At 60.9% G+C, this 53,902-nt stretch carries 60 protein-coding genes and 1 pseudogene; 40 read left to right on the top strand and 21 right to left on the bottom strand.

The genetic code is table 11. From position 1 onward, the window contains the following. Positions 1-200 precede the first annotated feature (200 nt). Positions 201-839, top strand: a complete 639-nt coding sequence (locus ACPYOJ_RS13155; protein ID WP_168828834.1) for a TetR/AcrR family transcriptional regulator — start codon at positions 201-203, stop codon at positions 837-839. 20 nt (positions 840-859) lie between these two features. Here ACPYOJ_RS13155 and ACPYOJ_RS13150 read toward each other — a convergent pair whose 3' ends face one another. Together ACPYOJ_RS13150 and ACPYOJ_RS13145 are read right to left on the bottom strand one after the other, a co-directional pair. Further along, positions 860-1,384 carry a DUF1697 domain-containing protein gene (locus tag ACPYOJ_RS13150; RefSeq protein ID WP_481416639.1) on the bottom strand — a complete coding sequence of 175 codons (525 nt, stop codon included), beginning with the start codon at positions 1,382-1,384 and terminating at the stop codon, positions 860-862. A 220-nt stretch (positions 1,385-1,604) separates the two neighbouring features. Beyond that, a complete protein-coding gene (locus ACPYOJ_RS13145; RefSeq protein WP_481416638.1) occupies positions 1,605-3,713 on the bottom strand; it encodes a S9 family peptidase in 2,109 nt (702 codons plus the stop codon). A gap of 241 nt (positions 3,714-3,954) precedes the next feature. Between ACPYOJ_RS13145 and ACPYOJ_RS13140 the strand changes: the two genes are divergently transcribed. The 3 genes from ACPYOJ_RS13140 to ACPYOJ_RS13130 all read left to right on the top strand — a co-directional run bounded on the left by ACPYOJ_RS13140 (position 3,955) and on the right by ACPYOJ_RS13130 (position 6,085). After that, positions 3,955-4,344, top strand: coding sequence for a DUF930 domain-containing protein (locus ACPYOJ_RS13140; protein ID WP_168828837.1), 390 nt, complete (start codon positions 3,955-3,957; stop codon positions 4,342-4,344). Positions 4,345-4,591: 247 nt separating this feature from the next. Next, positions 4,592-5,149, top strand: a complete 558-nt coding sequence (locus ACPYOJ_RS13135; RefSeq protein WP_481416637.1) for a hypothetical protein — start codon at positions 4,592-4,594, stop codon at positions 5,147-5,149. Between the two features lie 141 nt (positions 5,150-5,290). Then, a complete protein-coding gene (locus ACPYOJ_RS13130) occupies positions 5,291-6,085 on the top strand; it encodes a polysaccharide deacetylase family protein (protein ID WP_481416636.1) in 795 nt (264 codons plus the stop codon). Between the two features lie 27 nt (positions 6,086-6,112). Here the strand turns inward: ACPYOJ_RS13130 and ACPYOJ_RS13125 are convergent, their stop codons facing one another. Both ACPYOJ_RS13125 and ACPYOJ_RS13120 read right to left on the bottom strand, forming a co-directional pair. Beyond that, positions 6,113-7,279, bottom strand: coding sequence for an AI-2E family transporter (locus tag ACPYOJ_RS13125; protein ID WP_481416635.1), 1,167 nt, complete (start codon positions 7,277-7,279; stop codon positions 6,113-6,115). A gap of 101 nt (positions 7,280-7,380) precedes the next feature. Then, positions 7,381-8,241, bottom strand: a complete 861-nt coding sequence (locus ACPYOJ_RS13120; protein ID WP_481416634.1) for a VOC family protein — start codon at positions 8,239-8,241, stop codon at positions 7,381-7,383. A gap of 353 nt (positions 8,242-8,594) precedes the next feature. Between ACPYOJ_RS13120 and ACPYOJ_RS13115 the strand changes: the two genes are divergently transcribed. The 4 genes from ACPYOJ_RS13115 (at position 8,595) to ACPYOJ_RS13100 (ending at position 10,903) form a co-directional block, all read left to right on the top strand. After that, entirely contained in the window at positions 8,595-9,005 is a 411-nt protein-coding gene (locus ACPYOJ_RS13115) for a universal stress protein (RefSeq protein WP_481416633.1), read from the top strand. A gap of 105 nt (positions 9,006-9,110) precedes the next feature. Further along, positions 9,111-9,779: a PAQR family membrane homeostasis protein TrhA gene (gene trhA / locus ACPYOJ_RS13110; RefSeq protein ID WP_481416632.1), complete on the top strand. Its 669-nt coding sequence runs from the start codon at positions 9,111-9,113 to the stop codon at positions 9,777-9,779. Positions 9,780-9,893: 114 nt separating this feature from the next. Next, positions 9,894-10,400, top strand: a complete 507-nt coding sequence (locus ACPYOJ_RS13105; protein ID WP_481416631.1) for an N-acetyltransferase family protein — start codon at positions 9,894-9,896, stop codon at positions 10,398-10,400. Continuing rightward, positions 10,397-10,903, top strand: a complete 507-nt coding sequence (locus ACPYOJ_RS13100; protein ID WP_481416630.1) for a P-loop nucleotide/nucleoside kinase family protein — start codon at positions 10,397-10,399, stop codon at positions 10,901-10,903. The genes ACPYOJ_RS13105 and ACPYOJ_RS13100 overlap by 4 nt, the downstream gene beginning before the upstream one ends. A gap of 25 nt (positions 10,904-10,928) precedes the next feature. Here the strand turns inward: ACPYOJ_RS13100 and msrB are convergent, their stop codons facing one another. Then, positions 10,929-11,339 carry a peptide-methionine (R)-S-oxide reductase MsrB gene (msrB, locus tag ACPYOJ_RS13095; protein ID WP_481416629.1) on the bottom strand — a complete coding sequence of 137 codons (411 nt, stop codon included), beginning with the start codon at positions 11,337-11,339 and terminating at the stop codon, positions 10,929-10,931. A gap of 192 nt (positions 11,340-11,531) precedes the next feature. On the opposite strand from msrB, the gene ACPYOJ_RS13090 reads away from it, so the two are divergent. The 11 genes from ACPYOJ_RS13090 to ACPYOJ_RS13040 all read left to right on the top strand — a co-directional run bounded on the left by ACPYOJ_RS13090 (position 11,532) and on the right by ACPYOJ_RS13040 (position 20,450). Further along, positions 11,532-11,732 carry a hypothetical protein gene (locus ACPYOJ_RS13090; protein WP_481416628.1) on the top strand — a complete coding sequence of 67 codons (201 nt, stop codon included), beginning with the start codon at positions 11,532-11,534 and terminating at the stop codon, positions 11,730-11,732. 193 nt (positions 11,733-11,925) lie between these two features. Next, positions 11,926-14,304 (top strand): putative monovalent cation/H+ antiporter subunit A, encoded by a 2,379-nt coding sequence (locus ACPYOJ_RS13085; RefSeq protein WP_481416627.1) that lies wholly within the window; start codon positions 11,926-11,928, stop codon positions 14,302-14,304. Beyond that, entirely contained in the window at positions 14,301-14,720 is a 420-nt protein-coding gene (locus tag ACPYOJ_RS13080) for a Na+/H+ antiporter subunit B (protein ID WP_168828849.1), read from the top strand. Before ACPYOJ_RS13085 ends, ACPYOJ_RS13080 begins: the two co-directional genes overlap by 4 nt. After that, positions 14,720-15,097 (top strand): Na+/H+ antiporter subunit C, encoded by a 378-nt coding sequence (locus ACPYOJ_RS13075; RefSeq protein ID WP_481416626.1) that lies wholly within the window; start codon positions 14,720-14,722, stop codon positions 15,095-15,097. The genes ACPYOJ_RS13080 and ACPYOJ_RS13075 overlap by 1 nt, the downstream gene beginning before the upstream one ends. Before the next feature lie 326 nt (positions 15,098-15,423). Next, positions 15,424-16,971 carry a Na+/H+ antiporter subunit D gene (locus tag ACPYOJ_RS13070; RefSeq protein WP_481416625.1) on the top strand — a complete coding sequence of 516 codons (1,548 nt, stop codon included), beginning with the start codon at positions 15,424-15,426 and terminating at the stop codon, positions 16,969-16,971. Continuing rightward, on the top strand, positions 16,968-17,441 hold the full coding sequence (locus tag ACPYOJ_RS13065; RefSeq protein WP_481416624.1) for a Na+/H+ antiporter subunit E: 474 nt from the start codon (positions 16,968-16,970) through the stop codon (positions 17,439-17,441). The genes ACPYOJ_RS13070 and ACPYOJ_RS13065 overlap by 4 nt, the downstream gene beginning before the upstream one ends. After that, complete coding sequence (locus tag ACPYOJ_RS13060) at positions 17,438-17,827, top strand: cation:proton antiporter (protein WP_481416623.1); 390 nt, start codon at positions 17,438-17,440, stop codon at positions 17,825-17,827. The genes ACPYOJ_RS13065 and ACPYOJ_RS13060 overlap by 4 nt, the downstream gene beginning before the upstream one ends. Next, complete coding sequence (mnhG, locus tag ACPYOJ_RS13055) at positions 17,824-18,156, top strand: monovalent cation/H(+) antiporter subunit G (RefSeq protein ID WP_481416622.1); 333 nt, start codon at positions 17,824-17,826, stop codon at positions 18,154-18,156. Before ACPYOJ_RS13060 ends, mnhG begins: the two co-directional genes overlap by 4 nt. A gap of 430 nt (positions 18,157-18,586) precedes the next feature. Then, positions 18,587-19,018, top strand: coding sequence for a Ros/MucR family transcriptional regulator (locus tag ACPYOJ_RS13050; protein ID WP_168828855.1), 432 nt, complete (start codon positions 18,587-18,589; stop codon positions 19,016-19,018). 207 nt (positions 19,019-19,225) lie between these two features. Then, positions 19,226-19,663, top strand: coding sequence for a helix-turn-helix domain-containing protein (locus ACPYOJ_RS13045; RefSeq protein ID WP_246704368.1), 438 nt, complete (start codon positions 19,226-19,228; stop codon positions 19,661-19,663). Then, positions 19,656-20,450 carry a DUF6456 domain-containing protein gene (locus ACPYOJ_RS13040; protein WP_481416621.1) on the top strand — a complete coding sequence of 265 codons (795 nt, stop codon included), beginning with the start codon at positions 19,656-19,658 and terminating at the stop codon, positions 20,448-20,450. The genes ACPYOJ_RS13045 and ACPYOJ_RS13040 overlap by 8 nt, the downstream gene beginning before the upstream one ends. 51 nt (positions 20,451-20,501) lie before the next feature. On the opposite strand, the gene ACPYOJ_RS13035 is transcribed toward ACPYOJ_RS13040, so the two are convergent. Beyond that, positions 20,502-21,092, bottom strand: coding sequence for an HdeD family acid-resistance protein (locus ACPYOJ_RS13035; RefSeq protein WP_481416620.1), 591 nt, complete (start codon positions 21,090-21,092; stop codon positions 20,502-20,504). A gap of 405 nt (positions 21,093-21,497) precedes the next feature. Here ACPYOJ_RS13035 and ACPYOJ_RS13030 point away from each other — a divergent pair, with 405 nt between their 5' ends. After that, the gene (locus ACPYOJ_RS13030) at positions 21,498-22,271 is read left to right on the top strand and encodes a siderophore-interacting protein (protein WP_481416619.1); all 774 of its coding nucleotides are present in this window, start codon (positions 21,498-21,500) and stop codon (positions 22,269-22,271) included. Between the two features lie 92 nt (positions 22,272-22,363). On the opposite strand, the gene ACPYOJ_RS13025 is transcribed toward ACPYOJ_RS13030, so the two are convergent. Then, a complete protein-coding gene (locus ACPYOJ_RS13025; RefSeq protein ID WP_481416618.1) occupies positions 22,364-23,092 on the bottom strand; it encodes an SDR family oxidoreductase in 729 nt (242 codons plus the stop codon). Between the two features lie 165 nt (positions 23,093-23,257). Here ACPYOJ_RS13025 and ACPYOJ_RS13020 point away from each other — a divergent pair, with 165 nt between their 5' ends. Next, a complete protein-coding gene (locus tag ACPYOJ_RS13020; protein WP_481416617.1) occupies positions 23,258-24,151 on the top strand; it encodes an AraC family transcriptional regulator in 894 nt (297 codons plus the stop codon). A 6-nt stretch (positions 24,152-24,157) separates the two neighbouring features. Here the strand turns inward: ACPYOJ_RS13020 and ACPYOJ_RS13015 are convergent, their stop codons facing one another. Both ACPYOJ_RS13015 and ACPYOJ_RS13010 read right to left on the bottom strand, forming a co-directional pair. Then, entirely contained in the window at positions 24,158-24,580 is a 423-nt protein-coding gene (locus tag ACPYOJ_RS13015) for a SufE family protein (protein WP_481416616.1), read from the bottom strand. A 205-nt stretch (positions 24,581-24,785) separates the two neighbouring features. Next, a complete protein-coding gene (locus ACPYOJ_RS13010) occupies positions 24,786-25,277 on the bottom strand; it encodes a DUF5330 domain-containing protein (RefSeq protein WP_481416615.1) in 492 nt (163 codons plus the stop codon). A gap of 452 nt (positions 25,278-25,729) precedes the next feature. On the opposite strand from ACPYOJ_RS13010, the gene ACPYOJ_RS13005 reads away from it, so the two are divergent. The 6 genes from ACPYOJ_RS13005 to ACPYOJ_RS12980 all read left to right on the top strand — a co-directional run bounded on the left by ACPYOJ_RS13005 (position 25,730) and on the right by ACPYOJ_RS12980 (position 34,055). Further along, positions 25,730-27,259 carry a sensor histidine kinase gene (locus ACPYOJ_RS13005; protein WP_481416613.1) on the top strand — a complete coding sequence of 510 codons (1,530 nt, stop codon included), beginning with the start codon at positions 25,730-25,732 and terminating at the stop codon, positions 27,257-27,259. Continuing rightward, the gene (locus tag ACPYOJ_RS13000; protein ID WP_481416612.1) at positions 27,231-28,160 is read left to right on the top strand and encodes a peptidoglycan-binding domain-containing protein; all 930 of its coding nucleotides are present in this window, start codon (positions 27,231-27,233) and stop codon (positions 28,158-28,160) included. The genes ACPYOJ_RS13005 and ACPYOJ_RS13000 overlap by 29 nt, the downstream gene beginning before the upstream one ends. Positions 28,161-28,999: 839 nt before the next feature. Beyond that, entirely contained in the window at positions 29,000-29,623 is a 624-nt protein-coding gene (locus tag ACPYOJ_RS12995; protein WP_481416611.1) for a hypothetical protein, read from the top strand. Between the two features lie 341 nt (positions 29,624-29,964). Then, positions 29,965-31,092 (top strand): porin, encoded by a 1,128-nt coding sequence (locus ACPYOJ_RS12990; protein WP_481416610.1) that lies wholly within the window; start codon positions 29,965-29,967, stop codon positions 31,090-31,092. Between the two features lie 327 nt (positions 31,093-31,419). Further along, positions 31,420-32,541 (top strand): porin, encoded by a 1,122-nt coding sequence (locus ACPYOJ_RS12985; RefSeq protein ID WP_481416609.1) that lies wholly within the window; start codon positions 31,420-31,422, stop codon positions 32,539-32,541. Between the two features lie 398 nt (positions 32,542-32,939). Continuing rightward, complete coding sequence (locus tag ACPYOJ_RS12980) at positions 32,940-34,055, top strand: porin (RefSeq protein WP_481416608.1); 1,116 nt, start codon at positions 32,940-32,942, stop codon at positions 34,053-34,055. Positions 34,056-34,133: 78 nt separating this feature from the next. Here the strand turns inward: ACPYOJ_RS12980 and ACPYOJ_RS12975 are convergent, their stop codons facing one another. Further along, entirely contained in the window at positions 34,134-34,763 is a 630-nt protein-coding gene (locus ACPYOJ_RS12975; protein WP_481416607.1) for a TetR/AcrR family transcriptional regulator, read from the bottom strand. A gap of 415 nt (positions 34,764-35,178) precedes the next feature. Between ACPYOJ_RS12975 and ACPYOJ_RS12970 the strand changes: the two genes are divergently transcribed. Beyond that, the gene (locus ACPYOJ_RS12970) at positions 35,179-35,535 is read left to right on the top strand and encodes a DUF1491 family protein (RefSeq protein WP_481416606.1); all 357 of its coding nucleotides are present in this window, start codon (positions 35,179-35,181) and stop codon (positions 35,533-35,535) included. Here the strand turns inward: ACPYOJ_RS12970 and ACPYOJ_RS12965 are convergent. Together ACPYOJ_RS12965 and ACPYOJ_RS12960 are read right to left on the bottom strand one after the other, a co-directional pair. Next, positions 35,532-36,560 carry a DUF2336 domain-containing protein gene (locus ACPYOJ_RS12965; protein ID WP_481416605.1) on the bottom strand — a complete coding sequence of 343 codons (1,029 nt, stop codon included), beginning with the start codon at positions 36,558-36,560 and terminating at the stop codon, positions 35,532-35,534. The two genes, ACPYOJ_RS12970 and ACPYOJ_RS12965, sit on opposite strands and share 4 nt — an antisense overlap. Before the next feature lie 230 nt (positions 36,561-36,790). After that, positions 36,791-36,997 (bottom strand): hypothetical protein, encoded by a 207-nt coding sequence (locus ACPYOJ_RS12960; RefSeq protein ID WP_481416604.1) that lies wholly within the window; start codon positions 36,995-36,997, stop codon positions 36,791-36,793. Positions 36,998-37,519: 522 nt separating this feature from the next. Between ACPYOJ_RS12960 and ACPYOJ_RS12955 the strand changes: the two genes are divergently transcribed. Beyond that, on the top strand, positions 37,520-37,687 hold the full coding sequence (locus ACPYOJ_RS12955; RefSeq protein WP_168828871.1) for a hypothetical protein: 168 nt from the start codon (positions 37,520-37,522) through the stop codon (positions 37,685-37,687). A 3-nt stretch (positions 37,688-37,690) separates the two neighbouring features. Here ACPYOJ_RS12955 and ACPYOJ_RS12950 read toward each other — a convergent pair whose 3' ends face one another. Together ACPYOJ_RS12950 and ACPYOJ_RS12945 are read right to left on the bottom strand one after the other, a co-directional pair. Beyond that, positions 37,691-38,242, bottom strand: coding sequence for a DUF1254 domain-containing protein (locus ACPYOJ_RS12950; RefSeq protein WP_481416603.1), 552 nt, complete (start codon positions 38,240-38,242; stop codon positions 37,691-37,693). After that, positions 38,235-38,822 carry a DUF1214 domain-containing protein gene (locus ACPYOJ_RS12945; RefSeq protein WP_481416602.1) on the bottom strand — a complete coding sequence of 196 codons (588 nt, stop codon included), beginning with the start codon at positions 38,820-38,822 and terminating at the stop codon, positions 38,235-38,237. The genes ACPYOJ_RS12950 and ACPYOJ_RS12945 overlap by 8 nt, the downstream gene beginning before the upstream one ends. A gap of 366 nt (positions 38,823-39,188) precedes the next feature. Here ACPYOJ_RS12945 and ACPYOJ_RS12940 point away from each other — a divergent pair, with 366 nt between their 5' ends. After that, entirely contained in the window at positions 39,189-39,479 is a 291-nt protein-coding gene (locus ACPYOJ_RS12940) for a GIY-YIG nuclease family protein (protein ID WP_481416659.1), read from the top strand. A 111-nt stretch (positions 39,480-39,590) separates the two neighbouring features. Here the strand turns inward: ACPYOJ_RS12940 and ACPYOJ_RS12935 are convergent, their stop codons facing one another. Further along, a complete protein-coding gene (locus ACPYOJ_RS12935; RefSeq protein ID WP_481416601.1) occupies positions 39,591-41,729 on the bottom strand; it encodes a transglycosylase domain-containing protein in 2,139 nt (712 codons plus the stop codon). Positions 41,730-41,915: 186 nt separating this feature from the next. On the opposite strand from ACPYOJ_RS12935, the gene ACPYOJ_RS12930 reads away from it, so the two are divergent. After that, positions 41,916-42,392 carry a YcgN family cysteine cluster protein gene (locus ACPYOJ_RS12930; RefSeq protein WP_481416658.1) on the top strand — a complete coding sequence of 159 codons (477 nt, stop codon included), beginning with the start codon at positions 41,916-41,918 and terminating at the stop codon, positions 42,390-42,392. A gap of 67 nt (positions 42,393-42,459) precedes the next feature. Beyond that, a complete protein-coding gene (locus ACPYOJ_RS12925) occupies positions 42,460-42,840 on the top strand; it encodes a hypothetical protein (RefSeq protein ID WP_481416600.1) in 381 nt (126 codons plus the stop codon). Between the two features lie 10 nt (positions 42,841-42,850). On the opposite strand, the gene ACPYOJ_RS12920 is transcribed toward ACPYOJ_RS12925, so the two are convergent. Beyond that, a complete protein-coding gene (locus ACPYOJ_RS12920; RefSeq protein ID WP_481416599.1) occupies positions 42,851-44,359 on the bottom strand; it encodes a mechanosensitive ion channel domain-containing protein in 1,509 nt (502 codons plus the stop codon). Positions 44,360-44,431: 72 nt separating this feature from the next. Continuing rightward, on the bottom strand, positions 44,432-45,013 hold the full coding sequence (locus ACPYOJ_RS12915) for a TetR/AcrR family transcriptional regulator (RefSeq protein ID WP_481416598.1): 582 nt from the start codon (positions 45,011-45,013) through the stop codon (positions 44,432-44,434). A 103-nt stretch (positions 45,014-45,116) separates the two neighbouring features. Between ACPYOJ_RS12915 and ACPYOJ_RS12910 the strand changes: the two genes are divergently transcribed. Next, positions 45,117-46,031, top strand: a complete 915-nt coding sequence (locus ACPYOJ_RS12910; RefSeq protein ID WP_481416597.1) for an SDR family oxidoreductase — start codon at positions 45,117-45,119, stop codon at positions 46,029-46,031. A 128-nt stretch (positions 46,032-46,159) separates the two neighbouring features. Here the strand turns inward: ACPYOJ_RS12910 and ACPYOJ_RS12905 are convergent, their stop codons facing one another. Continuing rightward, positions 46,160-46,651 (bottom strand): c-type cytochrome, encoded by a 492-nt coding sequence (locus ACPYOJ_RS12905; protein WP_481416657.1) that lies wholly within the window; start codon positions 46,649-46,651, stop codon positions 46,160-46,162. Between the two features lie 269 nt (positions 46,652-46,920). Here ACPYOJ_RS12905 and ACPYOJ_RS12900 point away from each other — a divergent pair. The 3 genes and pseudogenes from ACPYOJ_RS12900 to ACPYOJ_RS12890 all read left to right on the top strand — a co-directional run. Beyond that, a pseudogene (locus ACPYOJ_RS12900) lies at positions 46,921-47,154 on the top strand (transposase); the annotation flags it as partial. A gap of 253 nt (positions 47,155-47,407) precedes the next feature. Beyond that, positions 47,408-47,707, top strand: a complete 300-nt coding sequence (locus ACPYOJ_RS12895) for a hypothetical protein (RefSeq protein ID WP_168828881.1) — start codon at positions 47,408-47,410, stop codon at positions 47,705-47,707. Positions 47,708-47,842: 135 nt separating this feature from the next. Continuing rightward, positions 47,843-48,445 (top strand): hypothetical protein, encoded by a 603-nt coding sequence (locus ACPYOJ_RS12890; protein WP_168828882.1) that lies wholly within the window; start codon positions 47,843-47,845, stop codon positions 48,443-48,445. Between the two features lie 119 nt (positions 48,446-48,564). On the opposite strand, the gene ACPYOJ_RS12885 is transcribed toward ACPYOJ_RS12890, so the two are convergent. After that, complete coding sequence (locus ACPYOJ_RS12885; protein ID WP_481416596.1) at positions 48,565-49,674, bottom strand: calcium-binding protein; 1,110 nt, start codon at positions 49,672-49,674, stop codon at positions 48,565-48,567. 357 nt (positions 49,675-50,031) lie between these two features. Here ACPYOJ_RS12885 and ACPYOJ_RS12880 point away from each other — a divergent pair, with 357 nt between their 5' ends. Together ACPYOJ_RS12880 and ACPYOJ_RS12875 are read left to right on the top strand one after the other, a co-directional pair. Next, entirely contained in the window at positions 50,032-50,706 is a 675-nt protein-coding gene (locus tag ACPYOJ_RS12880; RefSeq protein ID WP_481416595.1) for a hypothetical protein, read from the top strand. Then, positions 50,681-52,123, top strand: coding sequence for a DNA-packaging protein (locus tag ACPYOJ_RS12875; RefSeq protein WP_481416594.1), 1,443 nt, complete (start codon positions 50,681-50,683; stop codon positions 52,121-52,123). Before ACPYOJ_RS12880 ends, ACPYOJ_RS12875 begins: the two co-directional genes overlap by 26 nt. Positions 52,124-52,157: 34 nt before the next feature. On the opposite strand, the gene ACPYOJ_RS12870 is transcribed toward ACPYOJ_RS12875, so the two are convergent. Beyond that, entirely contained in the window at positions 52,158-52,292 is a 135-nt protein-coding gene (locus ACPYOJ_RS12870) for a hypothetical protein (protein ID WP_281408070.1), read from the bottom strand. A gap of 128 nt (positions 52,293-52,420) precedes the next feature. Between ACPYOJ_RS12870 and ACPYOJ_RS12865 the strand changes: the two genes are divergently transcribed. Both ACPYOJ_RS12865 and ACPYOJ_RS12860 read left to right on the top strand, forming a co-directional pair. After that, positions 52,421-53,104 (top strand): hypothetical protein, encoded by a 684-nt coding sequence (locus ACPYOJ_RS12865; RefSeq protein WP_481416593.1) that lies wholly within the window; start codon positions 52,421-52,423, stop codon positions 53,102-53,104. Between the two features lie 21 nt (positions 53,105-53,125). Continuing rightward, positions 53,126-53,434: a Dabb family protein gene (locus tag ACPYOJ_RS12860; RefSeq protein ID WP_481416592.1), complete on the top strand. Its 309-nt coding sequence runs from the start codon at positions 53,126-53,128 to the stop codon at positions 53,432-53,434. 66 nt (positions 53,435-53,500) lie between these two features. Here ACPYOJ_RS12860 and ACPYOJ_RS12855 read toward each other — a convergent pair. Continuing rightward, a partial coding sequence (locus ACPYOJ_RS12855) for an SRPBCC family protein (RefSeq protein WP_481416591.1) occupies positions 53,501-53,902 on the bottom strand: 402 nt, incomplete at its 5' end.

Here is a 53,902-nt window from a genome sequence, read left to right as displayed (position 1 = left end):
AGCGTCCCGTCCCTCATTCGTCCCGTAGGATCATCCAGACGATCAAATTTCTCTCGCTATAGCCTGCCAATCTAGCCCACTTGCGGTATACTGAAGGCGGTTTCCGGGTTAGCGGCGGAAATCAATGGGTTAATGAACGGGACGGCATGGGTCTTGCGTAGCGTCACGGCGAAAACTGTACCGACGGTGCAGGAGGGCGCATGCGCAAGGGCGAGGAAACAAGAACCCGTATTCTCGACGTCGCCGAAGCGGCGGTGCTTCAGAAGGGATTCGGCGGCACCTCCATCGAGGAGCTGATTGCCGAGACCGGCATCACCAAGAGCGGCTTCTTCTATCATTTCAGGGACAAGAACGAGCTCGCAAAGGCGCTGCTCAATCGCTACATCGAAAACGACGAGCGTATCTACGACGAGATCTTCAGCCGGGCTCGCGAGCTGATGGACGATCCGCTGCAGTCCTTCCTTCTCGGCCTCAAGCTCTTGTCCGAACTGCTTTCAGACCTGCCGAACGGCCATCCGGGCTGCCTCGTCGCAACCGTCTGCTATTACGAACGCCTCTTCGATCGCGAGATACAGGAAGCCAACAAAAACGCAGTGCTCGCATGGCGCCGGCGTTTCGGCGGCATGTTCGAGGAAATCATGGCCGTCTACACGCCGCGCGAACCGCTCGATGTCGACCAGCTGGCCGACATGGTCTCGACGGTCATTGAAGGCGGCATCGTCCTGTCCAGGGCGCTGAAGGAACCGAACAGCCTCTCCGAGCAGATCTTGGTGCTGAGGACCTTCGTCAAGCTGCTCTTCCAGCCCCGCGCGTCCGACCTCAACGGCGTCCGGCACTGAGGCCCAAGCCGCGTGAGGGATCAGCCGCTATCCTCCATCGCTGCGGCCATTTCGGCGAGCTTGCGAACGGTGTTGAGGTTGCGGGAGGTGCCGGGCTTCAGCGCGGGAAGCTTCAGCTTGGACTTTCCCGAGCCGATTGGATAGTGCACATAGATCTCGCGCCCGGCGATCCTTGCCTCCTCGCCATCCGGTGCCACCATTTTCTCAAGCGCATCTTTCGGCGCCGCTTCCGGCAGGAAGTTCACCAGCAGGAAATTCGGCTTGGCATCCGGGAAGGGCGACCCGTCGACGATCTTCTGCAGTTCCCTGCTGCTTCGGATCATCACGCCCGGCTTCTTGCCGAGCTTTTCGCCAAGCGCCTCGTCGAGCCTTTCGCCGGCTGCCTTTTCACTGTCATCCGAGCGGAAGACGACGTTACCGCTCTGGATGTAGGTCCTGATATCGGTGTAGCCCAATCCTTCGCAGATCGCTTTCAGCTCCGCCATCGGCAGGGCGCCGGTCCCGCCGACATTGATGGCACGAAGCAGGGCGACATAGACGGGCATTTCTTCCTCCAAGAATGGTCGCAGGCCCGCCTCTGCCCTGCCGGCATCTCCCCCACAGGCGGGGAGATTGGCTGGGCGCAAGGGCTTCCCCAAACAACTAATGCTTCAGCACGGCATATCGACAATGAGGCGAGAAGCCAAAGCCACTTGTGATCTCCCTCCTTGTGGGGGAGATGTCCGGCAGGACAGAGGGGGCCCCACGGCACGCCCCATCCAAATCTTACATCTTCCCCGCCACCTTGATTGCAAACGCATATTCGAAGGCGATTTCCTCCAGCCGCTGGAAGCGTCCCGAGGCGCCGCCGTGTCCGGCATCCATGTTGGTCTTGAGCAGGATCGGTGCTGCGCCCGTCGTCTTGTCGCGGACCTTGGCGACCCACTTCGCCGGCTCCCAATAGGTGACGCGCGGATCGGTCAGCCCGCCGAGCGCCAGGATCGGCGGATAGGCTTTCTTGCCGACATTGTCGTAGGGCGAGTAGCCGGCGATGTGATGGTAGCCGTCCTTGCTGTCGATCGGGTTGCCCCATTCCGGCCATTCCGGCGGCGTCAGCGGCAGCGTGTCGTCAAGCATGGTGTTCAAGACGTCGACGAAGGGCACGGCGGCGATGATGCCGGCGAACTTCTCCGGCGCCATGTTGGCGATTGCCCCCATCAGCATGCCGCCCGCCGATCCGCCCTCGGCGATGATACCAGTGTAGGACGTGAACTTCTGTTGATTCAGATAGTCGGCGGCGGCGACGAAGTCCTTGAACGTGTTGGTCTTCTTGCCCATCTTGCCGTCTTCGTACCACTGGAAGCCCTTGTCCTTGCCGCCGCGGATATGGGCGATGGCATAGACGAAGCCGCGATCGACAAGCGACAGGCAATTGGTATTGAACCCCGCCGGAATGGTGATGCCGTAGGCGCCGTAGCCGTAGAGCAGGCAGGGAGCTGAGCCGTCGAGCGGCGTATCCTTGCGATAGAGCAGGGTGACCGGCACCTCGACGCCGTCCCATGCCGGCGCGAAGACGCGGCGTGTCACATAGTCTTCCGGATTATGGCCGGAAGGCACTTCCTGCGTCTTCAAGAGCGTGCGCTTGCGCGTCACCATGTTGTAGTCGTAGAGCTGGTTCGGCGTCGTCATCGACGAATAGGAGAAGCGGATGGTGTCTGTGTCGTATTCCGCAGCACCCGAAAGTCCCAGCGAATAGGCCTCTTCGGCAAAGGCGATCGCATGTTCCTCGCCGGTCTTCCGGTCGCGGATCATGATTTGCGGCAGGCCGTCCTTGCGTTCCAGCCAGATGAGATGGCGCGCATAGGCCATCTGGGAGAGGATCAGGGTGCCGGGCTTGTGCGGCACCACCTCGCGCCAGTTCTCCTTGCCCGGATTTTCAACGGGCGCTTCCATGATCTTGAAATCCTTGGCGCCGCCGTCATTGGTGAGGATGTAGAAGACATCGCCGCCCTCGGTCATCTCGTATTCAATGCCGGTCTGGCGCTTCGCCACCACCTTGGGCTCGGCCATCAGATCCTTGGTCGACAGCAGCCGGTATTCGCTCGTCTCGTGGTCGTGGATGTCGATGTAGATGAAATCGTCGAGCAGCGAGCCGCCGACGCCCATGAAGAATCCGGCGTCCTTTTCCTCGTAGACCAGCCGGTCTTCGGATTGCGGCTGGCCGAGGATGTGGTGGAAGACCTTGGAGGGCCGGTGGTTTTCGTCCAGCGCCGAATAGAAGAAGCTCTTGCCGTCGGGCGCCCAGACGCCGCCGCCGCCGGTGTTCTCGATCCGGTCGGGCAGGTCCTCGCCGGTTGCGAGGTCGCGCACCTTCAGCGTGAAGAATTCCGAACCCTTGTCGTCATAGCCCCAGATGCCGCGGCTGTGGTCGGTCGAATGGTCGAGGCCCGCGAGCCTGAAATAGGCCTTTCCGCCTGCTTCCTTGTCACCGTCGAGGAGAACAGAGCGGATCGTCTCGTCCTTGGCGTTGGCTTCGCGCGGGATGCGGAAATAACGCGGCTGCTCGCCGCCGGTCACGAAAAACGTGCCGTAGGCATAAGCACCGTCCTTCATGGGAACCGAGCTGTCGTCTTCCTTGATGCGGCCGCGCATTTCGGCAAAGAGCGTCTTCTGCAGCGCCTTGGTGTCTTCCATCGCCGCGTTCATGTAGGCGTTTTCCGCTTCCAGATGCTTGCGGATCTCGGGATCGAGGATCGATGGATCCTTGAACATCGCCTGCCAGTTATCGGCGCGCAGCCAGGCATAATCGTCCGTCCGGGTGATGCCATGGCGGGTGTCGGTGACGGGCTTTTTCGGGGCTGCGGGCGGGGTGGGCAGGTTCTTGAAAACGGACAAGCAAAGGCTCCGGATCGGAATTGCGGGGTGCGCAAGAGATAATGGTGCGGACAGGCCAGATCAAGCGCCGTGCAAGCCATCGGGGATAAGCTCGGCGGGAATCGAAGACTTCCTCACGTTGCCATGATGTCACCACATTGTTTAAGAATGTCCGCTACCGTCGCGCGGAATTTACGCTTCGTTTTGGCTCGGGGGTACCAGTCAAGCGGGTTCCCGCATGAGCATACAGAGGAATTCCTTAATGCCGAAACGCCTGGTCCTGTCCATGGCTCTCCTGAGCCTTGCCTCCGCCGCCTTCGCAGTTGACCCTGCCATCAAGAAGCAGCTTGAAAAGCTCGATCCTGCCACTCGCCTCGAACAGAGCTGCGACACCGAGGCGATGAGCCGCATCAACAAGGACAAGACCGGCTTCAGCCCGGACAAGGTCATCGCCTACACCTTCAAGGACCCGGTCCTGACAGAAGACCGCCTCGAAGCCCCCGGCGCCGTCTTCCGCAGCAAGGGCGACTGGTATCATCTCTCCTACTCCTGCATCACCGGCCCGAAGCACATTAACGTCCGCGAGTTGCAGTACGAGATCGGCAAGAAGGTGCCGAAGGATAAGTGGACGAAGTACTATTTGTACGATTGAGATGCGGCTGCGCGGCTGGGCAACTTGATATTCGCGCGATTCGTTTTGTGGTAGTTTTTCTGAAGCATCCAAGGGCTCCCCAAGGTGCGTTCATACGCCCAGCGGCGATCCCGTGGCCGTTCCGTAGATTTTACGAGTTCATCTTGCCTGCATCTCCGTTGTCTACCTAATTCGGCCCGTATCTCGAAAGAGGGGAACTGTGATGGACAGGAGAACCTTTTTACTTGCTTCCGTTTGGGTCGCCACAATGCCGGGGCTGGCGATGGCGAACGAAGATCCCAGAATTGAAGACTGGCGCGTTTTCGAGCGGCTGGGCGACCTCTTTCGAAAAATTGCAAGATCATCTGGCGATGCGATCGCCGACGGGATCCCCAAGGAGAGGTTTTCCAAACATCTTGAAAGGATGGGGAGAACCATGGTCGCGCTCAAACGAGCGACAAAGATGGGATACGTCGATGTAACCGAGCCGTGCGACGACACAAAGATGCCGAACAGGCATCGTGTCTACGCCCATGGGCTCGATGAGCTGCAGTATCTGTGTAATTTTCTAGAGGCGATCGCTGCCCAGACGGAGGTGCTTGCCAGCTATCTGAGGTCACCGGATTTGACCGGCGAGGCCAGGAAAGTGGCGGACGAACTTTACGGTCTGGTCGACAAGCGAAAAGCTGCGATTTATCGAGTGGGCGGTTTCTGCTCGATGACTGGCCCGGAAAGATCCAGGTTTGCCATGGAAATGCAGCAAAGCGGTGGTTTCGAGGAAGGCGCAGGGGGAGCGCTTGAAAGCCTCATGATCGAGTTCGAATAGCTTCTTCCAACACTTTTGCACTAATAGCGCAGGAATCCTGTGACGGGCGGGCCAGGGAGAGGTGGCGGCATCAGGCCGCATGGCTCCCTCCAGCGACAAGGCATAAAGCTTTTTTATCGAGATATTAGAAACTGACTTTCCATGATCCGCATCCTCCTCGTGCCCTTGCTGCTTGCAATCTCCGTCTCGGCCGCCTTCGCGGCCGCTGTCGCTCCCGTCGCGATGCCTGTGGCACCTCCCGCCTCGCCGAAGATCGCGGTGCCGAAGCTGGTCGAGCCGCATCTGCATATCGTGCGCTCCGGTACGTCGAGCCATCCGCGCATCGCGCTCACCTTCGACGCCTGCATGGGCAAGGCAGACGACCGGATCATCTCGACGCTGGTGAAGGAGCGCATCCCGGCAACGATTTTCGTCACCGGGCGCTGGCTGAAGCGCAATCCGCAGGCGCTCTCGGTGTTTCTGCACAATCCCGATCTCTTCGAGCTCGAAAATCACGGGCAGAACCATATTCCGGCCGTGGATAAGCCCGTCTCGATCTACGGCATCGCCGCCGCCGGCTCGCCGCAGGCCGTCAAGCAGGAGGTAGAGGGCGGTGCCGACGCGATGCGCGCTGCCGGCATCACGCCGCCGCACTGGTTCCGCGGCTCGACGGCGAAATACGATCTTTCGGCAATCGCCGAGATCCGCGCGATGGGCTATCGCATTGCCGGCTACTCCGTGAACGGCGACGGCGGATCGCTTCTCGGCGCTTCGATCACCGAAAAGCGCATCGCCTCTGCGAAGGACGGCGATGTCGTCATCTCCCACATCAATCAGCCGACCCACGCGGCGGGCGAGGGCGTTGCAAAAGCGCTTCTTGATCTGAAGGTCAGGGGCGCCCAATTCGTCCGGCTGCAGGATGTCGAGGACATGGGCGACGACAGCACGACCCAGTAATACTCGGCGTCCTCAGGTGCTTTGCCATCACTTCGGCAGTTGCGGCTGCACTTTCTCCTCGATGAAGAGTTCGTCGACGATCGCCATGACGATCAGCGACAGAGGAAGCGCGAGCATGGCGCCGACCGCGCCCCACAGCCACGTCCAGAAGATGATCGCGATGAAGATGAAGAACGGGTTGATCTCAAGCCGCCGGCCCATGACCGCGGGGAAGATCAGGTTTTCCATCGCGAGGTGGATGGTGAAAAACGCGGCTGCCGGCAACAGGCCAGCGACGATGCCGTCGTGCGTGATGATGCCCGCGACCGCGACGGACAGGGTCATCACGGTGATGCCGAGATAGGGGATGAAGCTCGACAGGAAGGCGAAAAAACCCCAGAGAACCGGCGCCGAGAGCCCGCCGGCCCAGGCGATCACTGTCATCATGACGCCGAGTGCGGCATAAATGATCGAGGCGGTTGCGAAATAGAAGCCGAGTACCTGCTCGACCGAGCTGATGACGCGGATTGCCGCCAGGCGCTGCTGCCTCGTCCGGAAGGTCATGATGATCGTCTTGCGCAGATGAACGCGGCCGGAAAGGAAGAGCAGCAGCGCCGCAAAGAAAATCAGCGTCTGCACGAGGGCCGGCGTCAGGTTTGCCGTCACCACATGCAGGACGCTACCGGTGTTTTCGAGCAGCGCGTTGATCGACGTCGGCCCGCTCTGGAATGTTTCCGCGGTTATGTGCAGCCAGCGTATCCGTTCCAGATAGGGGATAATCCGGGTGATGGTCTTCTCGATGAAGGCGGGAGCCTCGTTGGCAAGCGTCGTCAAAGGTCCCGCAAGCGAACTGACGACAATGAAAATCACCAGCGCAACGGCGCTTGAAAGGATCACCGCATTGGTGATCCGCGGTACGCCGAGCCTGCTCAGTTTCTCCGCCGCCATGCCCAGGATCATGCCGACGACGACGGCAAGCGTTACCGGAATGAGGATCAGCGACATCTGGTACAAGGCGGCGAGCCCAAGCATCAGGAAAATTCCGATGACCGCCCACGCCATGCTGATATCGAGGCCGTCTTTCTCGACGCGATGCGCGGGAGCCTGTGGCATCTCTTCGGCCGCGGCGGTCAGTGTCTCAGCCCAGGCGCTCGTCCGTCGCTCGCCAATCGCGATCTTTTTTGCCTGTTTCTTGATGCCATTGGCGATGCCCATCTATGGAATGTCCCCGGAAGCCGAATTGCCTCGGCACGAGAACGCGTCGGCGGGATGTTGGTTCCGGGGAGGGCGGCGCGGTCTGCGACAGAACCTGCATCTCAAGCCGAAAGCGTCAGCCCGATACCCCAGGGGTCCTTGAGGAAGATGCCGCCGTCGCGCTTCTCGGTCTTGATCTCGAGCCTGTCGAGCGCCTGAACGGCGTTGTCGAGTGAGGCCTTGTCGTTGAAGCGCATCGTGAAGTCGGAAAGGCCGGTCATGCCGTCGGCGCGCGGGCCTGCTCCGCGGCTGTTCCAGATATTGGCCGCGACATGATGATGGTAGCCGCCGGTCGCGAAGAAGCTTGCGCCGGGATAGCGCGCCATCAGCTTGAGGCCGAGAACGTCGCGATAGAAGCCATCCGCTTCCGGAATGTCGCCGACCTGCAGATGGATGTGCCCGATCGCCGTGCCGTCGGCCATGCCGTTCCACGCGTCCTCCGGCACGCTGTTGTAGAGCGCCTGAAGATCGAGGCGGTGGGTCGCCATCTCGACCTGGCCGTCCTGATGAAACTTCCAGACGTCGTGCGGCCGGTCGGCATAGATCTCGATGCCGTTGCCTTCGGGATCAGAGAGATAGATCGCTTCGCTGACAAGATGGTCCGAGGCGCCTTCGAGCTGGACATTGTTATTCGCTGCCTGACGGAGCCAGCGGGCAAGTTCCGCCCGGTTCGGCACCAGGAAGGCCGTGTGGAAGAGGCCAGCCGCATTTCGCGGCGCGATCTGCGCGTTGCCGGCGGTCGTGAGCGTCAGGAGCGGCACATCGCCAACGCCAAGCACCTCGCCGTTCGGCGCCTTCTCGATCACCTTGAGGCCAATTATCGATTGATAAAAGCTGGAAACCAGCGGCAGGTCTGCGACGATGAGATGCGACTGGCTGATATAGGCAGGGCGCGTCAATGCATAAGTGGGTTCGGTCGTCATAGGTCTTTCTCCTGCCTTGGATTGGAAAGGCGCACCGGCACGGCTGCTTTGCCTGTCCCGAGGGGCAGGCAAAGGACGCGACGGCATTTTTGCTGGCGCATAAGCCCTCCCGCAAATCCACGCGGACAAGGATGCCGCCCGTAGCGAGCGCGGGGAGTTTTCGCCGGTGCATTCGCCTTCAGGTCCCCTCTGCTGCTGTACTTGCACGCTCTATGCCGCATTTCGATTGTTCACAGAAGACCAGTTTTTGATGATGAAGCGTTCATCGCATGTTGACGATCGCTTGCGCGCGCTTGATCCTGCCTCGCGCGCCTTATCTATTCTAGATAGACAGGCTGGTAGGGGAGGCAATCATGTACAAGAAGATTATCGTCCCGGTGGAAATCGGCACGATCGAAAGGGGTGAGAGGGCATTCCGAAAGGCGGCGACGCTGCTCGACGAAGGCGGAGAGATCGTCCTGCTCAATGTCGTGCAGGATGTGCCCACCTACATCGCCGTCGACCTTCCGCCCCAATTGATCGAAAACACCATAGAAGACGGCCGCCAGAAGCTGGAACAGCTGCGGCAAAAGACCGGGATCGCGGCGATCGTCGAGATCGGCCGGGGTCCGCCGGCGCATGGCATACTTGCGTCGGCCGAAGCGCACCGGGCCGACCTCATCATCGTCGCCTCGCATGTTCCGGATTTCTCGAACTATTTCATCGGTGCAACCGCCGACCGGGTGGTGCGCCACGCGAAATGCTCGGTACTGGTGGACAGGTAGGATTAAAGGATTTTACCAAGTTTTACCGCAGCCGGCGTTGCCGTCTGTTGCGTCGCCGCTTGTTCAATGCGAGCATCGGCTGGGGAGGAAAACGGGTGCGCATGGATGGCCGAGTTCAACGGAATTCGCTGGGCTTATGACAAATACGAGCTGATCGCCGATGGCATCGTCCATGGTGTCGGCCTCGCGCTGGCGCTCGTGGGTGCGACCGTGCTGATCTTCTATGCCATGGTCTGGAGCTCCAACGGCGAGATCGCGGCTGCATGGATTTACGGTGTCGGGCTCGTGCTGACGCTCGCCATTTCCTTTTCCTACAATGCCTGGCCCGTCTCGCGCACCAAATGGTACCTGCGCCGGCTCGATCATTCGGCGATCTTCATCCTGATCGCGGCGACCTATACGCCGTTCCTTCAACGCGGTGCTGACGATCCGCTGCTCTTCGGCATGATGATCGGCATCTGGGTGGTGGCCGCCGTCGGCATTTTCCTGAAATGCGCGTTTCCCGGGCGCTACGACAAGCTCGCGATCCTGCTTTACCTCGCCATGGGCTGGAGCGGGCTTCTGGTTGCCGACACTGTCGCCTCGCACATTCCCTTCGCTTCGACGCTCTTGATCATTATCGGCGGCGTCATTTATTCGGCAGGCGTGATCTTCCATATCTGGGAAAAGCTGCGCTTCCAGAACGCCATCTGGCACGGCTTCGTGGTTGCCGCCGCTGCGGTGCATTACTCGGCGGTGCTGACATGCTTCAGCATGAGCGCGTCCGGCGTCTGATCACCTGCCTCCTGGAGCCCGCCTCGTCCCATCATCGTTGGCGCCGATTCGTGGTTTACATCGCCGGAGGCCGGGCGTATGCGCTTGGCCGAAACGAACCGGAATGGACCTGATATGACCGACGCCGTCCTCGTGCGCGACGCAACCGAAGCCGATCTTCCAGTGATCCGCGACATCTACAACCATGCCGTCGAACACACGACGGCGATCTGGAACGAGACGCTCGTCGATCTCGAAAATCGAGCCGAGTGGTTCAGGGCGCGAAAGGCGAAGGGCTTTCCGGTTCTGGTCGCGGAAAAGGCGGGGCAGGTGGTTGGCTACGCCTCCTACGGCGACTGGCGCGCCTTCGACGGCTATCGCCATACGGTCGAGCATTCGGTCTATGTCGACAAGGATTGCCGCGGAGGCGGCGTCGGCAAGCTTCTGATGCAGGCGCTTATCAAGAGGGCGGCGGAAAACGGCATTCACGTCATGATCGCCGGCATCGAGGCGGAGAACGTGGCCTCGATCCGCCTGCACGAAAAACTCGGCTTCCGCGTCGCCGGCACCTTCTCCGAGGTCGGCACGAAGTTCGGCCGCTGGCTCGATCTCACCTGCATGGAACTCAGGGTTTCGAAGTGAGCCTCGTCGTTCTCACGGGCGCATCCGGTTCCGGCAAGACGGCGATCGCAAAAGCAGTTGACGTGCGTCACAGTGAGGAATTCGACGTCCGCTATTTCGACAGCATCGGAGTTCCGCCGGTCGAGGAGATGATCGCCGAACACGGTTCGCCCGCCGGATGGCAATACGCAATGACCGTCGGATGGATGACACGCCTCGCGGCTGAAATACAGCCGGAGCGCCCTGCGCTGTTCGAAGGGCAGATGCGGCTTGCTTTCCTCAAGGATGCCGCCGCGACGGCTGGGATCGATTGCCTGCCTATCCTCGTCGATTGCGACGACGAGACGCGCAGAACACGTCTCATCGTTGACCGTAACCAGCCGGAAATCGCAGGCGCGGATATGATGAACTGGGCAGCCTATCTTCGCCGCGAGGCTGAGGAGGCGGGCTGCGAGATACTAGACACCTCAACACTGACGCTTGACGAGGCCGTTGCCCGGGTCGTTGCCCGGCTAAGGGCATAAAGTCCGCACCGCCTCGTCTTCGCAATCATTTCCCTGGCTCGAACACCATCGAATGGCCGTTGATGCAGTAGCGCAGGCCGGTTGGCGGCGGGCCGTCGGGAAAGACATGGCCGAGATGCGCCTCGCAGGTGCCGCAGCGAATCTCGGTGCGCACCATGCCATAGGAGGCGTCGCGGTGCTCGGTCACGGCATTCGGCGAGACCGGCTCGAAATAGCTCGGCCAGCCGCAGCCCGCATCGAATTTGGTGTCGGAGCGGAAAAGCGGGGCATTGCAGCCGACGCAACGGTAGAGCCCGGTCTCGAAGCTATCCCAATAGGGGCCGGTAAAGGCGCGCTCCGTGCCGTGCTGGCGCGTGACGCGGTATTGCTCCGGCGTCAGATGCTCTTTCCACTCTGCATCGGTCTTCTGGACTTTGACGGTTCCGGTATCGGACATGAGGCTTACTCCTTTCGCGCCGGAGAGGCGATTCCGTTCGGCCAGAATGTGGTGCGCAACGCACAATGGATCAAGATAGGCCAGTTTACCTGGCAATATACTCAGCGGCTCTAATCCGAAATGATGATTTGATCTCGGCTGTGTGATTAACGTACTATTAATCCTAACGGCTTTGCCGGCGGGGGATTTGAAGTGTTCGTTGATATTCTGCTCTGGGCCTATGGCCTGGGAGCCGCTCTTTTCGTAACCATGACCTTTCTGGAAGGCTGGGCCAATCACGACGGCTGGGGCCTGCGGCGGATGGCAGGCTTCGCCTCATGCCTTTTCTGGCCGCTCCTGATTGTCGTCTTCGTGCTGCATGCTCGCCACGCGGCTACGCAGCAAACCCTTTAGCTGTTCCGACGCTCACTTACTTTTTGCTCACTTGGGCGGCCGCTACCTTTGGTGGCGACGCTTCTGCAGCATGAAAGTGCATGATTGCAGTGGGCAGGTTCCGAAAACGCTTGAGGCTATCCGCCGATTGACCTAATTCTTCGAAACCATCCGGTTATCGCCGGGGCTCCGGGTTTCGTTTGAAGGAGGGGACATGGCCGGTGTCACTGGTCTGACATTTTTGGCCTTGTGCCTGCCTCTGCTCGGCGCCCTGATCTCCCCTTTCGTCATTCGCCGCCTCGGTGCGAACGGCGCCTGGTTGCTGGCGGTCGTGCCGCTTCTGTCTTTCCTGCACTTTCTCGGCTTCGTGCCGGAGGTCGCCCGCGGCGAGGTCGTGACCGGCGGCTATGTCTGGGTGCCGAGCTACAATCTCAGCTTCTCCTGGTTCCTGGACGGCCTGTCTCTGACCTTCGCGCTGCTCATTACCGGCATCGGTACGCTGATCGTACTTTATTCCGGCGGCTATCTGAGGGGGCATCCGGAGCAGGGGCGGTTCTTCGCCTTCATCTTCCTGTTCATGGGCGCGATGCTGGGCGTCGTCATCTCGGACAGTTTCCTGATGCTTTTCATCTATTGGGAGCTGACCTCCATCACCTCGTTCCTGCTGATCGGCTTCGATCATGAGCGGGAACCGGCGCGAAGGGCCGCCCTTCAGGCGCTCGTCGTGACTGGCGGCGGCGGACTTTGCTTGCTGGCGGGTCTGCTGCTGCTGTGGGATATCACCGGTGTCACGCAGATGTCGCTGCTTTCACACTTCGGCGACGTCGTACGCGGCAGCCCCTTTTATCTCGCGACGCTCGTGCTGGTGCTATGCGGCGCTTTCACCAAATCGGCGCAGTTTCCGTTTCATTTCTGGCTGCCGAACGCGATGGAAGCGCCAACGCCGGTTTCCGCCTACCTGCATTCCGCGACGATGGTGAAGGCCGGGGTCTTTCTTCTGATGCGCCTGAACCCGGTCATGGGAGAAACTGCCGCCTGGGAAATCCTGCTGCCCTTCTTCGGCGGCATGACGCTGGTTGCCGGTTCGGCGCTGGCGATTGCCCAGTCCGATCTGAAGCTGAAGCTGGCCTATACGACGGTCTCTTCGCTCGGCCTTCTCGTCCTGCTCACCGGCTTCGGCTCGGCATATGCCGTAGAAGCCGCAGTGCTCTATCTCGTGGCGCACTCGCTCTTCAAGGGCGCGCTCTTCATGGTCGCAGGCATTCTCGATCACGAAACCGGGACGCGTGACATCACCAAGCTCGGCGGACTTGCCGCCGCCATGCCGCTGACCTTCGCGATCGCGCTCCTTGCGGCGATCTCGATGGGCGGGCTCCCCCCCGTCTTCGGGTTCCTGGCCAAGGAAGAAGTCTACGCCGCGCTCGCCGGAGGCGACCTGCGCGCGGTGGTCTTCACCGTCGTCGCCATCTTCGGCAATGTGCTGATGTTTGCGATCGCCTTTTCGGTCGGCTTGCGGCCCTTCATCGGCACCGTGGCCGAAACCCCGAAGCATCCGCATGAGGCGCCCGTTCTGCTCTGGCTCGGCCCCAGCGTGCTGGCGGTCCTCGGTCTGGTCGCAGCCCTCTTTTCCGGCTTCACCCACGGCTACGTCTCTTCGCCCATGGCTTCTGCCGTCCAGGGCGATGCGGTCAGTGTCACGGTCTCGGCGGTGCCGCATCTTGGCCTGCCGCTTGCCCTCTCCATCGTGACCATCATGCTCGGGATGGCGACCTACTGGCAGATAGAACGTGCCCGCGGCCTCATGGTGTCTTTCCTGGACGCGGCGGGGCCGGGGCCGGACCGCGGCTTCGACAGTTTCGTTGCCGGGTTCGTTCGCTTCGGCTGGCGCGTCACCCGCATCGTCCAGCCGGGCAGGCTCGAAATCTACGTGATCTGCACCTTTCTCTGCGTCGCGGCGCTCCTGCTGCTGGTGCCGGCGCTTTACGGCGAATTTCCTGCCCTTCCTGCCTGGCCGCACGATGTGCAGTTTCATGAATGGGCGGTTTTCCTGCTTGCGGTGGTCGGCCTTGCCGCTGTCCTTGTCGCCCGCGATCTTTTGACGGCGATGGTCTCGCTCGGCATCCAGGGCTTTTCGGTGGCGCTGATTTTCCTGCTCTTCGGCGCCCCGGATCTTGCCTTTACCCAATTCCTGGTCGAGACGCTGTCGGTCGTCATTCTGGCGCTGGTCATGACGCGGCTTCGCCTTTCGCCGACTGATCCGCGTCCGCTCGGCCAGCGGCTCGGAGACAGCGCGGTCGCACTTGCCTGCGGTCTCGGCTTTTCGCTCCTTCTCATGAAGGCGACGGAGGGGCCGTTCGGCACGGTGCTGTCGGACTTCTTCAACACTTACTCGAAAACCATCGCCCATGGCGCCAATGTCGTGAACGTCATCATCGTCGATTTCCGCGGCACCGATACGCTCGGCGAAATCGCCGTCGTCGCGATCACCGGCCTTGCCATCGTCGCGCTGATCGGACTGCGGGCGGGAACTGAGCGGAAGCTCGCCGCAAAGGATCCGGGCAAGCCGCGCGATCTGGGGACGGAGCGGCCATGAATACCCTCATCTTCCGCACCATGGCGCCGTTCCTCGTCGCGCTGATGCTGGTCTTTTCGGTCTTCATCCTGCTGCGCGGCCACAATGAACCGGGCGGTGGCTTCATCGGCGGGCTGATCGCTGCCTCGGCGCTGGCGATCTATGGCATTGCCAACGGCGTTCCCGCGGTTCGCAGCGCGATCCGCTTTCATCCTCTGTCGATCGCGGGAGCAGGGCTGCTGATGTCGTCGGTCGCGGGGCTTGCCTCGATTGCCGCCGGCGTTCCGTTCATGACCGGCCTCTGGGTCTATCCCGTAATCCTCGGGGTCGAGGTACCGCTTTCGACGGTCATGCTCTTCGATATCGGCGTCTATTTCGTCGTTGTCGGCGCGATCACCGCCATCGCATTGGCGCTCGAGGAAAGGGAGGTGGAGTGATGGAGCCGCTTTTTGCGATCCTCGTCGGCCTCTTCTTCTCGGCTGCCGTCTATTTGCTGCTGTCGAAATTCTCGATCCGCATCATGCTTGGCATCGCGATCCTCGGAAACGCCGTGAACCTCTTGCTCTTTACTGCGGGCCGCGTGACCCGCGAGGTGCCGCCGATCATTCCGGCCGGTCTCGACACGCTGCCGGCCGGCGCCGCCAACCCGCTGCCGCAGGCGCTGATCCTCACGGCAATCGTGATTTCCTTCTCCTTCCTCGCCTTCATGCTGGTGCTGACCTACCGGGCCTATCAGGACCTCGGAACCGACAATACCGACGAGATGCGGGTGGCGGAGCCCGACGATCCGGCGCTTCCGCCGCTGGGGTACTGAGCATGGCGATGAGAGTGATCGTGCGGATGCTGACCCCCCTCTGCCCTGCCGGCTTTCCGGGGTCGAGCCACGCGCCTCGACCCGCTCTTCGAGCCCCCCGCAAGGGGGGAGATTGGCTGGGCGCGGTCGCTCGTCCGACTAAGTTACTGACGACTGCTGCGATTGCATCAGTTCGAAAGGAAGCGGGGAGCGTGCTGCGAGTCATCTCCCCACCCGTGGGGGAGATGCCCGGCAGGGCAGAGGGGGGCTTTTCACCTGCTGCCGCCCCCTCATCCGGCCCTTCGGGCCACCTTCTCCCCGCTGGGGAGAAGAGGAGGGCACGCTAAATGGCCGCGCCTGTCTCCGACCTCTCCGCCGCACTCGTCGCAGCGCCCGTGCCGGTATACAATTGGCTGGTGATCCTGCCTGTTGCGCATTGCATCGTGCTCGGCGCACTGATGCTGGTGCTGCGCGTCCATGTGCGCCTGCACGCGATGATCGCCGTACTCGGCCTTGCCGCGCTGGTGCTGATCGATGCGGTGCTCTTGACCATGGTGGTCGATGGCGGCCCCGTCACAATGGTCATGGGGCGCTGGCTGCCGCCTTTCGGCATCGCCTTCACCGTCGATCTCTTCGGCGCGCTGATGGCGCTTGTAGCGGCGATCGCGGCCCTTGCGGCGAGCGTCTATGCGCTCTCCGACATCGATGCGGGCGGGCGGCGCTTTGGCTTCTTCCCGTTCCTGATGTTCCTGATGGCGGGCGTTACCGGGGCGTTTCTCACCGGCGACGTCTTCAATCTCTATGTCTGGTTCGAGGTGCTGCTGATTTCGTCCTTCGGCCTGCTGGTCCTCGGATCGGAGCGCGAGCAGATCGACGGCGCGATGAAATATGCGGTGCTGAACCTGATCGGCACGACCCTCTTCCTGATCGCCGTCGGTTATCTCTACGCGATCTTCGGCACGCTCAACATGGCCGATATCGCGCTGAAAACGGCCGGCCTGCGGGACGGAGCGCCGCTCATAACGCTGGCGGCGCTCTTCCTGCTCGCTTTCGCGATGAAGGCCGCGGCTTTCCCGGTGAATTTCTGGCTGCCGGCGTCCTATCATACGCCCCGCATCGTCGTCTCCGCGCTCTTTGCCGGTCTGCTCACTAAGGTCGGCATCTACGCCCTCATTCGGGTCATGGTGATGCTGCTGCCGGTCGAGCGAGAGGCGCTGAGCCTGATGATCGCCGTGGCCGGCGCCGCCACCATCATCGTCGGCGCGCTCGGCGCGCTGGCGCAGACCGACATCCGCCGCATGCTCGGCTATGTCCTCATCTCGGGCATCGGCAACATGCTCGTCGGTGTGGCGATCGGCACGCCGGGCGGTGTCAGCGGCTCCGTCTTTTACGCGCTGCACTCCGTGGTTCTGATGACGGCGCTCTATCTCCTGGCAGGGCAGGTGGCGTGGCTCGGCGGCAGCTTCTCGCTTGCAGCGCTCGGCGGGCTCTATCGCGGACGCGGCTGGCTTGCCGCCGTCTCGCTGATCCTGTTTCTGGCCGCCTGCGGCCTGCCGCCGTTTTCCGGCTTCTGGCCAAAGGTGATCCTCGTCAAGGCGTCGCTCGATATCGGTGCATGGTGGCTTGCCGCCGCCCTCCTGATCGGTGGTTTCCTGACGACCATCTGCTTCGGCCGCGTCTTCCTGCTTGTCTATTGGCGCCCGGCAAGCCGGCCGGTCGACACGGCCGCCATCGGCTGGCAATCGGCGCTGCCGTTGCTGGTGCTCACCGCACTCGTCATCGGTTTCGGCATCCTGCCGGAACAGCTCCTGTCGCTGGCGCAGGCGGCAGCCGGAAGCCTTGCCGACCCCGGCGCCTATATCCATTCTGTCTTCCCGGGAGGAACCGCGCCGTGACTGCCTTCCTCTTCAATCTGCTGCTCGCCATCGCCTGGGTCGCCGTCTCCGGCAGCGCCTCGCTGCATAATCTCGTCCTCGGTTTCGTGCTGAGCGCCGTCGCGCTCGCCGTCGTCCGCGAGGCCTTCGGCGGCAAGGGCTATCTTCGCCGCACACGCCTCATCCTGTCATTGGCGCTGCTTTTCCTGAAGGAGTTGACGCTCTCCGCCTGGGTGGTCGCAAAGACGGTGCTGAGGCCGAGGATGGACATCCGGCCCGGCATCTTCGCCTTTCCGCTGACCGTCGACCGCGATTTCGAGATCACGCTGCTTGCAAATCTCATCACGCTGACGCCGGGCACGCTCTCCGTTGATGTTTCGGCGGATCGCAGGACGCTTTACGTTCACGCGCTCGACTGCGCCGATCCGGAGGCAGTGAAGCGCGCCATCGCGAACGGCTTCGAACGCAAGATCATGGAGGCCTTCCGATGATGCCGCCGCTCGCCATCGTCTCGGGGGCGGCGACGCTCACGCTTGCGATCCTCGGCATCGCCTTCGTGCTCACCGCCTATCGCGTCATCGCCGGGCCGACGCTGCCGGACCGCGTCCTTGCGCTCGACACGCTGACCGGCATCGCCATCGGCTTCATCGCGGCACTTGCCGTCAAGACGCATTTCGCGCTCTACATCGATATCGCGATCGCGCTGGGGCTGGTTGGCTTCCTCGCCACGGTCGCCTTCGCCCGCTTCGTCCTGTCGCGCGGCGCGCCAGCGCCCGAACTGCCACCCCCCGGGAGACCGGCAGGCAAGCGAAAAAACGAGACAAAGCGCAGGTCGGCAAAGAGACCGGGCGGGAAACCGGCAAGAAAGGCAGGATGATGGGATACGTACTTGCCATAGCCATCGCGGTGCTGATGCTTGCCGGCGCTTTCTTCGCGCTTTCGGCCTCCATCGGTGTCGTGCGCCTGCCGGACCTTTATTCGCGCATGCATGCCGCGTCCAAGGCAGGGACCGTCGGCTCCGGTCTTTTGCTTCTGGCTGCCGGTTTCTCGTCCGGGGAGGTTGCAGTCTTTGCCCGCGCGGCCGTCGGCGTTGTATTTCTGCTGCTGACGGCTCCGGTCGCGGCGCACCTGCTGGCAAAAGCTGCGCGAGACACCGGACATAGGCTATGGGAATTTTCTGTTCGAGATGATATGGAGGGCCGATAAGAGTATAAATTTGACCAACGGAGCTGGATTAACGCAAATTTACGTATGTGGCAGCCAAACTAAAGTCGTATCTACGCCCGAAAATCTTACTCTTCTGTGAATTTTCAGTAGAAACGACACAAATAACAATTGGCCTCCGCGTAAATCGGTGCTAATTGAATTGTAAGTAGAGTTCGAATTTCGAACTAGAATCGTGCCGTTATTCGTCCTTAGCTTTAATTTCCAATGTCTAATTAAGGTTGTGGTTAGAAAAACGCAGCGATTTTGACTCGTATTCGGACAGTATAAGAGCAGCTTTCGGTCTCAAGAATCTAGGGGTGGATTCGCGTTTTAGGACATGAAGCCAGGGTCTGGGCTTTTACTGTTTGCCTCTACGAAGACGGTCCTCCGCAAGGAGGGTCATTCACGCATGCGAACAGGAGAACGAAATATGACGGATACCGCGACCGGCAATGGGCCGGAATTGCTGGTAGAGCTGACAGCTGATATCGTAGCGGCATATGTCAGCAATCATGTGGTCCCGGTCAGTGACCTGGCCAATTTGATTTCCGACGTGCATTCCGCACTGAGCAACACGTCTGCACCGCAACCCGCCGCAGCCATCATCGAAAAGCAGAAGCCCGCCGTTTCAGTGCGCAAGTCAGTACAGGACGATCAGATCACCTGCCTGGAATGCGGCGGCAACTTCAAGTCTCTCAAGCGTCATCTCATGACTCATCACAGCCTCTCGCCGGAAGAATACCGCGAGAAGTGGGATCTTCCCGCCGATTATCCCATGGTCGCCCCAGCCTATGCCGAGGCACGTTCGCGCCTCGCCAAGGAAATGGGCCTCGGCCAGCGCCGCAAACGCGGGCGCGGCTGAGCCTGACGCTCCCAGACGTAAGAGCCGGGGCAACCCGGCTTTTTGCGCGACTGCGAGAGGTTAAGGAAAATAATCCTATTTATTTTCAGAGCCTTGTCAAGAAAGCACCGCTGTAACACGAGAAAGTTGTTCGGCAGTGCTTTCCAGCAGGCTTTTGGTCGCGTACATTATATGAATTAATTCCTATTTTGTTGGGAGTTTTCATATATGCCTATTGAAAATCCACCTCTGCCGCGTCTTCGGCTCGAACTTGCCCTGCGGCCTCTCATCAGCGATGTCCCTCCCGCTTTCCAGGGCTACGCGCCGCCTTCTTCCACTCTTCCGATCGATGCGGTTTGCCGAATTGCCCAGGAGCTCACCACCGAGATGGTCATGCTCGTGGGCGGCAGACTTCTGGCGCGCCGAGACCGCCGGCGCACGCTCTGTCACGTCCGGCAGATCGCGATGTATGTTTGCCATGTGGCGTTGCAGATTCCCCATGACGATATTGCCGGCGCGTTCGGCCGCAATCGCTCCACGGTCGGTCATGCCTGCATGACCGTCGAAGAACGGCGTGAGGATGCCGCCTTCGACGACTTTGTCTCTGCCGTCGAACGGGCCGTCAAATCCATCTTTCGTTCCGCCGGAGGCGCTGCGCATGAGTGAAAGAACCGATACTGTCCGCAAGTCCCTGGTTCGGCTGCTGAAATTTCTCGCGAAGGGGGAGGCAGCGGTGGAGCGCGGGGAGAGCGGTGAGCTGACGCTCCGCCACGCAGCAGGCACCCATGCGCTCCCGACGGCGCTTTTTGAGGAGGCCGTGTCGCTTGGCCTCATCACTGCCGCCGCCAGCAGCGCCCGTCTCGCCCCACCGGCCCGCGCCTATCTGCGCCGCGCCGCAGCCGAACGCGAAGAGGCGTTTCTCGAACAGCACGGGGAGATTGCGCTTCGCGTCGCCGAGATCGATGGTGCGCGCCAGTCCGTGCGCGTCAACGAGGCCGAATCGCCGCTCGCGGCGCTGTCGCGGCTGAAGGACAAGGGCGGCTCGCCCTTCCTGCCGAAGGAGGTGCTTGCCGCCGGCGAGCGGCTGCTTGCGGATTTCACGCGGGCGCAGCTCCAGCCGCGCGTGACATCCTCCTGGCAGCCGCGATTGTCCGGCCGCATCAAGGGTGAGCGCGGCGGCATGGCGGATCTTGCCGATAGCGCCGTCGCCGCGCGCATCGCCGTCAACCGCGCGATCGAAGCCATGGGACCGGAGCTCTCCGGCGTGGCTCTCGACGTCTGCTGCTTCATGAAAGGGCTGGAAACCGTCGAGCGCGAACGCCAATGGCCGGTCCGCTCGGCCAAGCTGATGCTGAGAACGGCGCTGCTTGCGCTCTCCCGGCACTACAACCCGCCCCGCCGCCAGACCCGCGTGCAGCACTGGGGCGCGGAAGGATATCGGCCCGATCTGTGAAGTGTCGGAGCCGAAGAGGATGGCTGAAATCCCAAGGGCTTCAGCTTGCTGTCAGACCGGCGCCGCAGGGCTGCTCTGCCGCATTTGCCAGGCAAAATACGCGAGTGCCGCACCCACGCTGATGAGCTCGATCCCCAGCAGAAATCCGACCAACCACAGGGCCGTCACCGGCAGGCTGCTCCACAGGATCAGCGAGAGAAGAATCCCGACCAGCCCGCTTGCCAGCACCCAGCCCCAGTTCGGGAGTGGCCGGATCGTCAGCGCGAAGACCACCTTGGAGATGCCCTCGATCATGAAAAAGACGATCAGAAGCAGGGTGATCGTCAGCATTCCTTGCGCGGGATCGCGCAGGAAAAGAAAACCGATCAGCAGGGCAAGAATCACCGAGATCAACTGCAGCCAGAAATGCGGCACGTGGCGCGCACCGAGGAGGCTCAAACCTTGCAGCACACCGCTGATGATCAGCAGCCATCCTAAAAGGACGATGACCGCCACCGATGAAATCACCGGATAGATGATCGCGAGAACCCCCGCCGCCATCAGCAGGATACCTTGGATCAGATACCACAGTGAGTAACGCTTGACAGTCTGCCTCACGGCTTCGCGAAAGACCTCCGCCGCCGCATCCATCGACATCGACATGGCTTTTCCTCCCCCGGCAATCCCCTCGCTTGCAGTCGCCCGACGGCCAAGCCTATGTCGGAGCGGCTACCCGATATTTGCTATTTTAGCACGAATTTGGCGAGTTCGTCAGGTGCTGCGGTTGCCACGCCTCCGTCGGCCGCCACTCTCACCCGCGACCCTTGATTCGGCTCCTCATCGGGCGGACCGCCCGGTGCGCCGCCCGAAAATTAAAGTTTAGCAACATTCGATGTTTCGCCATTGCGCCCCTGGCGGACCACCACTACAGAAGAACCGTCACTGGCCGGGCGCGTTCCGGCCACGTAAGCGTTAACGTCACTCAACGCGTATGATCGAACGGCTCTGCGGCTTCGATCTGCGCGACTGTGTCCTGCGGATCGTTTCCCGAAGCCCCGGAAGGACATGATGGATAACAATCAATCCGCAAACCCCCTGCTATCCGCACCTGCCATCGAGCGGGTCCGCCATGAATTGCGTCGCCGCCTGCTGACGGTCGAGAGCGTGGCCGACATCACGCCCGGCATGCGGCGAATCGTTCTCACGGGCGAAGACCTCGCCGATTTCGTCAGTCTTGCGCCCGACGACCATATCAAGGTCATCGTGCCCACCACCGATGGCGCCGAGGAGCGCCGCGACTACACCCCGCGCCGCTATGACAACGCCGCTCGCAGCCTGACCATCGATTTCGCCCTTCACGAGGCTGGTCCCGTCACGCAATGGGCGATCGATGCTCGCCCGGGAACAACGCTCGAAATCGGCGGCCCGCGCGGTTCGGCAGTGGTCTCCAGTACCGTGAAGCGGTGGCTGCTAGTCGGCGACGAAACTGCGCTGCCCGCAATCGGCCGCCGCATCGAGGGGAGCGGCGCGGGAACGGCGATCAGCCTTCTCGGCGCTGTCGCCGGACCGCAGGAGGAACAATCTTTTGAAACGGCCGCGGCGCTGACAACGCGCTGGGTGCACCGCCCGATATCCGATGCCACCAATGCCGCGCCCCTGATCGCCGCCTTGAGCGGCATCGACATAGCTCCGCAAACACTGGTCTGGGTCGCTGCCGAAGCATCGGTGGTGCGGGCAATCCGCGCCCATCTCGTCGAGGAGCGCGGCTACCCGCTCGCCTGGATCAAAGCCTCCGGCTATTGGGTCAAGGGCAAGGCGGATACGACCGAGAAGTTCGGCTAGCTTTGCCCCAGTTCCGGAAGGCGCGCGGATGCCTGAGAGCAGGGCATCCGGCGCGGTCCGGTCATTCTAGGGGTGCCCTCTGGCTCCCGTCATCACCAGGGCAGCGTGCCGTTGTGGTTGAAGTAGCCCGCCGTCGGGCCGCTATCCTCGAGTGTCGCCAGCGTCACGGCGACCTCGGCTGCCTGCTCGACCGTCCGGTATCCGGTATTGCCGTTCATCTCGGTAGCAGTATAGCCGGGATCGGTGGCGTTGACCTTGATGCCGAAGGGCTCAGCCGCCTTGGCGATCGACACCGTCGCGGCATTGAGCGCGGATTTGGAGCTGTTGTATCCCAGCACGTTGACGCCGTAGAACTCGTTGTCAGGATCAAGCAGCGATTGGATGGAGCCGAGTTCGCTGCTCATCATCACGATGCGCCCGGCCTTCGATGCCTTGAGCAGCGGCAGGAAGGCCTGCGTCACTCGGATCGGCCCGAAGACATTCACCTCATAGACGTCTTTGATGGACTCCATCGGCTCCTCAAGCGGCGAGAGGCCGAAGCTTCCGGCGATTCCGGCATTGTTGACCAGAACATCGAGAGAGCCGGTCTGTTCGGCAAGAACCGCGGCTGCCGCGGTCACGCTGCGGTCGTCCGTCACATCGAGTTCGAGCCAATGCGCATCGAGGCCCTGGACCCTCAGCTTCGCGGCGGCTTCTTCGCCGCGTTCCCGGTCACGGCAGCCGAGCCAGACCCGGTAACCCTCCGCCGCCAGGCGCCTTGCGATCTCGAATCCGATACCCTTGTTGGCGCCCGTCACCATTGCAGTCTTCATGTTGGTCATGTGTCACTCCGTTTGTGGAGTATCACAGATCGTGCAGATCACGCCCTTGGTGTGAGCCGCAAAATCCCGGCTTCTTGCCTATTCCTCCTGACCTGCTGTCGGCAGCGCGCCGGTGCCTTGTCTTGCGTCCGGCGGCCATGCCACCATATGTCGATGATGGAAGCGATGGACGAATTGCGCGATCGCGCGCTGAGATACGCGCAGGGCCAGCGCACCGAAACGCCGGTACCGCGCGTGACGATCACCAAGGACGCGGCGCTGACGGGCATGACGCCGGGCATTTATGAGCCGATGCTCTGCCTTGTTCTCCAGGGCGCAAAATGCGCGATCATCGGCGACAGAAGGCTGCACTACGACCGTGCGAGCTATTTCGTGGCAAGCATCGAAGTCCCTGGGGCCTGCCAGATCGTCGAGGCGCGTCCTGAAAGTCCCTATCTTGCGCTCGCCCTGACGCTGGATATCCCGACGGTTGCGGAAATCATCATGGACATGCCGGGCCTCCCGCCAACGGCTGATGGTCCCGGTTTCGGCATCAGCCCGGTGACGCCTGAACTTGCCGATGCATGGCTGCGGCTGGTGAAGCTGTTCGACACACCTGCCGACATTCCGATCATGGCGCCGATGCTGGAGCGCGAGATCATCTACCGGGTGCTGCAGGGGCCGCACGGACCGATGATCCGCCAGCTCGCCCGTAGCGACAGCCGCCTCGGCCAGATCCGCCGCGCCATCAGCCACATCCGCGAACACTTCGATCAGAGCGTGACGATCGAAACGCTCAGCTGCATTGCCGGCATGAGCCCGTCCGTCTTCCACAAGCATTTCAAGGATGTGACGGCGATGAGCCCGATCCAGTACCAGAAGAAGCTTCGGCTGCATGAGGCACGCCGCCGCCTGCTCGCCGATCCGGGCGATACGGCGCGCGTCGCCTTTTCCGTCGGCTATGAAAGCGCCACCCAGTTCAGCAGGGAATATGCGCGCCAGTTCGGCGCGTCACCTGCACGCGATGCCGGAAGATTGAGGGCGCGTAATTCCGAAAGCAGCGAACTGCTCGACGTCTGAGCGTGCTCACGCCGCGGCGCGGACCCGTGCTTCCTCGCGGATGCGGTTGACCATCGAGCGCAGCCCGTTGGAACGCTGCGAGGAGAGGTTTTCGACGAGGCCGATCTTGGAGAAGATCTCGAAGGCGTCGAGCGCGGCGATCTCGGAAGCCTTCTTGCCGGAATAGGTGGCGAGCACGATGGCGACGAGGCCGCGCACGATGTGCGCATCGGAATCGCCCTCGAAGGTCAGGACCGGATTTTCCGGATCGCCCGCGGTTTGCGTCACCAGCCAGACCTGGCTTGCGCAACCCATCACCTTGTTCTCGGAGGTCTTCTTGTCGTCCGGAAGGTCCGGCAGTGCCTTGCCGAGCTCGATGACATAGCGGTAGCGGTCTTCCCAGTCGTCGAGGAAAGAGAAATCGTCGATGATCTCGTCGAGAGATGCCATGGTCGGGCCTTTCGCTGTTGCCAGTGATATAGGTGAAGTGGCGCCGCTTTTGAACCAGTAAAAGGAAAAACGCCGTGAAGGATGGGCATCCTCACGGCGCAGCAAACGCTGAAAGCAAACAGGGCAGGCACGTCAGGCACGGGACATCTCCGCCTCAGGCGGACTGCCGGTGCAAGCTTGGGATGCGGCTTGGGCCGCGGAATTCTTAGAGAACCGGCTTTGGCGTCGGCAGCGGAATGGTGCCGGTCACGACCTCGTCGGAGGCCGAATCGTCATCCACCGGCGGGCGATAGGGCATCGGCTGGTTCAGCGCCGCAGCCTTTTCCTCCGTCACGGAAGGCGCAACGGTCGCAACGGGTGCTGCGCCAAGCGGAGCGGCGGGCGTTGCCTCTGCCAGCTTCGGTGCGGCGGTCTTGTTGTCGGCGAACTTGCTATCGAGCAGCTCATAGGCGACACGGGCGCCTTCGCGGGCCCGGTAGCCGAGTGCCGTCAGGGTCTCGCCGCCCTTGGCGCAGACCTCCGGCTTCTCGCTGCACATTCCGATAATGTAGTCATAGGCGCCGCTGACGGCCGTGAAGGCGTCGGAGAATTGAATTTGGGGGTCGCCCGCCAGCCGCGTCGAGCTCTCCGAGCTGAAGAGCGGCAGCAGTAGCAGCACAAGGCCGAACCAGAACGATCCTTTGATCAGAAACCACATTGTCGTTGCCCATCCTGTTTTCCCGTTCGGTCTTGCCGCCGAATCAGGCCCGGTTTTCCGGTGTGCTTTCACCCTAGCGATGAAGTGCAAATGCCGGTTTTCGAAACTTGGTGGCATTTGCGGCAAATTTAATTCGAATTTTAAATAAAGGCGTTCGCACCGCATTTCAGTCAAATTGTAGCCATCGGCGTTAAGCATGCCAGAGGCTGCCCTCTGGAATTGCAAGGGTTCTCCGGCGCGCGCCTGCCCCAAAAGTTAACGCGAACCTGAAATGTGAGCGAAATCCGCCGCTTACCCCCTATTAACCACAAAAAACAAAGCGCCTTCAGGATGGCTCAAAATGGGATTTTTGCGGCGTTTGGGCTGTGGAGCGCGTCTTTGCCTTATCCTTTCCTTAAGCCGCGCGGGCCTATTCTCCGGCTGTCTTGAAGGCCTCTTGGGGCGGGTATTGCGTGCGAGTATTGAGTGACATTGGTGGACGGGCGGCAGCCCTTGTGGATCGTGCGGCGAGAGGCTGGCTTTCCCGTATGGGAAGCGGCGAAGCCGTTGCCGAGCGGGAGCTTGTGATCCTGCGCCGCCTCATCTTTCTCTCCTCGGCAGCGCTCGTCGCGACCCCGGCGGGCCTCTCCTTCGTCACCAGCCCGGCCGTTGCTCTGCCGGCGGGTGTCGCCACCGTCTGCGCTGCATTCCTCTTTTCGGCCGTCGGCGGCATCGCGCTTTCGCGCCACAGCGCCGTCGCGGCAAGTGTGGCGGCGGCGCCGGCGGAAGAGTTCTTCCTTGAAAACAGTGCCGGCCTCGTTCTTTTCCTCGACCAGCACGGCCATGTGACGGCTGCGGGCGGCCGCAACAGCGGCGAATTCCTTGCCTGGATGCGCGATCCGCGCGGCCGGGGCTTCATCGAGCAGGTGCATATCTCCGACCGCATTCTGTTTCTCCAGGCTCTCGACCAGCTGCGGCAAGGTGCGGAAAGCGCCAGCGTCGACCTACGGGTCGATCGCCCCAGCGTATCGCGGGACCTGCGCCAGTTTGCGCATTTGAGAATGGACATGACGGCGCAGCGCGATCTGGACGGCGGGCTCTGCGCCATCGTTGCTCAGCTACGGGACGTGTCGATCGAGCATCAGCTGCGCATCGAAGCCGAAAGCCGGGCAGCCGATGCCGAATCAGCCAACGACGCAAAATCGCGCTTCCTCGCCGCCGTCAGCCACGAGCTGCGCACGCCGCTGAACGCCATCCTTGGCTTCTCGGATATCCTGATCGGCGAATATTTCGGCAAGTTCGAGAACGAGCGCCAGCGGGAATATGTGAACCTTGTGCGTGATTCCGGCGCGCACTTGCTTTCCGTCGTCAACACCATGCTCGACGTGAGCAAGATCGAGGCTGGACGCTACGAGCTGGTGCTCGAGCCTTTCGATATCGGCGCCTCTGTACGGTCGTGCGAAGCGATGCTTGCGCTGCAAGCGAAGTCGAAGGGGGTAACGCTGACCAGCCGCATCCAGCGCGACCTTGATGAGGTCGTCGCCGATCAGCGGGCGATTCAGCAGATCCTGATCAATCTCGTCGGCAATGCGGTGAAGTTCACCAACTCGGGAGGGGCGGTCACGGTCGATGCAGCGGTGCGTGGCGGCGTTTTGCAGCTTAGCGTCAGCGATACCGGCATCGGCATCCCGGCCGACAGGCTGGAAACGCTCGGCCAGCCCTTCGTGCAGGTCCAGAACGACTATACTCGCCAGTATGAGGGCACCGGCTTGGGCCTGTCGCTGGTCAAGGGCCTCGTGGCGCTGCATGGCGGTCACTTCGCGATCGCCAGCGTGCCCGGCGAAGGCACGATCATCACCATTTCGATCGCGGCGGATGGTTCCGGCGCCGGCGCCGCGCAGGCGGCCAGAGACCGGACCGTCGAGTTTCCGCCGCGCCTGAAGACTGTCGCTGCACGGGAAGAGGGATTTTTCGATGGCCGCGCGCAAGCGAAAATCGCCTAACGGAAGGAGGGGCCGGCAAAAGCCGGGCCTGCTCCTCACAGGGGCTGCCGCCTTGGGCGGCGTGGGCATGACGGGCGCTTCGGCGCTCGGCGGCGTCATTGCGCGTAATCCGTCGCTGGCTGGCGGTACCGCGGCCTTTATCGTGATCTTCAGCTTCGTCGCCGCCAATGCGCTGTGGTACCAGCCGGGCACACATCCGCATCCTTTCTTCCGCACCCGCGATGCGCGGTTTCCCTTCTCGATTGGCCGTTCGGCTTCAAACGAACCTAACCCGGCCGACGTCACGACCTTCAAGATCGAGCGCCCGGGCGACGAAAGTGCTGCCGTCACCACCAGCGCGACGCCGCCTGCGGCTGCACCCGGCCAGCAGCCGAGCCAGCTCGTCATGGATATCCAGCAGGAGCTCATTCACCGGGGTCTCTATAACGGCACGGCCGATGGTGTCATCGGCCCGCGAACCAGCGCTGCGATCCTGTTCTTCGAGGAGACCGTCGGCATGCCGCAGGGCGGCGATGCGACGCCGGAAGTGCTCGCGGCGCTGAAGACCGGTTCCATCGGGCCTACGACCATTCCGGCCGAGAAGCCGCCCGAGGACGTGTCGTCGCAAGCCTCTGCCGAAGACCCGGTTGCTGCCGCAATCCGCAGCGCCGAGAAGCAGGTGAGGACGGCGCCTTCCACGCCGAAGCGCGTCCCGTCATCCGAGCTTACAAATGTCGATTTGGTGCTGGAGATCCAGAAGGGCCTCGCCAACATGGCCTACGCCAATGTCGGCGTCGACGGCGTCGCTGGCGAACAAACCCGCGCCGCCATCCGCCACTTCCAGAAGCACTACAACCTTCCGGAAAATGGCGAGCCCAATACGGCGGTGCTGAACAAGCTCAAGGAAATCGGCGCGATCTGAAGACGATCCTCAGATTGAAGTTGCAAATTAAGATTCGCAGGTGCTCAGATCTGCCTTTAACATTGGCAGGCCCCGTTTCGTCCAGATCGATCGACGGCAGCCCATCGCGTCATTTCTTGACCGAAGGCGAGGCGGATGGGTGTGACCGGATGCCGCAACCCGCTGCTCCCCTGCAGCTGCTCGCATGCCTTCGCCATACGGGAGTTCTGGCCGGATTCATTGAGGTTGCGGGCGCAAATACCCGCGTTGTCGGTCACTCAAAGCGTAACAGATTCCCGAGCTAGCCAGATCATAATGTCGCGGAACTCCTTGAATTAATTCCAGCGCGATCCTATCTGCGGAATTAATTAGCACGCTATCGATAAATCATATGACAAAATGCTTGCCCCACCCGTCACCCTTCGGCTCATCCAGATTTTGCGCGCATAGCGGGCAGGGAATCACTGCCGAATATGCCGCATGCCCCTCGTTTCACAAAAAAATGATGCGCGCAGAGTCGCCCCTGGTGTTATCGAGTCGACCTGCGACCGGGGGGTCAGTCAGGAACTGAAAGGTGTGATTGAAAAGTCACTTATTCGCTTAGATGCCGATCGGAAGGTATCTGCGTGTCCCAGCATACGGTTGGTCAGAGGGTGTGCGGCCGGAATGAGCCGTGTTCTACATCTGCCAGTTTAGCCGAATGATGCGCGAAGCCTCCGGCGGCGACCCCGCAAACCGATATCCTTGGTCGCACGATGTATAAGTCAATTGCCTCTTTAACGAGTTCCGATAACCAACGTCTTTACAAGACGCTGTTTGACCACTTTTCCACCGTTTATCCTGCGGTCTCGAAATCGAGCATGGCAGAGTTTCATCTGGGTGGAGATCAGACCTTCCGGCTGCTTCGAGGTTCGCAGGACCTGACCTTCGAGGTTACCTATTCCGACATCTCGCGCTTTGCTTCCGTCACGCGGCTTTTGAATTCGAGAGCGCGGAAGTACACGAAGGGGGTAGCGCTTCACTGGAATACGTCCCGGGTCGCTCCGCCGCGCGGACTTCTCAACCTTCCCCGTCCTCTAGAGGAATCGCGGGCGCCTGAAGAGGTGCTGATGGCGATATTCCATCTGGATCTGAATGATCCGGTCGAGGTGGAGAGACGAATCACCACCTGTATTGCCGCTCTCTATCCTTCCGGCCCCCGCCTGCAGGCGGACCATCAGGAAAACGACGGTCAGAGAACCGTGGCGCAGCTGGCTGATTGGCTTTCGTTCCAGGGCGCCAAGCAGGTGCTCCTGATAGATGATCCGGACGAGGCGGCGACGATGTTGATCTCCATGATGTTTGGAGGGATGGCGTCGCGCGTGACCGCCGGTGAGGGGCTGCCCGACCGGGCACAACTGATCACCTACCTCAAAGGCTGCATTCAGCTTTTCGTGCGGGGCTGCCGCAGGCAAGAGCGCGCGCCCGACTCCCAGAATCCCTAACACTATTCCGAGATTTTTGAGTCGCCCTCCCTTGGGGCGGCACCGCTCCTCCCGATCGTGCGAAGGCGCAGGATCAGGATTGTTGTCTTCATGAATCAACCAAATCGAGCAGCCAGCGGATCGGTTCGTGGCAAAAATGCAACTCGGTTCGCTTGTATTAGATTTATGGTACGACAACGTTTATTAAATAATTGACCGACCCGTACCCGTCCTGTTCTAAGGATCGCGTTACCGAAGCAAATCGCTCGGCAACGCCTGGCGGACTGAAATTTCAGGGGACCGCATCCATCGCGCAAGTAAAGAGCCAAACCGTCAGGTTGGCCTTTGGAACGGAGACACAAATGACCATCAAGAGCCTCCTTCTCGGCTCCGCTGCTGCCCTGGCAGCAGTATCGGGCGCTCATGCCGCCGACGCTATCGTCGCTGCTGAGCCGGAACCGGTTGAGTATGTTCGCGTTTGCGACGCCTATGGCACCGGCTACTTCTACATCCCCGGCACGGAAACCTGCCTCAACATCGGCGGTTACGTCCGCTTCGACGTTGGCTTCGGCGCCGGCGATGCACTCGACAACAACGGCGCGGACGACTGGGATGCTCGCACGCGTGCGCACATCAACGTTATCGCAAAGAGCGATACGGAATACGGCACTCTGACGAGCGCGATCATTCTCGAATCCAACTTCCGCCCGAATGGTGTTAGCAGCGACGAGCCGACGGCTGGAGCATCTTCCACGTTCGGCGGTTCTCAGAACACCACGGCTATCGACGAAGCCTATATCGACCTCGCCGGCGTCCGTGTTGGTAAGTTTGCCAACTGGTGGGATGACGACTTCTCGGGCGAAACCGACATCATGTCGACCCTCAATGGTTCGACGAAGCAGAACTCCATCCGCTATCAGTACGACGCTGGCGACTTCTACGCCGGTATCGCCCTCGAAGAACTCGTGCAGACGAACAACGTAAATCTGGCTACCGGCAAGACGAATGACGGAATCGCCAATAACCTCGGTATCGACGCCTCGGTCGGCGGTAAGGTCGGCGGCTTCACCTACGCCGTCATCGGCGCTTACGACACGGACGCCGAAGAAGGCGCAGTGCTCGCAAAGATCGGTGTTGACGTTGGCCCGGGCACGCTCTCGGTCGCCGGCATCTACTCGACCGGCCTGGGCGACGAAGGCTTCAACGGCTACTACGACGCCGGCGAATGGTCTGTTGCTGCTCAGTATGCGCTCAAGGCAACCGACAAGTTCACGGTCACCCCGGCTGTTCAGTACATCGACAACATCGATGCCGACACCGACGGCGACTGGGACAGCGGCAACGAGATTCGCGCTGGCGTGACCCTCGACTACAAGATCGTCGAGAACCTCTCCACGAAGCTCACTGCTACCTACGTATCGGCCGATCACGACAACGCTTCGGACAACGATTGGGTTGAAGGCTTCTTCCGCCTGCAGCGCAACTTCTAATCGAAGAAATACGACTGATCAGATTTGACCTCCGATCAGTTTCGAGAGGAGAGCCCGGTATCCCAGCCGGGCTCTTTTCTTTCGTAGGGAGGCTCGGCAGAGGCTTCGGGGTCAGCGCTTCACGTGACAAAAATACAACGTAAACTTAAAAGAAATAATTTCTGGTACGAACACGTTTATTAAATAATTGACGAGTCGGAAGGCCCTCTGTTTCATGGGCCTCGTTGCCGAAGCGCCTGCTCGGCAACGCTTCGCGGACCGGGGGCCGCACCCATCGCGCAAGTAAAGAGCCAAACCGTCAGGTTGGCCTCTGAAACGGAGACACAAATGACTATCAAGAGCCTCCTTCTCGGCTCCGCTGCTGCCCTGGCAGCAGTATCGGGCGCTCATGCCGCCGACGCTATCGTCGCTGCTGAGCCGGAACCGGTTGAGTATGTTCGCGTTTGCGACGCCTACGGCACCGGCTACTTTTACATCCCCGGCACCGAAACCTGCCTCAGCATCGGCGGTTACCTCCGCTTCGACGTTGGCTTCGGCGCGGGCGATGCATTCAAGAACAACGGCGCGGACGACTGGGATGTCCGCACCCGTGCGCACGTCAACGTTATTGCAAAGAGCGATACCGAATACGGCACTCTGACGAGCGCGATCATTCTTGAATCCAACTACCGTCCGAACGGTTTCAGTAGCGATGCACTTACGGCTGGTGCGTCTTCCACGTTCGGCGGTTCTCAGAACACCACGGGCATCGACGAAGCCTACATCGACCTCGCCGGTTTCCGTGTTGGTAAGTTCGCCAATTGGTGGGATGACGACTTCTCCGGCGAAACCGACGTGATGACGACCGTCAACGGTTCGACGAAGCAGAACTCCATCCGTTATCAGTACGACAGCGGCGACTTCTACGCCGGTATCGCTCTCGAAGAACTGGTTCAGACGAATAATGTGAATGCGAAGGGCGATACGCTTGCCAACAACCTCGGTATCGACGGTTCGATCGGCGGTAAGGTCGGTGGCTTCACCTACGCGGTGATGGCCGGTTACGACACGGACGCCGAGGAAGGCGCGGTGCTCGCAAAGATCGGTGCTGACATTGGCCCGGGCACGCTCTCGGTCGCTGGCATCTACTCCAGCGGTTTGTCTGACGATGCCGACCACTTCAACGGCTATTACGACGTCGGCGAATGGTCGATTCTCGCTCAGTATGCGCTCAAGGCAACCGACAAGTTCACGGTCACCCCGGCTGTTCAGTACATCGACAACATCGATGCCGACACCAACGGCAACTGGGACAACGGCAACGAGTGGCGCGCTGGCGTGACCCTCGATTACAAGATCGTCGAGAACCTCTCGTCGAAGCTCACTGCTACCTACGTCTCCGACAACCACGATGGTGCGCCGGATCAGGACTGGGTTGAAGGCTTCTTCCGCCTGCAGCGCGACTTCTAATCAAAGAAATACTACTGATCAGATTGACCTCCGATCAGTTTCGAGAGGAGAGCCCGGTATCCCAGCCGGGCTCTTCTTTTTGTCGTTCAGACTTGTAATCCCTGTGGCTAGTCCACCCCGGAACGGTCGCGTTGGCCGCCCTATCGATCCTCCATTCCACAATCTCTCATGAGGGCCATGTCTGCGGCTTTGCGGACGAACCTGCCCATGTCGTCCGCAATGGAAAATTACTCGGCAATACCGGCACGTTTACTAAACAATTGACGGGCCGCGAGGTCTCCTGTCTTTTAAGGGCGTTGTGTTCGGGAACTCCTGGCGGACTGAACTTTCAGGGGACCGCATCCATCGCGCAAGTAAAGAGCCAAACCGTTGGGTTAGCCTCTGGAACGGAGACACAGATGACCATCAAGAGCCTCCTTCTCGGCTCCGCTGCTGCTCTGGCAGCAGGATCCGGCGCCCATGCTGCCGATGCTATCGTCGCTGCTGAGCCGGAACCGGTTGAGTATGTTCGCGTTTGCGACGCCTACGGCGCCGGCTACTTCTACATCCCCGGCAGCGAAACCTGCCTCAATATCGGCGGTTACCTCCGTTTTGAAGTAGGCTTCGGCGCGGGCGATGCCTACGACAACAACGGTTCGGACGACTGGGATGCTCACACGCGTGCGCACCTCAACGTCATCGCCAAGAGCGATACGGAATACGGCACGCTCACGAGCGCGATCATTCTTGAATCCAACTTCCGCCCGAACGGCGTTCCTACCTCCGCCAAGACGGCGACATGGTCGTCCTCGGTCGGCGGTGACCAGGACGGCAGCACTGTCATCGACGAAGCCTACCTCGACATCGCCGGCTTCCGTGTTGGTAAGTTCGCCAATTGGTGGGATGACGACTTCTCAGGCGAAACCGATCTGATGACGACGATCAACGGTTCGACGAAGCAGAACTCCATTCGTTATCAGTACGGCGATGACAACTTCTACGCCGGTATCGCTCTCGAAGAGCTGGTTCAAACCAACGGCGGCGCCAACAACCTCGGTATCGACGGTTCGATCGGCGGTAAGGTCGGGGGCTTCACCTACGCGGTGATGGCCGGTTACGACTCTGACGCCCAGGAAGGCGCAGTCCTTGCAAAGATGGGTGTTGACATTGGCCCGGGCACCCTCTCGGTCGCCGGCATCTACTCCAGCGGCTTGTCTGATGCTGTAGATTCTGACGGCGACCACTTCAACGGCTACTACGATGCCGGCGAATGGTCGGTTGTCGGCCAGTATGAGCTCAAGGCAACCGACAAGTTCTCGGTCGCCCCGGCTGTTCAGTACATCGACAACATCGATGCCGACGCCAACGGCAACTGGGACGGCGGTAGCGAGTGGCGCGCTGGCGTGACCCTCGATTACAAGATCGTCGAGAACCTCTCCACGAGGCTCACAGCAACCTACGTCTCCGACAAGCACGATGCTGCGCCGGATCAGGACTGGGTTGAGGGCTTCTTTCGCCTAGAGCGCGACTTCTAGGAAATACAGCCGATCGGATTGATCTCCGACCGGTTTCGCTAAGGGGAGCCCGGCGCTGGCCGGGCTCTTCGTCGTCGTTCAGACTTGCAATCCCTGCGCGAAGATTCGCAGGCTGGATCGCAGATAGCTTTTCGTCTTTCTTGCGCGTGCCTCCAGCTCGACCCCCGCACGGTCGATGCTCAGGCTTCCGAAGACGATGCCGATCAGCATCGTCGCTGCGGCGTCGGCATCGATCACGGTAATGCGGCCTTCCTGCCTGAGCCTCCTGAACCAGTCGGACAGCTTTTCACGGGCAACGGTGAAATCCTCTCTCAATTCCGGAACATAGTCGGCGGCCTCCCAGCCGACCTCAACCAAGAAGTAGTCGCTCATATCAGCGGCTTGGGCGCCGCTACCGTTATCGAGAAAAAAGGTTCGCTCGAGCATCTCCTCGATCGGAGACCGTTCATCCATCGCAGGGATGAAGAAAATGAACTCGCTTCGAGACTTCAGTATTTCGCGCAGCAAGTCGGCCTTTCCGTCGAAGAACTCGTAGAAAGTCCTTTTCGAAATGCCGCATTTGGCGGCGATCACGTCAACCGTCGTGTTGACGTATCCCGCTTCAATGAAAACATCACGCCCCCCGCTGATGATGTCATTTCTCCGCTGATCGGAGTCCACGCACTTGGGACGTCCGCGCGGCCTCTTCAATTCTGCGTTAGAGTTCACGATTTCTCCCCGCTTATAATTCATTCCCCTTGCGTTCACCGATACATGAACGCGCGCAGCTGGTACAGCACCATCAACTAAATCGTTTCAGATAGCCTCCGTTCTGCTCAGGGGACCCCCAATTGCCCGCCTGACCGGTCATTCATTGTTGCAAACTTTGAAGAGAATATGAAGTTCCTTGCAGGCACGTTCTAATTGTCTGCCACCGGCCAGCAAAATCTGACGCTGTTTGCAACTTATTAACCATATTACGTGAAGCTTCCCTAATGTACGCGGGGAGTGGCGACATAGGCAGCATTCCGGTGATCAAAGATTGTCCGCGCGATTTCCGTCCAGGGACGGTAGCGGAGCGGGCTGCGGCTGGCGGCAGAGGTATTGCGTTGCCGCTTGCTCCCGCCCGGTCTATACCGCGGCCATGAGATTGCGCACCGACATTTTCGTTTCGGCCCTGCTGCGGCGGGTCTTCGCCAGGGGCGATTTCGCAGCCGTCGAGAAGAAGGGCGCGGAGGCGGCGGGCGCAATCTTCATTCGCCAGCGCTTCCGCAACGGGTTGGAGACGCTATACGGCCCTGCGCCGCAAAGCTTCTTCGACGAGGAAGACAGCGGCATCCGTCTTTTCGAGATCAGGCTTGAGAAGGCTGAGGCCGAAAACGTGTGGGAACTGCTCGAGCGTGAACGCAAGTTCGACCCGGACCTCTGGATCGTCGAACTCGAAGCCGACGAGGTTGCGGAACTCCTTCCGCTTGCCGAGGAGCGGAAAAACCCCCTTTAGATCCTACGGCGGCTGACGATGCGGATGTCGTCTCCGGCCGGCATGCGGCGCGCCAGGCGCGGCGCTGCGGGAACCTCGTCTTCGGGTTTGTACGTATAGCTGTCGGCGCGGCGCCAGGCTTCGACCCGCTGATGGCATTCCTCGGGATCGAGCGCATCAAGAACCGCCCAGGCACGGGTGACATTGTGCTGCCGTTCGGCAAGCTGGGGGTATAGTCTCTCCAGCACGAACACCGCGTCGAGAAAACCCATTCCAAGGCTGGTCAGCGTCATTGCGAGCTGATGGCCGGAAATATCGAGCATGATGCGTTCGGCAAGCCAGCGGCTGGCCGCAAGCGCATCGGCAAGCGCCGTTGCGAAATGGCTGGCGTCGCGCGCCCGGGCAAAGCGGACAAGCAGAGCTTGCTGAACATCAGTGAGCGTGCGCAGGCCGAGACGGTCGCCGTCTCTGTGTCCGAGATGTCTCGCCAGCCCCTTGATTCGCCTCCGCATTGCTTCTTCGCTGGCAAGGCGCTCGGCGAATTCGGCGTCTTCTATGGAGGCAGTGACCGGCGGTGGTGAGAGTACCTCTGCCGGCTCTTCGACAATCGCGCCGGGCCGGACCTGACGCGGCTCTGCCTGGCGCAGCGCCACGAGCGCATCGATGACCTTCGGCGACAGGCTCTCGCGACTGACGATCGCTCTGGCGTGTGCCACACCCTGCGACCGCGCAATGATGATCAGCGTATCGTCGTCGATCGCCTGCGACGCCGTCAAAAACGGCGCGGCGATTGCGATCGGTTGACTTCCGATGAAGAGGGCGACTGCCGGAGGTATGGTCTTGCACTGGGAAAGCGCGGCAACCGCCTGGCGGCGTGTTTCGTCGGAAGAAGCCTGGAAGAGCGGCACGAACAGTTCGGCGAACTGACGCAGCTCGGATCGCGTGGGATGCACCAACCCCTCGAAGCTGCTGATGGTCGCCATCAATACCACATCCTTTTTCCGGATGCCCAAGGGGCCTTCTAGGTCTCGAAACCGGTCACGCACACGAACACCCTGGAAACGCCGAACTCGGACCACATGCGCTGGCGGCACGCACAATCAGCCCACGCGAAGATGAACAAAGTCTAGACCGGCAGGGTTAACGCTCGCTTAAGATTTTAATCAAATGCCCAGGAATGACGCACGTTAAGCGTGCGCGTTGGCCGGTTCGCAGAGCCATAAAAAACGCACCCTGCAGCCGCAAGGCGCGTCCGGACATGACTGAAGATGAAGTCTCAAAGACCCTTGTGGGCCCGCAGAGCCGTCAGCAGCTTCTCGTTATCGGTATAGCCGGCCTGGTAAAGATCGAGCGCGGCAGAGGCGGCAGACTGTGCCTCGGTGCTTTTAATGTCCACGCGTCGTTCCGTGCACCATGCATCCAATGCGCTTCTCAGAACATCGAGGTCTTCTGATGAGAATGATGAATTCACCAGCAAAGACATTTCTTGCCCTCCGTTATTACGGCAAGAGCATATATGGTCTCCCAAGCGGTCGTTGCCTTCATATGTACGACCGATGAGACGACCATACGCCCATATCGACGCACCGCAATCGATATTTTCGTGACGCGAACAGGCTGCAAGGACACTTTCATGTCATTGGGCCGCCTCGAATTTCTAACTCCCTGAAACCTATGTGGAAACATAATCTGCTTTTTTGTTTGTACGGTTTGAAACCAATCGGCCGGCAGCGACGTTTAGTTATCGGTCTGTCGCCCAGACGCCATGAAGTCGCATATTAGTAAACTGTTAACTATCATGTGTCTCAATTCGGATGGGAATGGCGCGATTGAGTGCTTCGGTCGTCAAGATTCCGCTTCACGGTATTTCGAACAGGAGCCGTGAGAAAGGCGCGAATGCCCTGGGCCCGAAAAGTTCGGGACCTCAGGACGCGCTGGCTCGCGCAGGCGGGCAGGGTGAAATCCGCTCACATTCATCCGTCTCGGGCAATACATGGAGACGAGAATGGCCATAGTAGTCGCATTGGCGGACCGGAGGCCGCAAGCCCCCCGCCCGAAAGACAGAGAGCCCGTCAAGGCTCAGATTCTGCTCTTCACCGGCGTGCGGTATGAGCGGCTCGTAGAGATGCCGAAGCGTAAACCGCAGCGCGCACCGGTTGTGGAAAACGAGTAGAGTCTAGTTGGCAGGTGCGTAGAGACTGCAGCCGGCGTCCTGTAGGAAGCTTCTGGCTGCCTCATCGAAACTTGCCTGCGGTGCAAGGGTTCGCAGCACCGCGTAGCCCCGCGGCTGCGTCATCTCGACAAGGATGGTTGGCTGAAGTTCTGCCGGAAGCGATTTCCGAAGCCCCGTCAGCTGAATCGGGGTTGCGACGAGAACATCCAGCATTCCCCCAACCGATGTCCGGTCGTTCATGCTGAAGACCTCGTTCGAGGCGCTGTCATAGACGGCGATCGACCAGAATGGCACATTCCCTTGACCGGTGAAGCGAACAGGACCGTCCTCCAGATCGAAGGAACAGACGGCGGTGCGCACGAACGGATCATTGTTTGCAAGCCCCGTTTCATCGCCCAGTGCCGAGAGGAGATAGAACGTGTTCGAATCGCCCTCGGCAAGCACCCGCGTCGCGGCATCCCTGCCGGTATAGTGAGGCAGGGCGAGGATGATGACGAGATGCAGCAGCGCAGCGCCGAAAAGGCCAGTCAGGACCGCGAAGATCATCCTAAGCATTGCCGCACCCGATCTTCTCAAGCTTCGGCATGGCGAGATCGATAACGCCGGAGCTGCCGGCGGTCGGGGTGTCGAAGAGTGTCAGGACGAGACGGAAGGTGCCGGCAGCAGGCAGCGCCAGCCAGTTTCCCGGTTTGGCATGCGACGAGATCTCGATCGTGAAGCTGCTGTCGGCGTTGCGCAGCACCGTCCAGGAATTCAACGCAGCCGGCAGGCCGGCGCGCACCGCCGCGGGATTGCCGCTATTATCGGAGGTGAACAACGTCCAAAGCCGCGCAGGCGGCGTCTGCCCGCTCATGCGATAAGTGCACACCGCATTCAGCCGCTCACCGTTGTCGTCCACGCTCGCCGTGAACGCCAGCCCTTCGGCTGTGCCGTAAAGCAGCTTGCCGGCGCGCGCGCGGTGGGACTTCGCGTAAGGATCGGCATCGGCCGTCTGCAGCTCGGGAAAAGCCTCCCACGCGCCGAGCTTGATCGCGCCGAAGCCTTGCGTGGCATCCAGCGCATAAAGCGAAACCATGATCCCGCCGCCGAAAGCGACAACCAGCGTGATCGCGATGAAGAGCGGGAATCGAAACACTGCAGGCCCTTGAAAACAAATCAGGCGAAAGGGTTAGCATTGATTCCGGCAGGGTGGAATGGTGCGGTCAATTTTCCCGTTGGTGTCGGCGTTCCGTCCCGGCTGTTACGGAAGGAGTCTTCCGCCGCGCCGACGCGCGGCTGCTGGATTCCCGTGACAAGCACAGGAATGAGGGCGAGAGCGGTGAAGCGCTTGCGTGATACGAGAAGCCGATTGCCGGGTGCCACAAGTCTCGATCTGTCCGTTTGAGCATGGCGCTCACCTCACACTCCCTCATTCCTGTGCTTGTCACAGGAATCCGGTTACGGCGCGTCTGCGCCGTGAATGATGCTTGAAATCAAGGAAAAGCCCGGACATCATTCAACCATGAAGGGTTACGTCTACATTCTTGCATCCAAACGCAATGGCACGCTCTATACCGGCGTCACCCGCGATCTTGCCGGGCGGCTTTATGAGCATCAGAATGAACTGACACCCGGCTTCACATCGAAGTACGGCGTGAAAACGCTTGTCTGGTTCGAAGAACACGACCTCCTTGTCTCGGCGATCACCCGCGAGAAAACCATCAAGAAATGGCCGCGGCAGTGGAAGCTCAATCTGATCGAGGCGACGAATCCTGACTGGCAGGATATCTCGCACTACCTGCACGGTTTATGAGTCTTCTCGCCGCGCCGACGCGCGGCGGCTGGATTCCTGTGACGAGCACAGGAATGAGGGAAGTAGCGATGCGTCTGCGCATCAGCTGGCGGTGTGCGGCCAGGAACGGTCCTACCTCGCGCTCGCCACCTTCTGCGCATCGAGCGGTAGGGCGTCCTTGAGCTTTTCGCCGAGGTCCTTGAGGATCCTTGTCGATTCGACCGAGAGCATGCGGGGGCGGATGAGTTGGGGGATGCCGTCTTCCGGCTTGGCGGCGACGGTCTTGGCGGCGTCCTTGGGCGAGGGCGCGGGATTTTGAACGCCGGGGATTGAGCGCAGCACGATGCCCTGATGGGCGTAGTCCATGGCGCGCTTGAAGGTCATGGCGGGGAGCGAGCCGCCGGTCATGTTGTTCGTCGACGTGTAATCGTCGTTACCGAACCAGACGGCACAGGTGTAGTTGCCGGTAAAGCCGACGAACCAGGCGTCGCGATAGGCCTGCGTCGTGCCGGTCTTGCCGCCGGTGAGAATGCCGTTGTCGAGTGCGGCCCTGCGCGCCGTGCCGACATAAGGAATGCGGGTCAGCATCTGGTTCATGTAGGTGTCGGCCTGTTCCGACAGCACGCGTTTCGCCGGAGGCTCGTCGCGATCGAAATCGTAGAGCACGTCGCCGTCGTAATCGAGAATCTGCGTAATGCCGTGGCGGCGCGACTGGTAACCGCCCGCCGGGAAGACGGCATAGGCGGTCGCCTGGTCGAGAACCGTGACTTCGGACGTGCCGATCGGGATCGTCACGTCGTCGCGCACCGGCGATTCCACCCCCATCGCCTTGGCCATGGCGCGGATCGGCTGGATGCCGAGCTTTTCCTTGGCGAGGCGGACGGGAACGGTGTTGATCGACTGGGCGATCGCCGTTTCCAGCGTCACGCGGCCCGCATAGCGGTTTTCATAATTGTGCGGACTCCAGTTGCCCCAGTAGATCGGCGCGTCGATGATCGTCGTCTTCGGGGTCATGCCGCTCTCCATGGCCACCGAATAAGTGTAGACCTTGAAGGAAGAGCCCGGCTGGCGCAGCGCCTTGGTGGCGCGGTTGAACTGGCTCTCGCCGTAGTCCCTTCCGCCGACCATGGCCCGCACCGCGCCGCCGTTTTCAAGCATCACCATCGCACCCTGCTTGGCATGGTAGGACTCGCCGTATTCACGCAGTGAGGTCTCGATGGAATCTTCCGCCGCCTTCTGGATGCCCATGTCGATCGTGGTCCGCACGATCAGCGAATGCTGATGGAAGCGCGAGGCGAGCCGCTGGACCTCGTCAAAGGCCCAGTCGAGGAAGAAGTCGGGCGCTTCCTGCTCGTTGCGATCGACGACGGTCGCCGGGGTGCGGCGGGCGGCAATCACCTGGCCCTCGGTCATCATTCCGCTCTGGACGAGATTGGTCAGCACCTCGTTGGCGCGGGCGCGGGCCGCCGGCAGGTTGACGTGCGGCGCATATTTCGCCGGCGCCTTGAAGAGGCCGGCGAGCATGGCCGATTCGGCGAGATTGACGTCTGTGATGTTCTTGCCGAAATAGAACTGCGCTGCCGCAGCCGCACCGAAGGTGCCGCCACCCATATAGGCGCGGTCGAGATAGGTGGAGAGGATTTCCTTCTTCGAGAGATTGGCCTCGAGCCAGAGCGCCAGGAAGGCTTCGGTGATCTTGCGGTCGATCGAGCGTTCGTTGGACAGGAACAGATTCTTGGCAAGCTGCTGCGTCAGCGTCGAGCCGCCCTGCACGACTTCGCCCGCCTGCGCATTGGTGACGAACGCGCGGAAGAGGCCGATGACGTCGATGCCGAAATGGTCGAAGAAGCGCCGGTCCTCGGTGGCAAGCACGGCCTTGATGAGCGAATCCGGCACCTCGTCGATCGGCACCGAGTTCTGATGGATGACCCCGCGATGGCCGATGACGTTGCCGTAGCGGTCAGTGAAGGTGACGGCGAAATCGCCGCGATTGCGCCAATCTTCCTTGGTAGCTTCGAATGCGGGTTGGGCGAGAGCAAGCATCAGCACGAAACCGGCCGTGCCGAGCGTCAAAGCTTCGCCGCCGAGTTCGAAGACGATGCGCTTCCACCCGCGCACGCGGAAACGGCGGAAGAAGATGGTGATGTCTTCCCAGATTTCAGCGGAGCGGAAACCGGCATTCCAAAGCGTGGAATCGATCCACGAGTCGATCTTCAGCAGGATGTGCCGACTCTTGCGCGGGCGTTTTTCTGGATTGTCCGGATCCTGCACGTTCTAGATTCCCGCCTGATCGCCCTTGACGGCTGGCGAGCCAGGCGTCAGAGCACAGCCAATCTTCGGCACTGCGCTCTTCACTAAAGGAGCATGCTGAATAATTGGTTGATCTGGCGGTCGATAACAAGAGAGTTGAAGGCGTCTCACGCTGATTTGCGGAGCGCTGTTGCAGAAAAACAGATGATGGACGAAGTACCCTTCTGGAGGCGCAAGACGCTGGACCAAATGAGCCGCGAGGAATGGGAGAGCCTGTGCGACGGCTGCGGACTCTGTTGCCTGAACAAGCTGGAGGAGTGGGAGACCGGAGATGTTTATTTCACCTCCGTCGCCTGCAAGCTTCTCGATGGCGAGAGCTGCCGTTGTTCGAACTACGAGAAGCGCTGGGATTTCGTGCCGGACTGCGTGCAGCTGACAAGGGAGAACGTGCCGGAGATCGCCTGGCTGCCGCCGACCTGCGGCTACCGGCTGGTGAACGAGGGACGCGACCTCTACTGGTGGCATCCGCTCGTCTCCGGCGATCCGGAAACCGTGCATCAGGCGGGGATTTCCGCCCGCGGGCGAACGATCAGCGAGACCGAGATCGACCCTGACGACCTGGAGGATTACGTCGTCGACTGGCCGCTGACGGTGGGCGACGATGCGGAGGAAAGGGCCGAGTAAATAGTATAGACAATTTCTAGTAGCGGTTTTATTGTCGGCCGATGCTCGCATCCGGGGAGAATCTGACATGAAAATCAGACTGCTTGCAACCGCCGCCGTTCTCGGTCTGACGGGCTGCCAGCCACCTGCGCCGGAAGCCGTGGCATCGTCACAACAGCCGCCGTCGACTGCAGTTCGCCAGCATTTCTTGAAGGTGGCGCGCAATGCCGGCGTTGGACCGGAAGATGTCGGCATCGCCCATATTTCCAGCGTCGTTCTGCTGGATGCAAAATCGAAGACTTATGCCTTTTGCGTGCGCGCCACAAAGAACAGCGACTTTCGGGGCGGCGACTACATCGGTGTATCGATGCGCAACGGCACGATCCTCGGGTCGACCGTCAACGATTATCGCTGCCATGACAAGCGTTTGCGCTACTATCGTTACCCCGAGTTGGAAGGGGCAAGATAAGGCTCTACCATCAGGACCGGGTGCCGTAAGGGATCTGGAACAGATGCTTGATGCGCGTTGCCAGCGTGGTCGGATGGCTGCCTTCCCCCGGCATGCCGGCGCTGAAAAGATGCTTTTCGGATTCCATGCGACGCGAAAGCAGCAGGCCCAGCTCTTCGGCAAGCGCCGGTCGTGCCTGCATGATGCAGGCGAGATGCTCCTTGGAAATCTCGTAGACCACAACGGCTGTCAGCGCGCGGATATTGCCGGGCTCCAGCGCGCCCATCAGCACGCCGCGTTCGCCGAACAGGTCGCCCGGCGCAAGCCGCGTCAGCTCGACGGTATCGCCGGCTTCCTTCCGCTCCACCACGGCAACGCCGCGCCTGACGATCATCAGCGAGGTCAGCGAGGTGTCCTGCGTGGCGATGAGCGTGTCCTTCCGGAAGGTCAGGCGCTTCATGTCTGCGGCGAGCGTCTCCTTCTCGTCTTCCGTCAGCGAGGCAAAGAGCAGTATGGCGTTGAGCAGCCGCCGGGCCGAGTCCGGATGCTTCCCGGCCGCCTCCGGCGAATCGGGACCTGGGGAAACCGGCGACCCGGCAGACGGCGCAAGCTGCAGGCCGGCCGCCTTGGCGTGACGATAGACGAGATCGTAGACTTCGTTCCTGGCCGCATTTGCCTCGCCGAGACCGCTGACGCGGAAGGACAATTCGAATTCGATCGCATTGCTGTCCAGCCCCACGACACTGACGGTCGGGGCAGGGGTTTTCAGGATGGCATTGCTGCTCAGAAGCACCGTGCGCATCGTCTCCTCGATCGCCGCCGGCGGGCTCGATGGGAGCACGCGGATCTTCAGGGATACGCCGTGCGCCTCCTCAGGGCTGGTGAGGTTCGTGAGCCGGGCCTTGGCGAGCGCGCTGTTGGGAACAATGACGAGGTCGTTCGTGCCGTTCAGCAGATGGGTGGAGCGCCAGTTCGTCTCGACCACGCGGCCCTGCACGCCATCATCGAGAACGATCCAGTCCCCCACGCTGTAGTGCCGCCCGAGATTGAGCGCGATGCCGGAAAAGACGTCGTTCAGCGTGCTCTGCAGCGCAAGACCGAGCACGATGGCGAAGACGCCCGATGTGGCGATGAGCGTGCCGATCGGCACTCTGAACACATAGGCGACTATCGAAAGGCCTGCGCCGAGATAGATGATGCCGACGACGAGATCCTGAAGCAGCCGCCCCTCGTGCGGCTTTCGCTCGAAGATGAGGAAGAGCCGCACAGAACTCGTCAGCACCATCGCCCCGCCGATCCACCAGACGGCCTTGGCAATCCCGACGAAAATCCGTCGGAAGAGATCGTCGGCATTACCCGTGTCGGCCGTATAGGGCGCGATACCGTGTGAAACGAGCAGGATCGTCAGCAGCGCGAAGAAGATCACACTGGCAATCAGCCGGAAAGTCGGATTTCGCCCGAAGATCAACCGCGCGACGGCGCTGAGCAGAACGAGAGCGATGAACTGGACCAGCGGATCTGCCAGCATATGCGGTGACATGCATTTCATCCTGAGTGAGGGGTGCTCCGCCCGTATATCACGGATGAATAAACGATGTCGTTGGCACAGGGGTCAGGTTGGTGCGAATTTGGCGGGGATGCCGAGCGCCTTCAGCATCAGCCGCAGTTCCGCTTCCACATAACCGGCCACCGCGCCTTCCGAGGAGAAGCCCCACCAGAGCAGGCAACCCTGCCATTGCGAAAGCATCAGCCGGGCGACCGTCTGCGGTTCTTTCTGTCCGGCAAGGCGTTCGGCCAGTGCTGCCGTCAGCGCTGCACCCCAGGCAGCACCCCGGGCGCGCAGCACGGGATCGCGAAAATCCTCGCGCAGCAGAAGCAGCCCTTCGGCATAGGCCGAGGGGTTGTCGCCGTAGTCCCGGGACAGGCCGGTGAGAAGCGCGATCGCGCCCTCCGGGGTCTTCGGCACGCTTTCGGCAAGCCGCGCCGTCTCGGCATCCAGCCGGTCCCAGGCGTAGAGCAGGGCGGCGCGCAGCATGCCGGCCTTGGTGGCGAAGCGCTGCACCAGCGTGGAGCCGGAAAGCCCGCTTGTCTTCGAAACGGCCGCGAAGGTCGCGGCATCCGGCCCTTCGACCCGGACAAGCGCGAGAACCATGGCAAGCAACTGCTCGTCGGAAAGCGTTCGGGGACGCGGCATGAAAACTTCCTCTTGCGTTCGTCATATTTATGAACGAACGTTCGTTTATATTCAAGCAAGCCGGTGAGGCCGGCCGATTTTTTCTAGCGTGGAGGAGAAGAAAGTGACAGCAGACCTGAAAGGAAAGGTGGCACTCGTTGCGGGCGGCACCCGCGGCGCCGGACGCGGGATTGCGGTGGAGCTCGGCGCGGCAGGTGCTGTCGTCTACGTGACCGGGCGCACGACGAAAGACCGGCAATCGGAATATGCGAGACCCGAGACCATCGAGGAAACCGCCGAAATGCTCACGGCCGCCGGCGGCAGGGGCATTGCGGTGCGCGTCGATCACCTTGAGGCGGCCGAGGTCGAGGCACTGGTGGTTAAGATCCGCCGCGAGGAGGGACGGCTCGACATTCTCGTCAACGACATCTGGGGCGGCGAGCACCTGACGGAATGGAACAAGCCGGTCTGGGAGCACTCGCTGGACAAGGGGCTGCGCATGCTGCGGCTGGCGATCGACACGCATCTGATCACCGCCCATTTCGCGCTGCCGCTGATGATCGAGGGGCCGGGCGGGTTGCTGGTGGAGCTGACCGACGGGACGAGCGAATACAACGCCACGCATTACCGGCTGAACCCCTACTACGACCTGGTGAAGACCGGCGTGACGCGCATGGCCTGGGCGCGTGCCAAGGACCTCGCGCCGCATGGCGCGACGGCGGTTTCGCTGACGCCCGGCTGGATGCGCTCGGAAATGATGCTGGATGCCTATCAGGTGCGCGAGGAGAACTGGCGCGACGCGACCAAGGTGCAGCCGCATTTCATCATCTCCGAAACCCCGCGCTTCACCGGCCGCGCCGTCGCAGCCCTTGCCGCCGATCCGGATCGCGCCCGGTTCAACGGGCAGTCGCTGTCGAGCGGCGGGCTGGCGAAGGTCTATGGCTTCGACGACGTGGACGGTTCGCGGCCGGATTGCTGGCGCTATATGGACGAGGTGATGGAGGCCCGTAAGGAGGCGGATGCCGCGGGCTATCGGTGAGGCGGTCTCAGGAGCTCACGCGTCCATTTGCCTCAATGGTGCGGCAATCCGAGCGCGAAGGCGACCGGCTCGTCTTAGATCACGGCACGCCTCCGGGGACGGTCGTGGGCCGCCCCGGAGCAAAGCAGTTACTGCGGCATGACGATCGTCAGGACCGGGAATTGCGGCTTTTCGTTAGGACCGAGCGGGCCTGGCACCTTGTTCTTGACCGGCGGCAGGCTCTTCAGATAGGCGGCGATCGCCTGTGCATCGCTGTCGGTGAGATGAGAAAGGCCGCGCCACGGCATGACATCGGCGAGCATCCGCCCGTCGGGCTTTACGCCGGTGCGGATCGCGGTCACGATTTCCTCGCTCGTCCACTTGCCGAGCCCGGTCTCCTTGTCCGGCGTGAGGTTCGGCCCGACGAAGGTGCCGCCTGGCGTCTGGAAGCCGACATCCGAGCCGCCGAGCGTGCGGGCGGTATCGGGCTTGCCGAAGAAATAGCCGGGTGTATGACAATCATTGCAACCGCCGATCGTGGCGAGGTACTTGCCGCGCTCCACGGTACTCTCTGCGGCCGAAGCCGGCGCCGGAAGGAGAATGGGACAGAGAAGGCTGACAAGAATTGCGAATTTCCGCATCGGATGCATGAAAATGATCTCCCCGTTTTGAGAGGCGCGAAAGTATCAGCGAGGAATGCGGGCGGCAACTACAGCAAAGGAGTTAGCAATTCGGACCACTCCGAAAGCGAAGCGAGTATTTTTGCTTCGAGTCATCCTCTTGCTTGCATTAGGATTTACATGGCGGACAGCTGATGGGGGAGAAAATAGCGGTGACAGCCCTAGCGTAGGGGATCCTGGTGGAACGGCGAAAGGGCATGGTTCCAGCCGCGCGACGCGAAGGCTTTGCGATCCACTCAAACACCATTGAAGGCGTCTTCTGTGTCTTCAAGCGTGGCATGATCGGCGTCTATCAGCACTGCGGCGAAGCCCATCTTCACCGCTACCTTGCCGAGTTCGATTTCAGGTATAACCGCCGCGCTGCCCTGAAAATCTCAGATGCAGAACGCGCCGAAGACTTGCTTCGTCAGGCTCGTGACAAGCGCCTTACCTATCGGCGGTCTGACGAAAGCGCTCACGCCTAAGCAAAAGGCGCGCAAATTCCTGTGGAAACGAAAAAAGAACAAATAGCGCTTGTGGAAAGCGCGCTCCCTAACTTTGATTCCGCGTCAAAGTTGCGATTACATGAATAGCGGTGACACCTGATTCTCCCAAAAAAGCTGTCACCGCTATTGAAACCAAGTCACGGAGCGACTTAGTCATGTATCTCGATCGCCAACCTACTTTTCTAGGCGAGCCCGTCAAGTGCTCCGTGTGCGCAAATCACAGGAGCCAGTATTGGCAAACTTTCTTATCACCTACGATCTGAACGGACCTGCTCCGTCTCACAAGCAAATGGACGATCATTTGCTGGCGCTGGGGCCAGCGTTCTTGCGTGGCCGCATTCTGGAAACCGTATGGTTTCTTGCGGGACCGACCAACTCCCCGCAACTGAGGGACTACATACGGCGTATCCTGAGTCAGAATGATCTTCTGATTGTGACCGAGATGGCAGATGCGGCATGGACACGCCTCCTTGTTGACGGCAATGCCTTTAAGGCATCGTTCGAAGCAAACGAACGCTCCAAGGCTGCTTAGTCATCGGAGCCTTTGTGAGGCTTACCCTTCCCAGGCTTCGGCTTGGGAGGGGTTTTGTGATCGGGCGGCGACTTGAGCATTCACTTCAAAATGTCGTCGCCTTTCTTTTCGTCAATTTTCTTTTCGGTTTCTGACATGGCCTACGATGAGTTCGAGATTGACAGGATTAAGCACGCCTTAGGGGATATGTGTACCGCGTGGGCGCATTTAGAGGAGGCCTGCTTCTCTATCCTCTTCTTTATCATGGGCACCGAAGACACCGCCTATCAACTTATTCGCAACGAGCTGGATTTCAGGAGAGCAATTCAAGTCTGTAAAGGCCATGCTGTCGCAAATCACTGGCACGATCACTGCGATCATATCCCCGTACTCGTGGACATGATCGACGGAGACATCAGAGTAAACCGCAACAGATATGTGCATGACCCGATCTACTACTATGGATCTGAATCATTCGAACGACACACATACAAAACTCGCTTCAAGAAGGTGCCGTTCAATAAACTTGAGATCCTTCTTGGCGACTACGCCCCTATATCTTCCGACGAGATTTACGCCCTTTCCAGAGCAATACGAGCGCTGGAAAATTACGCTGGGTCCATCATTCAGTTCTACGACTGGCTAGAAGGGGAAGAGGACTACCTTTGGGGTAAATCAATGGCGTCCGCGCAGTTGTCGGCGTACTTCGCCATATCCGAATACACCCAACTCACTAAATCGCGTGGATCCGCTGGGTAGTCCTCCGGGGACACCCAGCGCCCAAGCTCTCGACCCCAAGAATAAGGCAACTGAATGCTTCGAGGAGCGGAGGGCGATGTGCATCGCCCTCCGTCAGTCATTTCCGCAGGGTAGCGCGATCAGCTTTGCTGGTAGGCGTTGGTGACATTGGCGGCCTGACCGCCAAGGCTCTGCATGTTGCCATCGGCAAAGGCGAGCGTCAGCGTGCTGGCCGCCGAGGTGTCCAGCGTGATGCTGTCCGTATCGCTGCCGGCAAAGGAGATCGTTGTGGTGTTTCCAGAGACTTCGATCCGCAGGTCGTCGGCCGATATTCCCTCGCCGAAAGCCAGCGTGGAATTGCTGCCGCCATGGACGATATCCTTGCCGTCACCGGCATCGTAGCGGATGAGGCCCCCGGAGCCGATCGTCAATTGGTCGTCGCCCGTGCCGCCCGCAATCACGCCGCCGCTACCAAACACGGTGACGATATCGTTGCCCGCGCCGCCGAGGGCCTGACCGGAGCCGGTGAAAATGCGGTCGTCGCCATCGCCGCCGTCGATCACATTGTTCCCGCCGCCGTTGATCCTGTCGTTGCCGGCGCCGCCCGCGACCATGTTGCCGGCATTGACCGAGACGATATCGTCACCATCGCCGGCGTCGATGGTGTTCTCGGCATTCCCAAAGATTTTATCATTGCCGGCCCCGGTGGTGATCGTGTTGGCGGCGTTGACCGTCAGCTGGTCGTCGCCGCCGCCGGTGTGGATCGTGTTCGAGGCATTCGCGAAGAGCTTGTCGTCGCCGCTCCCGGTGACGATCGTGTTGCTGGCGTTGACCAATAGCAGGTCATCGCCACCGCCGGTGTGGATCACGTTCGAGGCGTTCGCCTGGACGTAATCGTTTCCCTTGCCGGTGAAGACGGTGTTGCCGGCATTAACGTGAACGCTGTCGTCGCCAGCGCCGGTCTTGATGATGTTTCCGCTGTTCGCATCGACATGGTCATTGCCCTTGCCGGTCTTGATGGCGGTGCCGGTATTCGCCCAGATATTGTCGTCGTCCTTGCTTCCGTTGACGAGAACGCCGGTCAGGATGCCGAGCAGGGAGTCCTGGGCTTTCTTCGCGGACGGATCCGCCCCGATGATGGAATCCAGAATGACGCCGGTGGCAGAGGCAGGAGGCTGTGATGTCTGTGCCCGGGCGGCGTTGAGAATGACCATGGCCGACGAGGCATGAAGAGATGAAATGGATGTCATGAAGCTTTCCTCTCATCGACCGGAAACCAACATCGGCGCCGGCCTATTGAAAACAGGGCCTCGTGGCATCATGCCCAAAGCGTTATATAGGGATGAGACGATGCGACTATCGATTGCATTTCGTTAACAACGGCATAAAAACAGTTGCTATTCCTTATATCGGATCACTTTGGGTTGCATCTCGCAGAAATAGGAAAATAATCCTTGACAGCGTGACGGCCGTCTGATAGGGTTCAGGCATAGTCGGAAAGTTGCGGCTGCAGAGTGGTGCGGCCGTGGTTTCGAGATCGGGCCGGGCGTTGACCCGGTTTTTTGTTTCTGCTGCATAGCTTAGCGCTACGCGATGGGGATTTCATGATGAGCGTCGAAGGGTTTGCGCCGGAGCTTTGCGGCTTCTGGCCGGAGAGGCGTGTCTATGGCGGCGAGGTGATTGCCGACTGGAGCGAGCAGGAGACGCGGGCTGCGGTACAGGAATATTTTCTTGAGACCAAGTCCGGCGAGGCTTCTGCCGGCGAGGAGCTGCGGGTGATGCTGAACCAGATGACGGCGGAGATGCGGGAGCAGTTTTCCGCTTTCGTCGAACTTCGAAAGGCGGCGGAGACGGCGGCTGCCCAGGGTGGCGACGAGGCGGCGGGGAAGCTTGCGCGGGCCGACCTGAAGGCGGCGGTCGACGCCATGGGGCTGATCGTCCGCACGCTGGAAAAGATCGACCAGCTGCAGCGGCAGCTGGCACGTGACCGGGAACTCGAGGCGGAGAGCCGCGAAGAGGCACAAGGTTATGCCCAGGCGAAGGCGCAGCTGCTGCAGATCATCGAGGAGCGCGCCGAGGAGAAGGCCGCGCTGATCGTCGAGGAGAGACTGCGCGCGCTGGAGACTGCAGGATATGACGGCATTTCGGCAAACAGCGGCGACGGGTTCGAAGCGGCAGGTTCGCCGGGGCGGGGAAGTGGAGCTTCTGCGGGCGATGGCCCGGGCGCAGGCGGTGACGAACGCGCTGGAGCAAGGGATGGGCCGTATCACGGCGGAGCGTGAAGCGGCTCTCCGCAAGGTCAGCGTTGATGTCGCGGGCAATGCGGGAATGGGCGATGCGGTGATCAGCGAAGCGGGTTTGGGCGAGGTTGATCCGCCGCCGCTAGAGGATGGCGCGAGGGTTTGGCCGATGGCGCTTGATGCGACGTTCTCTGCGCTGCAAAAGTTCGAGCATCTCAGCACCCGGCTGCTTTCGGATTTTCCGCAGGCGCCGAAGGAATGGAGCTTTCAGGGGCGGTTGGAACAGATGCCGCCGGAGGGCGACTGGCGGACTTGGCTGCTGCTTGGCGGGCGTGGCTCCGGCAAGACGCGGGCAGGCGCGGAATGGGTGCATGCGGTTGCTAGTGCTGGACGCCGTTCGGATCTGCGGATCGCGCTGATTGCCGAGACGCTGGGCGACGCGCGTGAGGTGATGATCGACGGCATTTCCGGCATCTGCCGGATCGCCCGGAAGAACCAGCCGGAATTCGAGATTTCCAGGCGTAGACTGGTCTGGCCGAACGGCGCGGTGGCGCAGGTCTTTTCCTCCGAAGATCCGGAAAGCCTGCGCGGACCGCAATTTCACATGGCCTGGTGCGACGAGCTGGCGAAGTGGAAGCATGGGCAGGAGACCTTCGACATGCTGCAATTCGGCCTAAGGCTGGGAGAGGCGCCGCGGCAGCTGGTGACGACGACGCCGCGGCCGGTGCCGCTTTTGAAGGCGCTGATTGCGGATCCCGGGACGCGGCTCAAGCGCATCAGCACCATAGCGAATGCACGCAACCTGGCGCCGGGCTTCATCGATGCGCTATCGCGGCGATACGGCGGCACGCGGCTGGGACGGCAGGAGCTGGATGGCGAACTGATCGAGGATCGCGAGGACGGGCTCTGGAAGCGCGACGCGATCGAGGCGCTGACGATCCGGTTTACGGGAACGTTGCGGCGCATCGTCGTTGCGGTCGACCCGCCGGCCTCGGCAGGGGCCGGGTCCTGTTGCGGCATCGTCGTTGCGGGACTGGAGGCTTCCGGACGGGCGGTGGTGCTTGCCGATTGTTCGGTGGAGGGCGCAAGCCCGGCCGGCTGGGCGGGTGCGGTGGCGAAAGCCTATCATCGCTTCGGCGCCGACCGTATCGTCGCCGAAGTGAACCAGGGCGGGGACATGGTATCCGCGATGCTGCGGAGCATCGATGCGACGCTGCCGGTTTTGGCAGTCAGGGCGACGCGCGGCAAATTTTTACGGGCGGAGCCGGTGGCGGCACTTTACGAGCAGGGCCGCGTGGCGCATGCCGCGCGGTTCACCGCGCTCGAAGACCAGATGTGTGATTTCGGCCATGATGGGCTCTCGAATGGCCGCTCGCCGGACAGGCTGGACGCGCTTGTCTGGGCGCTGACGGCGCTGATGCTGGATGGCGGCGGCGAACCGCGGGTGCGAGGCATTTGACGTGTTCGCCGTCTCGCCTTTTTTATTTAGGGAGTTATCGCTGATTGGATGGCTGCGGTGCCGGGCGCGGTGTTTCGCGCGGCGTGCGGATCTGGCGCCACTCGTTTTCCATCTGGTCGACGAGGTGCTGCGGAATCGTGGTAGGCTGGCTGTTGGCGGGCGTTTGCATTCGGTCTCCTGTCCTTCAACGAGCTTCGACGATCAAGGAATGACATAGGGTAAATGCGCTGTAAATCAGGGGCTTAAATGCTTTAAACGATTAAAATAATTTTAATCGATTAAGAGCAGGACAGATTCATGACTATCCACATAGACCGGAAATTCTTCTTCGATTCCGTCCGCGACAGTCTGTTCAAGGGCACGCTTTCCGAAGGGCAGGTCGAGGGCATGACCGCGATCCTCGACTACTTCGAGACGCACATGCCGGACGGCGACTTGCGCTGGCTGGCCTATATCCTGGCGACGGCTTTTCACGAGACGGCCTATACGATGCAGCCGGTGCGCGAGACGCTGGCCGACAGCGACGCCAAGGCGATCGAGATTTTGGATCGCGCCTATGCGGCGGGCAAGCTTCCCTGGGTGAAGACGGTCTATTGGCGCCCGGACGAGGATGGCAAAAGCTGGCTGGGTCGCGGGCTGGTGCAGCTTACCCACAAGCGGAACTACGAGGCGATGAGCCCGATGACCGGCATCGATCTCGTGGCCGAGCCGGATCGGGCGATGGAGATGGCAACGGCCGTGAAGATCCTGATCGAAGGCATGGTGGCCGGGAGTTTCACCGGACACAAGCTCGTCGATCACCTGAACGCCGACAAGGAGGACTGGGTGAATGCCCGGCGCATCGTCAACGGCACGGACCGGGCGGAAAAGCTCGCCGAATACGGCAAGACGTTCTACGCGGCATTGCGCCCCGAGGCGGCGCCAGGAGCCTGGCAGCGGTTGAAGGGGTGGCTCGCGCGTGCTATCGCGCGGCTCGGTTGACAATGAGATGGAGAGTACCCGGTGATCCGCCATATCGTTTTCTTCACAGCCAAGGCGGAAAATCTGGAGAAGGTGCGGGCCGGTCTCTCGGTGCTGACGGCGATACCGCATGCGCGGCTTCTGGAAATCGGCACCAATGTGAAGACCGACCAGCTGGGAACCGACGTCGATCTGGTGGTTTACGGGGAATTCGACGATGAAGCGGCGCTTGCCGCCTACAAGGCGCACCCCGACTACCAGCGCTCGATCGACATGGTGCGGCCGCTCAGGGAAATCCGGATTGCGGCGGACTATGACAGTGACGCGGCGGTGAAGCGGCCGATGCCGTGAGGAGCCGGATCGCGGGAAACGTCAACGCGATCCGATCTCGACAGCGTTTTGCTCGATCCTGCTGCTCTACTGGTTGATCTCCGGCTCGACGAGCCTTGCCAGGTTTCGCAGCGACTCCTGCCAACCGAGATAGCAGGCCTCAGCCGGAATGAGGTCTGGCACACCTGCCTGCGTGATATCCACCTCGGTCCCGACCGAGACTTTCGTCAACGTAACGGTTACCTCCATTTCACCGGGGAGATTGGGATCGTCGAATTTGTCCGTGTAGCGGACGCGTTCGCCCGGAACGAGCTCAGTGTATTCGCCGCCAAACGCATGGCCTTTGCCTGTCGTAAAGTTCCGAAAAGACATTCTGAACTTGCCGCCGACCGTTGCTTCGAGGTGGTGCACAGTGCAGGCAAAGCCGTTGGGGGGAAGCCACTTGGCAAGCGCGTCCGCCTCGATGAACGCGCGATAGACCTTCTCTGG

The organism is Rhizobium sp. SVR5-9E (assembly GCF_056755095.1).
This window is presented reverse-complemented; position numbering and strand designations above follow the sequence as displayed.

What these genes read in the sequence shown, in the direction of transcription:
- ACPYOJ_RS13070 (WP_481416625.1), top strand. Translation starts at nt 15,424, where the DNA reads ATGGCCGCGCCTGTCTCCGACCTCTCCGCCGCACTCGTCGCAGCGCCC.
- ACPYOJ_RS12925 (WP_481416600.1), top strand. Translation starts at nt 42,460, where the DNA reads ATGAAAATCAGACTGCTTGCAACCGCCGCCGTTCTCGGTCTGACGGGC.
- ACPYOJ_RS12890 (WP_168828882.1), top strand. Translation starts at nt 47,843, where the DNA reads ATGGCCTACGATGAGTTCGAGATTGACAGGATTAAGCACGCCTTAGGG.
- ACPYOJ_RS13035 (WP_481416620.1), bottom strand. Translation starts at nt 21,092, where the DNA reads ATGTCGATGTCGATGGATGCGGCGGCGGAGGTCTTTCGCGAAGCCGTG.
- ACPYOJ_RS13040 (WP_481416621.1), top strand. Translation starts at nt 19,656, where the DNA reads ATGAGTGAAAGAACCGATACTGTCCGCAAGTCCCTGGTTCGGCTGCTG.
- ACPYOJ_RS13010 (WP_481416615.1), bottom strand. Translation starts at nt 25,277, where the DNA reads ATGTGGTTTCTGATCAAAGGATCGTTCTGGTTCGGCCTTGTGCTGCTA.
- ACPYOJ_RS13050 (WP_168828855.1), top strand. Translation starts at nt 18,587, where the DNA reads ATGACGGATACCGCGACCGGCAATGGGCCGGAATTGCTGGTAGAGCTG.
- ACPYOJ_RS13155 (WP_168828834.1), top strand. Translation starts at nt 201, where the DNA reads ATGCGCAAGGGCGAGGAAACAAGAACCCGTATTCTCGACGTCGCCGAA.
- ACPYOJ_RS12955 (WP_168828871.1), top strand. Translation starts at nt 37,520, where the DNA reads ATGGCCATAGTAGTCGCATTGGCGGACCGGAGGCCGCAAGCCCCCCGC.
- ACPYOJ_RS13125 (WP_481416635.1), bottom strand. Translation starts at nt 7,279, where the DNA reads ATGGGCATCGCCAATGGCATCAAGAAACAGGCAAAAAAGATCGCGATT.
- ACPYOJ_RS12980 (WP_481416608.1), top strand. Translation starts at nt 32,940, where the DNA reads ATGACCATCAAGAGCCTCCTTCTCGGCTCCGCTGCTGCTCTGGCAGCA.
- ACPYOJ_RS12880 (WP_481416595.1), top strand. Translation starts at nt 50,032, where the DNA reads ATGAGCGTCGAAGGGTTTGCGCCGGAGCTTTGCGGCTTCTGGCCGGAG.
- ACPYOJ_RS13000 (WP_481416612.1), top strand. Translation starts at nt 27,231, where the DNA reads ATGGCCGCGCGCAAGCGAAAATCGCCTAACGGAAGGAGGGGCCGGCAA.
- ACPYOJ_RS12950 (WP_481416603.1), bottom strand. Translation starts at nt 38,242, where the DNA reads ATGCTTAGGATGATCTTCGCGGTCCTGACTGGCCTTTTCGGCGCTGCG.
- ACPYOJ_RS12875 (WP_481416594.1), top strand. Translation starts at nt 50,681, where the DNA reads ATGGGCCGTATCACGGCGGAGCGTGAAGCGGCTCTCCGCAAGGTCAGC.
- ACPYOJ_RS13080 (WP_168828849.1), top strand. Translation starts at nt 14,301, where the DNA reads ATGAATACCCTCATCTTCCGCACCATGGCGCCGTTCCTCGTCGCGCTG.
- ACPYOJ_RS12940 (WP_481416659.1), top strand. Translation starts at nt 39,189, where the DNA reads ATGAAGGGTTACGTCTACATTCTTGCATCCAAACGCAATGGCACGCTC.
- trhA (WP_481416632.1), top strand. Translation starts at nt 9,111, where the DNA reads ATGGCCGAGTTCAACGGAATTCGCTGGGCTTATGACAAATACGAGCTG.
- ACPYOJ_RS12915 (WP_481416598.1), bottom strand. Translation starts at nt 45,013, where the DNA reads ATGCCGCGTCCCCGAACGCTTTCCGACGAGCAGTTGCTTGCCATGGTT.
- ACPYOJ_RS13075 (WP_481416626.1), top strand. Translation starts at nt 14,720, where the DNA reads ATGGAGCCGCTTTTTGCGATCCTCGTCGGCCTCTTCTTCTCGGCTGCC.
- ACPYOJ_RS13135 (WP_481416637.1), top strand. Translation starts at nt 4,592, where the DNA reads ATGCCGGGGCTGGCGATGGCGAACGAAGATCCCAGAATTGAAGACTGG.
- ACPYOJ_RS12905 (WP_481416657.1), bottom strand. Translation starts at nt 46,651, where the DNA reads ATGCGGAAATTCGCAATTCTTGTCAGCCTTCTCTGTCCCATTCTCCTT.
- ACPYOJ_RS13140 (WP_168828837.1), top strand. Translation starts at nt 3,955, where the DNA reads ATGCCGAAACGCCTGGTCCTGTCCATGGCTCTCCTGAGCCTTGCCTCC.
- ACPYOJ_RS13045 (WP_246704368.1), top strand. Translation starts at nt 19,226, where the DNA reads ATGCCTATTGAAAATCCACCTCTGCCGCGTCTTCGGCTCGAACTTGCC.
- ACPYOJ_RS13025 (WP_481416618.1), bottom strand. Translation starts at nt 23,092, where the DNA reads ATGACCAACATGAAGACTGCAATGGTGACGGGCGCCAACAAGGGTATC.
- ACPYOJ_RS12930 (WP_481416658.1), top strand. Translation starts at nt 41,916, where the DNA reads ATGGACGAAGTACCCTTCTGGAGGCGCAAGACGCTGGACCAAATGAGC.
- ACPYOJ_RS12870 (WP_281408070.1), bottom strand. Translation starts at nt 52,292, where the DNA reads ATGCAAACGCCCGCCAACAGCCAGCCTACCACGATTCCGCAGCACCTC.
- ACPYOJ_RS13020 (WP_481416617.1), top strand. Translation starts at nt 23,258, where the DNA reads ATGGACGAATTGCGCGATCGCGCGCTGAGATACGCGCAGGGCCAGCGC.
- ACPYOJ_RS13060 (WP_481416623.1), top strand. Translation starts at nt 17,438, where the DNA reads ATGATGCCGCCGCTCGCCATCGTCTCGGGGGCGGCGACGCTCACGCTT.
- msrB (WP_481416629.1), bottom strand. Translation starts at nt 11,339, where the DNA reads ATGTCCGATACCGGAACCGTCAAAGTCCAGAAGACCGATGCAGAGTGG.
- ACPYOJ_RS12920 (WP_481416599.1), bottom strand. Translation starts at nt 44,359, where the DNA reads ATGTCACCGCATATGCTGGCAGATCCGCTGGTCCAGTTCATCGCTCTC.
- ACPYOJ_RS13150 (WP_481416639.1), bottom strand. Translation starts at nt 1,384, where the DNA reads ATGCCCGTCTATGTCGCCCTGCTTCGTGCCATCAATGTCGGCGGGACC.
- ACPYOJ_RS12885 (WP_481416596.1), bottom strand. Translation starts at nt 49,674, where the DNA reads ATGACATCCATTTCATCTCTTCATGCCTCGTCGGCCATGGTCATTCTC.
- ACPYOJ_RS12865 (WP_481416593.1), top strand. Translation starts at nt 52,421, where the DNA reads ATGACTATCCACATAGACCGGAAATTCTTCTTCGATTCCGTCCGCGAC.
- ACPYOJ_RS13130 (WP_481416636.1), top strand. Translation starts at nt 5,291, where the DNA reads ATGATCCGCATCCTCCTCGTGCCCTTGCTGCTTGCAATCTCCGTCTCG.
- ACPYOJ_RS12970 (WP_481416606.1), top strand. Translation starts at nt 35,179, where the DNA reads ATGAGATTGCGCACCGACATTTTCGTTTCGGCCCTGCTGCGGCGGGTC.
- ACPYOJ_RS12990 (WP_481416610.1), top strand. Translation starts at nt 29,965, where the DNA reads ATGACCATCAAGAGCCTCCTTCTCGGCTCCGCTGCTGCCCTGGCAGCA.
- mnhG (WP_481416622.1), top strand. Translation starts at nt 17,824, where the DNA reads ATGATGGGATACGTACTTGCCATAGCCATCGCGGTGCTGATGCTTGCC.
- ACPYOJ_RS12985 (WP_481416609.1), top strand. Translation starts at nt 31,420, where the DNA reads ATGACTATCAAGAGCCTCCTTCTCGGCTCCGCTGCTGCCCTGGCAGCA.
- ACPYOJ_RS13085 (WP_481416627.1), top strand. Translation starts at nt 11,926, where the DNA reads ATGGCCGGTGTCACTGGTCTGACATTTTTGGCCTTGTGCCTGCCTCTG.
- ACPYOJ_RS13120 (WP_481416634.1), bottom strand. Translation starts at nt 8,241, where the DNA reads ATGACGACCGAACCCACTTATGCATTGACGCGCCCTGCCTATATCAGC.
- ACPYOJ_RS12960 (WP_481416604.1), bottom strand. Translation starts at nt 36,997, where the DNA reads ATGTCTTTGCTGGTGAATTCATCATTCTCATCAGAAGACCTCGATGTT.
- ACPYOJ_RS13030 (WP_481416619.1), top strand. Translation starts at nt 21,498, where the DNA reads ATGGATAACAATCAATCCGCAAACCCCCTGCTATCCGCACCTGCCATC.
- ACPYOJ_RS12995 (WP_481416611.1), top strand. Translation starts at nt 29,000, where the DNA reads ATGGCAGAGTTTCATCTGGGTGGAGATCAGACCTTCCGGCTGCTTCGA.
- ACPYOJ_RS13015 (WP_481416616.1), bottom strand. Translation starts at nt 24,580, where the DNA reads ATGGCATCTCTCGACGAGATCATCGACGATTTCTCTTTCCTCGACGAC.
- ACPYOJ_RS13115 (WP_481416633.1), top strand. Translation starts at nt 8,595, where the DNA reads ATGTACAAGAAGATTATCGTCCCGGTGGAAATCGGCACGATCGAAAGG.
- ACPYOJ_RS13105 (WP_481416631.1), top strand. Translation starts at nt 9,894, where the DNA reads ATGACCGACGCCGTCCTCGTGCGCGACGCAACCGAAGCCGATCTTCCA.